General features: G+C 66.5%; 51 protein-coding genes (1 of these 51 running past the window's edge). 28 read left to right on the forward strand and 23 right to left on the reverse strand.

Translation table 11 applies throughout. The annotated features are described in order from the left end of the window. A partial coding sequence (locus B0G62_RS27810; protein ID WP_208624254.1) for a 4Fe-4S dicluster domain-containing protein occupies positions 1–534 on the forward strand: 534 nt, incomplete at its 5' end. An 80-nt stretch (positions 535–614) separates the two neighbouring features. Here B0G62_RS27810 and B0G62_RS27815 read toward each other — a convergent pair. The 4 genes from B0G62_RS27815 to B0G62_RS27830 all read right to left on the reverse strand — a co-directional run bounded on the left by B0G62_RS27815 (position 615) and on the right by B0G62_RS27830 (position 5,915). Then, entirely contained in the window at positions 615–2,108 is a 1,494-nt protein-coding gene (locus tag B0G62_RS27815) for a glycosyltransferase family 9 protein (protein WP_146055373.1), read from the reverse strand. Positions 2,109–2,130: 22 nt separating this feature from the next. After that, positions 2,131–3,231, reverse strand: coding sequence for a chorismate synthase (gene aroC, locus B0G62_RS27820; RefSeq protein ID WP_103707395.1), 1,101 nt, complete (start codon positions 3,229–3,231; stop codon positions 2,131–2,133). 134 nt (positions 3,232–3,365) lie between these two features. Further along, complete coding sequence (locus tag B0G62_RS27825) at positions 3,366–5,339, reverse strand: MFS transporter (protein WP_103707396.1); 1,974 nt, start codon at positions 5,337–5,339, stop codon at positions 3,366–3,368. Between the two features lie 120 nt (positions 5,340–5,459). Beyond that, entirely contained in the window at positions 5,460–5,915 is a 456-nt protein-coding gene (locus B0G62_RS27830) for a CBS domain-containing protein (RefSeq protein WP_103707397.1), read from the reverse strand. A gap of 371 nt (positions 5,916–6,286) precedes the next feature. On the opposite strand from B0G62_RS27830, the gene B0G62_RS27835 reads away from it, so the two are divergent. The 3 genes from B0G62_RS27835 to B0G62_RS27845 all read left to right on the forward strand — a co-directional run bounded on the left by B0G62_RS27835 (position 6,287) and on the right by B0G62_RS27845 (position 8,947). Further along, positions 6,287–7,612, forward strand: a complete 1,326-nt coding sequence (locus B0G62_RS27835; RefSeq protein WP_103707398.1) for an O-acetylhomoserine aminocarboxypropyltransferase — start codon at positions 6,287–6,289, stop codon at positions 7,610–7,612. Then, entirely contained in the window at positions 7,609–8,445 is an 837-nt protein-coding gene (locus tag B0G62_RS27840) for an alpha/beta fold hydrolase (protein ID WP_103707399.1), read from the forward strand. Before B0G62_RS27835 ends, B0G62_RS27840 begins: the two co-directional genes overlap by 4 nt. A gap of 175 nt (positions 8,446–8,620) precedes the next feature. After that, complete coding sequence (locus B0G62_RS27845; protein ID WP_103707400.1) at positions 8,621–8,947, forward strand: Mpo1-like protein; 327 nt, start codon at positions 8,621–8,623, stop codon at positions 8,945–8,947. Positions 8,948–8,976: 29 nt separating this feature from the next. On the opposite strand, the gene B0G62_RS27850 is transcribed toward B0G62_RS27845, so the two are convergent. Further along, positions 8,977–10,284 (reverse strand): YihY family inner membrane protein, encoded by a 1,308-nt coding sequence (locus tag B0G62_RS27850; RefSeq protein ID WP_181315547.1) that lies wholly within the window; start codon positions 10,282–10,284, stop codon positions 8,977–8,979. Positions 10,285–10,410: 126 nt separating this feature from the next. Here B0G62_RS27850 and wrbA point away from each other — a divergent pair, with 126 nt between their 5' ends. The 4 genes from wrbA (at position 10,411) to B0G62_RS27870 (ending at position 13,953) form a co-directional block, all read left to right on the forward strand. Next, complete coding sequence (wrbA, locus tag B0G62_RS27855; protein WP_103707401.1) at positions 10,411–11,031, forward strand: NAD(P)H:quinone oxidoreductase; 621 nt, start codon at positions 10,411–10,413, stop codon at positions 11,029–11,031. A gap of 107 nt (positions 11,032–11,138) precedes the next feature. Beyond that, positions 11,139–11,543, forward strand: coding sequence for a DUF2069 domain-containing protein (locus B0G62_RS32395; RefSeq protein WP_407671119.1), 405 nt, complete (start codon positions 11,139–11,141; stop codon positions 11,541–11,543). Positions 11,544–11,687: 144 nt separating this feature from the next. After that, positions 11,688–13,115, forward strand: coding sequence for an FAD-binding oxidoreductase (locus B0G62_RS27865; RefSeq protein WP_103707403.1), 1,428 nt, complete (start codon positions 11,688–11,690; stop codon positions 13,113–13,115). Positions 13,116–13,146: 31 nt separating this feature from the next. After that, on the forward strand, positions 13,147–13,953 hold the full coding sequence (locus B0G62_RS27870; protein WP_103707404.1) for a metallophosphoesterase: 807 nt from the start codon (positions 13,147–13,149) through the stop codon (positions 13,951–13,953). Between the two features lie 49 nt (positions 13,954–14,002). On the opposite strand, the gene B0G62_RS31825 is transcribed toward B0G62_RS27870, so the two are convergent. Together B0G62_RS31825 and B0G62_RS27875 are read right to left on the reverse strand one after the other, a co-directional pair. Further along, the gene (locus B0G62_RS31825; RefSeq protein WP_167401357.1) at positions 14,003–14,164 is read right to left on the reverse strand and encodes a hypothetical protein; all 162 of its coding nucleotides are present in this window, start codon (positions 14,162–14,164) and stop codon (positions 14,003–14,005) included. Between the two features lie 168 nt (positions 14,165–14,332). Further along, complete coding sequence (locus B0G62_RS27875) at positions 14,333–15,271, reverse strand: LysR family transcriptional regulator (protein ID WP_103707405.1); 939 nt, start codon at positions 15,269–15,271, stop codon at positions 14,333–14,335. A gap of 155 nt (positions 15,272–15,426) precedes the next feature. Between B0G62_RS27875 and B0G62_RS27880 the strand changes: the two genes are divergently transcribed. From B0G62_RS27880 to B0G62_RS27905, 6 genes are all read left to right on the forward strand, one after another. Next, positions 15,427–17,016, forward strand: coding sequence for an efflux transporter outer membrane subunit (locus B0G62_RS27880; protein ID WP_103707406.1), 1,590 nt, complete (start codon positions 15,427–15,429; stop codon positions 17,014–17,016). Positions 17,017–17,027: 11 nt separating this feature from the next. Further along, positions 17,028–19,340, forward strand: coding sequence for an FUSC family protein (locus B0G62_RS27885; RefSeq protein ID WP_103707407.1), 2,313 nt, complete (start codon positions 17,028–17,030; stop codon positions 19,338–19,340). Beyond that, positions 19,330–19,530: a DUF1656 domain-containing protein gene (locus B0G62_RS27890; protein WP_043286650.1), complete on the forward strand. Its 201-nt coding sequence runs from the start codon at positions 19,330–19,332 to the stop codon at positions 19,528–19,530. Before B0G62_RS27885 ends, B0G62_RS27890 begins: the two co-directional genes overlap by 11 nt. 51 nt (positions 19,531–19,581) lie before the next feature. Continuing rightward, positions 19,582–20,445: an efflux RND transporter periplasmic adaptor subunit gene (locus B0G62_RS27895; RefSeq protein ID WP_103707408.1), complete on the forward strand. Its 864-nt coding sequence runs from the start codon at positions 19,582–19,584 to the stop codon at positions 20,443–20,445. A gap of 280 nt (positions 20,446–20,725) precedes the next feature. Beyond that, positions 20,726–21,346, forward strand: coding sequence for a HyaD/HybD family hydrogenase maturation endopeptidase (locus B0G62_RS27900; RefSeq protein WP_167401358.1), 621 nt, complete (start codon positions 20,726–20,728; stop codon positions 21,344–21,346). A gap of 88 nt (positions 21,347–21,434) precedes the next feature. Beyond that, the gene (locus B0G62_RS27905; protein WP_279629775.1) at positions 21,435–23,381 is read left to right on the forward strand and encodes a propionate--CoA ligase; all 1,947 of its coding nucleotides are present in this window, start codon (positions 21,435–21,437) and stop codon (positions 23,379–23,381) included. Between the two features lie 12 nt (positions 23,382–23,393). Here the strand turns inward: B0G62_RS27905 and B0G62_RS27910 are convergent, their stop codons facing one another. Continuing rightward, positions 23,394–24,185 (reverse strand): 5'-methylthioadenosine/adenosylhomocysteine nucleosidase, encoded by a 792-nt coding sequence (locus B0G62_RS27910; protein ID WP_103707411.1) that lies wholly within the window; start codon positions 24,183–24,185, stop codon positions 23,394–23,396. Positions 24,186–24,249: 64 nt separating this feature from the next. Continuing rightward, the gene (locus B0G62_RS27915) at positions 24,250–26,628 is read right to left on the reverse strand and encodes a UvrD-helicase domain-containing protein (RefSeq protein WP_103707412.1); all 2,379 of its coding nucleotides are present in this window, start codon (positions 26,626–26,628) and stop codon (positions 24,250–24,252) included. Between the two features lie 173 nt (positions 26,629–26,801). Here B0G62_RS27915 and B0G62_RS27920 point away from each other — a divergent pair, with 173 nt between their 5' ends. Both B0G62_RS27920 and galU read left to right on the forward strand, forming a co-directional pair. Continuing rightward, positions 26,802–29,669, forward strand: coding sequence for a valine--tRNA ligase (locus tag B0G62_RS27920; protein ID WP_103707413.1), 2,868 nt, complete (start codon positions 26,802–26,804; stop codon positions 29,667–29,669). A 63-nt stretch (positions 29,670–29,732) separates the two neighbouring features. Then, positions 29,733–30,614 carry a UTP--glucose-1-phosphate uridylyltransferase GalU gene (gene galU / locus B0G62_RS27925; protein WP_103707414.1) on the forward strand — a complete coding sequence of 294 codons (882 nt, stop codon included), beginning with the start codon at positions 29,733–29,735 and terminating at the stop codon, positions 30,612–30,614. Positions 30,615–30,695: 81 nt separating this feature from the next. On the opposite strand, the gene B0G62_RS27930 is transcribed toward galU, so the two are convergent. From B0G62_RS27930 to B0G62_RS27945, 4 genes are all read right to left on the reverse strand, one after another. Further along, positions 30,696–30,923, reverse strand: a complete 228-nt coding sequence (locus B0G62_RS27930; protein ID WP_103707454.1) for a sulfurtransferase TusA family protein — start codon at positions 30,921–30,923, stop codon at positions 30,696–30,698. A 160-nt stretch (positions 30,924–31,083) separates the two neighbouring features. Continuing rightward, positions 31,084–32,151 carry a Gfo/Idh/MocA family oxidoreductase gene (locus B0G62_RS27935; protein ID WP_103707415.1) on the reverse strand — a complete coding sequence of 356 codons (1,068 nt, stop codon included), beginning with the start codon at positions 32,149–32,151 and terminating at the stop codon, positions 31,084–31,086. 102 nt (positions 32,152–32,253) lie between these two features. Continuing rightward, positions 32,254–33,273: an inositol 2-dehydrogenase gene (iolG, locus tag B0G62_RS27940; protein ID WP_103707416.1), complete on the reverse strand. Its 1,020-nt coding sequence runs from the start codon at positions 33,271–33,273 to the stop codon at positions 32,254–32,256. Continuing rightward, positions 33,266–34,156, reverse strand: a complete 891-nt coding sequence (locus tag B0G62_RS27945) for a MurR/RpiR family transcriptional regulator (protein ID WP_103707417.1) — start codon at positions 34,154–34,156, stop codon at positions 33,266–33,268. The genes iolG and B0G62_RS27945 overlap by 8 nt, the downstream gene beginning before the upstream one ends. 301 nt (positions 34,157–34,457) lie before the next feature. Between B0G62_RS27945 and B0G62_RS27950 the strand changes: the two genes are divergently transcribed. The 8 genes from B0G62_RS27950 to B0G62_RS27985 all read left to right on the forward strand — a co-directional run bounded on the left by B0G62_RS27950 (position 34,458) and on the right by B0G62_RS27985 (position 44,369). Continuing rightward, entirely contained in the window at positions 34,458–35,519 is a 1,062-nt protein-coding gene (locus B0G62_RS27950) for a sugar ABC transporter substrate-binding protein (RefSeq protein ID WP_103707418.1), read from the forward strand. A 224-nt stretch (positions 35,520–35,743) separates the two neighbouring features. Then, the gene (locus B0G62_RS27955; protein WP_103707419.1) at positions 35,744–36,904 is read left to right on the forward strand and encodes an ABC transporter permease; all 1,161 of its coding nucleotides are present in this window, start codon (positions 35,744–35,746) and stop codon (positions 36,902–36,904) included. A 13-nt stretch (positions 36,905–36,917) separates the two neighbouring features. Further along, positions 36,918–37,730 (forward strand): ATP-binding cassette domain-containing protein, encoded by an 813-nt coding sequence (locus B0G62_RS27960; protein WP_103707455.1) that lies wholly within the window; start codon positions 36,918–36,920, stop codon positions 37,728–37,730. Positions 37,731–37,779: 49 nt separating this feature from the next. Next, positions 37,780–39,834 carry a bifunctional 5-dehydro-2-deoxygluconokinase/5-dehydro-2-deoxyphosphogluconate aldolase gene (locus B0G62_RS27965; RefSeq protein ID WP_103707420.1) on the forward strand — a complete coding sequence of 685 codons (2,055 nt, stop codon included), beginning with the start codon at positions 37,780–37,782 and terminating at the stop codon, positions 39,832–39,834. Further along, on the forward strand, positions 39,831–41,849 hold the full coding sequence (gene iolD / locus B0G62_RS27970; RefSeq protein WP_103707421.1) for a 3D-(3,5/4)-trihydroxycyclohexane-1,2-dione acylhydrolase (decyclizing): 2,019 nt from the start codon (positions 39,831–39,833) through the stop codon (positions 41,847–41,849). Before B0G62_RS27965 ends, iolD begins: the two co-directional genes overlap by 4 nt. Positions 41,850–41,882: 33 nt before the next feature. Beyond that, entirely contained in the window at positions 41,883–42,797 is a 915-nt protein-coding gene (iolE, locus tag B0G62_RS27975) for a myo-inosose-2 dehydratase (RefSeq protein WP_103707422.1), read from the forward strand. Continuing rightward, positions 42,794–43,597, forward strand: coding sequence for a 5-deoxy-glucuronate isomerase (iolB, locus tag B0G62_RS27980; protein ID WP_103707423.1), 804 nt, complete (start codon positions 42,794–42,796; stop codon positions 43,595–43,597). Before iolE ends, iolB begins: the two co-directional genes overlap by 4 nt. Positions 43,598–43,781: 184 nt before the next feature. Continuing rightward, positions 43,782–44,369, forward strand: coding sequence for a hypothetical protein (locus tag B0G62_RS27985; RefSeq protein ID WP_103707424.1), 588 nt, complete (start codon positions 43,782–43,784; stop codon positions 44,367–44,369). A gap of 219 nt (positions 44,370–44,588) precedes the next feature. On the opposite strand, the gene B0G62_RS27990 is transcribed toward B0G62_RS27985, so the two are convergent. Then, the gene (locus B0G62_RS27990; protein WP_103707425.1) at positions 44,589–46,283 is read right to left on the reverse strand and encodes a methyl-accepting chemotaxis protein; all 1,695 of its coding nucleotides are present in this window, start codon (positions 46,281–46,283) and stop codon (positions 44,589–44,591) included. Continuing rightward, positions 46,280–46,411, reverse strand: coding sequence for a hypothetical protein (locus B0G62_RS32550; protein WP_279629774.1), 132 nt, complete (start codon positions 46,409–46,411; stop codon positions 46,280–46,282). The genes B0G62_RS27990 and B0G62_RS32550 overlap by 4 nt, the downstream gene beginning before the upstream one ends. A 407-nt stretch (positions 46,412–46,818) precedes the next feature. Here B0G62_RS32550 and B0G62_RS27995 point away from each other — a divergent pair, with 407 nt between their 5' ends. The 3 genes from B0G62_RS27995 to B0G62_RS28005 all read left to right on the forward strand — a co-directional run bounded on the left by B0G62_RS27995 (position 46,819) and on the right by B0G62_RS28005 (position 49,678). Further along, positions 46,819–48,087, forward strand: coding sequence for an MFS transporter (locus B0G62_RS27995; protein ID WP_103707426.1), 1,269 nt, complete (start codon positions 46,819–46,821; stop codon positions 48,085–48,087). 172 nt (positions 48,088–48,259) lie between these two features. Beyond that, positions 48,260–48,763 (forward strand): adenosine-specific kinase, encoded by a 504-nt coding sequence (locus tag B0G62_RS28000; protein ID WP_103707427.1) that lies wholly within the window; start codon positions 48,260–48,262, stop codon positions 48,761–48,763. Between the two features lie 12 nt (positions 48,764–48,775). Next, on the forward strand, positions 48,776–49,678 hold the full coding sequence (locus tag B0G62_RS28005) for an ATP adenylyltransferase family protein (protein ID WP_244193401.1): 903 nt from the start codon (positions 48,776–48,778) through the stop codon (positions 49,676–49,678). Here B0G62_RS28005 and B0G62_RS28010 read toward each other — a convergent pair. The 7 genes from B0G62_RS28010 to B0G62_RS28040 form a co-directional block, all read right to left on the reverse strand. Further along, complete coding sequence (locus B0G62_RS28010) at positions 49,675–50,394, reverse strand: ABC transporter ATP-binding protein (RefSeq protein ID WP_103707429.1); 720 nt, start codon at positions 50,392–50,394, stop codon at positions 49,675–49,677. The two genes, B0G62_RS28005 and B0G62_RS28010, sit on opposite strands and share 4 nt — an antisense overlap. Next, complete coding sequence (locus B0G62_RS28015; RefSeq protein WP_103707430.1) at positions 50,387–51,163, reverse strand: ABC transporter ATP-binding protein; 777 nt, start codon at positions 51,161–51,163, stop codon at positions 50,387–50,389. Before B0G62_RS28015 ends, B0G62_RS28010 begins: the two co-directional genes overlap by 8 nt. Further along, the gene (locus tag B0G62_RS28020; RefSeq protein ID WP_103707431.1) at positions 51,160–52,440 is read right to left on the reverse strand and encodes a branched-chain amino acid ABC transporter permease; all 1,281 of its coding nucleotides are present in this window, start codon (positions 52,438–52,440) and stop codon (positions 51,160–51,162) included. Before B0G62_RS28020 ends, B0G62_RS28015 begins: the two co-directional genes overlap by 4 nt. Before the next feature lie 6 nt (positions 52,441–52,446). Further along, the gene (locus tag B0G62_RS28025; RefSeq protein ID WP_103707432.1) at positions 52,447–53,385 is read right to left on the reverse strand and encodes a branched-chain amino acid ABC transporter permease; all 939 of its coding nucleotides are present in this window, start codon (positions 53,383–53,385) and stop codon (positions 52,447–52,449) included. Positions 53,386–53,407: 22 nt separating this feature from the next. Beyond that, positions 53,408–53,869 carry an acyl-CoA thioesterase gene (locus B0G62_RS28030; protein ID WP_103707433.1) on the reverse strand — a complete coding sequence of 154 codons (462 nt, stop codon included), beginning with the start codon at positions 53,867–53,869 and terminating at the stop codon, positions 53,408–53,410. Positions 53,870–53,932: 63 nt separating this feature from the next. Beyond that, positions 53,933–54,463 (reverse strand): NUDIX domain-containing protein, encoded by a 531-nt coding sequence (locus tag B0G62_RS28035; RefSeq protein ID WP_103707434.1) that lies wholly within the window; start codon positions 54,461–54,463, stop codon positions 53,933–53,935. Between the two features lie 111 nt (positions 54,464–54,574). Beyond that, on the reverse strand, positions 54,575–55,720 hold the full coding sequence (locus B0G62_RS28040; RefSeq protein WP_103707456.1) for a YbfB/YjiJ family MFS transporter: 1,146 nt from the start codon (positions 55,718–55,720) through the stop codon (positions 54,575–54,577). 257 nt (positions 55,721–55,977) lie between these two features. On the opposite strand from B0G62_RS28040, the gene B0G62_RS28045 reads away from it, so the two are divergent. Then, positions 55,978–56,886 (forward strand): LysR family transcriptional regulator, encoded by a 909-nt coding sequence (locus B0G62_RS28045; RefSeq protein ID WP_103707435.1) that lies wholly within the window; start codon positions 55,978–55,980, stop codon positions 56,884–56,886. A gap of 74 nt (positions 56,887–56,960) precedes the next feature. On the opposite strand, the gene alaS is transcribed toward B0G62_RS28045, so the two are convergent. Continuing rightward, on the reverse strand, positions 56,961–57,404 hold the final stretch of the coding sequence (gene alaS, locus B0G62_RS28050; protein WP_103707436.1) for an alanine--tRNA ligase. It continues 2,181 nt past the right edge of the window; the window shows 444 of its 2,625 coding nt (coding positions 2,182–2,625); its start codon lies off the right edge, out of view; the stop codon is at positions 56,961–56,963.

A 57,404-nucleotide genomic window follows, 5' to 3' on the forward strand; every position in this document is an offset into this window, starting at 1 on the left:
GCGTTCAAGCAATCCTGGCTGCACGAAGAACTGTACAAGGCGCGCAACTTCAAGCAGTGGATGAGCAAGGGCCTGTATCTGGGCACGCTGATGGTCGGCATCGAGCAGAAGCTGCTGGGCGGTAATGTGCCGTGGACGCTGCATCACCAGCATCGCGACAACGAGATGCTGAAACCTGCCTCGCAATGCAAGCCGATCGAGTATCCGAAGCCCGATGGCAAGCTCACATTCGACCGGCTTTCTTCGGTGTTCATCTCGAACACGAATCACGAAGAAAACCAGCCCGCGCATTTGACGCTCAAGGACGCCAGGGTGCCCGTCGACGTGAACCTGCGCACCTACGCGGGTCCGGAAGCGCGCTTCTGCCCTGCGGCGGTGTACGAATTCGTGAAGAGCGATGACGGCGGCGATCGACTGCAGATCAACGCGCAGAACTGCGTGCACTGCAAGACCTGCGATATCAAGGATCCGACGCAGAACATCGTCTGGGTCACGCCGGAAGGCGGCGGCGGGCCGAACTACCCCAATATGTAAACTCGCAACGATAAAAAAGCCGCTTTTCGAAGCGGCTTTTTCATTCCAGCGCGTATGAGACGGCCAACATGCGGGCGACGTCAGCTCGCGGCCAGCGTTTCCAGCCGTTCGCGCACACGCGCGAGCACCGGCCCCCACTCGCCCACTACCGTCTGCCGGAACAGCTCGATCGAGTCGTACCAGGGCGTGCGCGAGGTCTCGCTGCCCCAGAACCACGCGGAAACATGATCGATCAGCAAACTCGTCGGCGCACCGAGCGCGCCCGCCAGATGGGCCGGCCCGCTGTCGATCGTCACGACATGGTCGACGCTTGCAATCAGCGCGGCAACATCGTCGAAGCCCGCTTCGAACTGGCCGGTCAAATCGACGAAGCGCGCGCCGCGCCCACGCCACATCTCGACCGTGGCGCCTCGTCCGGGCGAAAGCGCGAAAAATGTGAGTCCCGGCACCGACAGCAGCGCGCCAAGCTCGGCATCCGGCACGGAGCGCCGCGCGTCGCGCGTATGCTCCGGATTGCCGTTCCAGACCAGCGCAACCGGCCGTCCGCCAGCCGGCATCGCCTGCGCGACGCGCGCGCGCCAGACGTCGATGCGCAGCGGGTCGGCGCGCAGATACGGCGCGCCCCACCCGGCCGCATCGAACACGCCCAGCCGCAACGGCAGGCTCATCAAGCCGCAGTGAAAATCGGGATGGGTTTTCAGCGAATCTTCGAGCGCCACGTCGGCGGGCAACATCCGCTGGACCAGCGAGCGCATCGGCCCGGCGTAGCCGAGGATCACCCGGCCGCCTTCACGGCGCGCGCGTTCGGCCAGCGGCGCGAGAAAGCGGAACGCCCAGAGACAATCGCCGTTGCCCTGCTCGCCGTAGACCAGCAAGGTCTTTCCCGCGAGCGATTCGCCGTTCCACCCCGGACACAGTGTCCCGAGCATTTGACGGGCTTCGTTACTATCGCCGCCCAATTCGTGGCGCGCTTCGTAGTGCGCCCAACCTTCGGCATAGCGGCCGGAACGGATCTCAAGCTCCGACAGATCGAAGCGCGCGTGCGGATTGTTCGGCCCGAGCGCAAGCGTCTCGCGCAGCAGCGCCTCGCCTTCGGCAAAGCGCGCCTGCTCCTTCACGCAAAGCCCGAGCTTGTGCAGCACCACGGGATGATTCGGCACGACGCGCGCCGCGGCGCGCAGCAACGCTTCAGCCGTCGTGAAATCGTCGCCCGCCTGGGCGGCGGCCGAGCGCCAGACGAGCGCGTTCGCGTCAGCCGCGTCACGTTCGAGCAGGCCCGCGCAAGCGGCATCGACGAGCGGCCAGTCACGCACGATGAAGGCCGTCTGCGCGACGTCGCGCAAGAGTGCGGGATCGGCGTCAGGGTCAAGTTGCGCCGCGCGCGTGAGCGCGAAGAGCGCGGCGCGGGTGCGGCCGCGCTCGCCGCCCGCGCGCGCCTGCAAGCTGCGGCCGAGCGCGAGCCAGTCGGTTGCGCGCGCATCGGCTTGTGCGACCCGCGAGAGTAGCGCCAGAAGCGCGTGGTCCTCTACAGCGGGTGTCGGCAGCGTCGCATCGACCGGAAGCGGCAACAGCATGGTGCGACTCGCTTCTCGCCGATCAGCTATCGCTGGCCGCGATCTTCGGTGTCGACACCACCACGTCGCCGTTCTGCGCGCGGTGGCGCATGGCGTGATCGATCAGCACGAGCGCCAGCATGGCTTCGGCGATCGGCGTCGCGCGGATGCCCACGCACGGATCGTGGCGGCCGAAGGTCTCGACCACCGCCGGCTCGCCCGCCTTGTCGATCGAGCGGCGCGGCGTGCGGATGCTCGACGTCGGCTTGATCGCGATCGACACGGTGATGTCCTGCCCCGTCGAAATCCCGCCGAGGATGCCGCCTGCGTGATTGCCGTGGAAGCCATTGGGCGTCAGTTCGTCGCCATGCGTCGAGCCGCGCTGCGCGACGCTCGCGAAGCCCGCGCCGATCTCCACGCCCTTCACCGCATTGATGCCCATCATGGCATGCGCGATGTCGGCGTCGAGGCGGTCGAACAGCGGCTCGCCCCAGCCCACCGGCACGCCGCTCGCGACCACGTTGATACGCGCGCCGATCGAGTCGCCGTCCTTGCGCAGCGCGTCCATATAGTCTTCGAGCTGCGGCACGACGTCGGCGTTGGCGCAGAAGAACGGGTTCTCGTGCACGTGCTGCCACGCGACGAAGGGCACCTCGATCTCGCCGAGCGCGCTCATGTAGCCGCGCACTTCCACGCCGAAACGCTCGCGCAGCCACTTCTTCGCGACCGCGCCCGCCGCGACCGTGGGCGCCGTCAGACGCGCCGACGAACGGCCGCCGCCGCGATAGTCGCGGATGCCGTACTTCTGCCAGTAGGTGTAGTCCGCGTGGCCGGGGCGGAAGGTCTCGACGATGTTGCCGTAGTCCTTGCTGCGCTGGTCGGTGTTGCGGATCAGGAGCGCGATCGGCGTGCCGGTCGTGACGCCCTCGAACACGCCCGAGAGAATTTCGACCTGGTCGGCTTCCTGGCGCTGCGTGACGTGGCGCGACGTGCCGGGACGGCGGCGGTCCAGATCGATCTGGATGTCGGCCTCGGTGAGCGCCATGCCAGGCGGGCAGCCGTCGATGACACAGCCGATGGCCGGACCGTGGGATTCGCCGAAGGTGGTGACGGTGAAAAGCGTACCGAGCGTGTTGCCGGACATGGCAGTCGTCCAAAGTGATTCGGGGAATCCAGCATTATGCCAGTCCGTGCGGCGCCGCGCCCGGGCGCCCCGTCAGCCCCCTTTCAGCCGCCATCGGCACGCGCCGCGCCCGAACGTCGCCCGGCAAGCACGCATCAACGGCGCGCGCCGCGCAGATCCGAGACCGTGCGCTGGAGTCCCTCCACCGTGACGTCCGCCGGCGCCACCGGCTCCCCGACCGCCAGCGTAAGCCGGCTCGTGAGGCCGCGCCGGGTCGGCCGCTCCTGCCCCGACGCCGCGTGCCGCGAAAACATGCTGCCCCACAGCCCGCGCAGCGCCATCGGCACGACGGGCGCGGGCTGGCGCCTGAGGATTTCCGTCACGCCGTGGCGGAACGGATTCATCTCGCCGTCGCGCGTGATCTTGCCCTCGGGGAAAATGCAGATGAGTTCCCCCTCGGCCAGAGCAGTCGCGCAGGCGTCATAGGCGGCGGCGAGCAACGCCGGGTTCTCGTGCGCGGGCGCGATCGGAATCGCTTTCGCATGCCGGAACATCCAGCCGAGCAGCGGCGAGCGGAAGATCTGGTGATCCATCACGAAGCGGATCGGACGCGGGCTTTCGGCCATGATCACCACGGCATCGACGAAGCTCACATGGTTGCAGACCAGCACCGCCGGGCCGTCGGCGGGAATCCGGCCGGCATTCACGAGGCGCACGCGATAGACCGTATGCACGAGCACCCACGCCACGAAACGCAGCAGGAATTCGGGCACGAGCGCATAGATGTAGGCCGCCACGACGATGTTGAGCAGCGCCGTCGTGAGAAAAATGCCCGGCACGCCGACGCCGGCTGCGGACAGCCCCATCGCCATGAGCGCCGAAGCGATCATGAACAGCGAGTTGAGGATGTTGTTCGCGGCGATGATGCGCGCACGATGACTCGGCGCGCTGCGGCTCTGGATCAGCGCGTAGAGCGGCACGCTGTAGAAGCCGCCGAACATCGCGAGCAGGAACAGGTCGGCCAGCACGCGCCAATGGACGAGCGTGCCCACGAATTCGCCGACCGACAGCAGATGCGAGGCGGCCGGCAGCGCGTGGCTCGCGAAAAACAGGTCGATGCCGAACACGCTCATGCCGATCGAGCCAAGCGGCACGAGGCCGATCTCGATACGGCGGCGCGAGAGCTTTTCGCACATCAGCGAACCGAAGCCGATGCCGAGCGAGAACATGGCGAGCAGCAGCGTCACGACATCGGGGTCGGCCCACAGCACGTCCTTGGCAAAGTTGAAGAACGAGGCAAGAAAGGTCGCGCCGACGAACCACAGCCACGAAATGCCCAGCAGGCTGAGGAACACGGTGCGGTTGCCGTGCGCGAGGCGCAGGTTGCGCCAGGTCTCGGAAAACGGGTTCCAGTTGATACGCAACGCGGGCTGCAGCGACGCGCACGGCGGCACGAAGCTGCTGGCCACGCGCCCGATCAGCGCGATGACGATGCACAGGCCGCCGAGCCACCACGCGCCTGGCGGCGTGCCCGTCGCGGTGCTTGCCGCAGCATCGCTTGCCCCAATGCCCGCCGCGATCCCGCCCATGATCGTGCCGATCAGGATCGCGACGAACGTGCCCATTTCCACCAGCCCATTGCCGCCGACGAGTTCGTCGTTCGCGAGCTTTTGCGGCAGATATGCGTACTTGATCGGCCCGAACACGGTGGAATGCACGCCCATCAGGAAGGTGCAGAGATAAAGCAGCGGCGCGCCATGCATCCAGAAGCCCGCCGCGCCGACCAGCATCACCGCGATCTCGAAGGTCTTGACCCAGCGCGTGAGCACGGCCTTGTCGTACTTGTCGGCAATCTGGCCCGAGGTCGCCGAGAACAGCACGAACGGCGCGATGAAAATCGCCGAGATCAGGAACGCCACGGTCTTCGGATCGACGCCCGAAAAGCGCGAAGCCTGGTAGGTCACGAGCGACGTGAAGCCGATCTTGAACACGTTGTCGTTCATCGCGCCCAGAAACTGCGTCCAGAAGAATGGCGCAAAACGTCGCTGGCGCAGCAGCGCGAACTGCGAGCCGTGGCCGGTCTCCTCAACGCGCGCCGCCTGCGCAGCAGGTGTCGGTCTATCGTTCATCGAGTCGTTTTCATGCGGTCGGAATCGGTCGGCAGACGTGAAAAAGCGCGCCTGACGCGCGCTTTTTCGTGCGGGTTCTTCAGGGGCAAGGTGAAATCCCTTCGCCCCTCTTTCCGGCAATCAGGTCGCCGAATGACGCTCTTCTTCGGGCCAGTCGCGGATATAAGCCTTGAGCAGCTTGTTTTCGAAGCCCTGTGCTTCCACGACCGCCTTCGCGACGTCGTAAAACGAGATCACGCCCATCAGCGAGCGGCTTTCCATCACGGGCAGATAGCGCACGTGATGCTCGAGCATCATGCGGCGCACTTCGTCCACTTCGGTTTCCGGCGTGCAGGTAATGGGATGGTCGTCCATGACCTTGCGGATCGTCGTGGTGCCCACGCTGCCGCCGTTCTTGCGCAGCGTGAGAATGATTTCGCGGAACGTGAGCATGCCGACGAGGTCGCCGTACTCCATGACGACGAGCGAGCCGATGTCGTGCTCGGCCATGGTGTTGACTGCGTCGTGCAGCGCCGTGTCCGGCGTGACGGTGTAGAGCGTATTGCCCTTGAGCTTGAGGATATCGCTCACACGCATGATGTGTCTCCAGGAAATGCCGGTCTAATGGGGGAGATGCTGAAAAGATGCCTACCTGTTTTCGATCCTAGCGGAAAGGCCGTCAAAAGAAAAGCCGCGGGAAAACGGGCCGAAAGACGTACTAAGGCCCCGAAAAGCCCAGCCGGCGCGGCCGAAAGCGTGCGGCCACGCGCATTGAGCGATGCAACGTCGGCCATTCGGGTTATACCGGACGGCCAGGGGCGATCTTCGCCGTGCCCTGCCGCCCAAGGGTTTCGGGGCTTCGCAAGGGGTTCAGGCGCCCCCCGCGGCGCGTTCCCCGACCGCGTGGCCGGTGATACGATGCCAGCACCTTTCACCCGTCGCCGGTTAGCGCCGGCTGTGCTGCCAGAATGTCCGATCCCCGTTTCGACACACTCGCGCTGCATGCTGGCGCCGCGCCCGACCCCGTCACCGGCGCCCGCGCGACGCCGATCTATCAGACCACGTCGTTCGCGTTCCGCGACACCGACCACGCCGCCGCGCTCTTCAATATGGAGCGCGCAGGGCACGTCTACTCGCGCATATCGAACCCCACGGTGGCGGTGTTCGAGGAGCGCGTCGCCGCGCTCGAAGGCGGCGCGGGCGCAATCGGCACCGCGAGCGGCCAGGCCGCGCTGCATCTGGCCATCGCCACGCTGATGGGCGCGGGCGCGCATATCGTCGCGTCGGCGGCGCTTTACGGCGGCTCGCACAACCTGCTCGACTACACGCTGCGCCGTTTCGGCATCGAGACGACGTTCGTGAAACCCGGCGACCTCGATGCCTGGCGCGCGGCGCTGCGTCCCAATACGCGGCTGCTGTTCGGCGAAACGCTCGGCAATCCGGGACTCGACGTGCTGGACATCGCCGCCGTCGCACAGATCGCGCATGAGCATCGCGTGCCGCTGCTCGTCGATTCGACGTTCACGACGCCTTATCTGCTGCGGCCCTTCGAGCACGGCGCGGATTTCGTCTACCACTCGGCCACCAAGTTTCTCGGCGGCCACGGAACGACCATCGGCGGCGTGCTGGTCGATGGCGGCACATTCGATTTCGAGGCCTCGGGGCAATTCCCGGAATTCACGCAGCCCTATGCCGGCTTTCACGGCATGGTGTTCAGCGAGGAAAGCAGCGTGGCGCCCTTTCTGTTGCGCGCACGCCGCGAAGGCCTGCGCGACTTCGGCGCCTGCCTGCATCCGCAGGCCGCGTGGCAGTTGTTGCAAGGCATCGAAACGCTGCCGCTGCGCATGGAACGCCACGTGGCGAACACGCGGCGCGTCGTCGAATTTCTCGCGGCGCATGGCGCCGTCGAAGCGGTGGGCTATCCCGAACTCGAAAGCCATCGCGACTATGCGCTCGCAAAGCGCCTGCTGCCACGCGGCGCAGGCGCCGTGTTCAGCTTCGACCTCAAGGGCGGGCGTGAGGCGGGCAAGCGCTTTATCGAAGCGCTTTCGCTCTTCTCGCACCTCGCCAATGTGGGCGATGCGCGCTCGCTCGTCATCCATCCCGCCTCCACGACGCACTTCCGTATGGACGAAGCCGCGCTCAAAGCCGCGGGAATCGGCGCGGGCACGATCCGGCTGTCAATCGGCCTGGAAGACCCCGACGATCTGATCGACGATCTCAAGCGTGCGCTCAAGGCCTCGCAGAAAAGCGACAGCGCCGCCAGGGCCACCACGGGCAAGGAGACATCATGATCGTCGATGTCGCAGGCAAAAGCGTCTACGCCTACACCGGCGGGCGCGCGTTCGATCCGGCGCGTCCCGTGGCCGTGTTCGTCCACGGCGCGCAGCACGACCATAGCGTCTGGGGACTGCAATCGCGCTATTTCGCGCATCACGGCTTCAGCGTGCTGGCCGTCGATCTGCCGGGCCATATGCGCAGCGCCGGGCCGGCGCTCACGAGCATCGGCGCGCTCGCCGACTGGCTCGACGCGCTGCTCGCGGCGCTGCAAGTGGAGAAAGCGTTCGTCGCCGGGCACAGCATGGGCTCGCTGGTCGCGCTGGAATTCGCGGCGCGCCATCCGGAGCGCGCCAGCGCCATCGCCCTGCTCGCCACGGCTTTTCCGATGGCGGTTTCCCCCGCGCTACTCGAAGCCGCCCGCGAACGCGAACCCGACGCCATTGCGCTGGTGAACGCCTGGTCGCACTCGACGCTCGCGGCCAAGCCGTCCAGCCCTGGCCCCGGCTTCTGGCTGCGCGGCATGAACCGGCGCTTGATGGAACGCGTCGCGGCGAGAGGCGAGCCGCAGCTTTTCCACACCGATTTCGCAGCCTGCAACGCCTACGCCGACGGCCTGACGAGCGCGGCGAAAGTGACCTGCCCGGTGCGCCTGATCGTCGGCAAACGCGACGTCATGACGCCGCCGCGCGCAAGCGCCGAACTCGCCACGGCGCTCAAGGACGCGGGCGCGCGCGTCGATACGGTGACGCTCGACGCGGGCCACGCGTTGATGACCGAACAGCCCGACGCCACGCTCGACGCGCTCTACGATTTTGCGATGCGTGCGCCACGGGTGGGCAACGGCTGAACGGGTAGGTTGAACAGGTATCGCCGGTCTGGAAAATGCCACGGGGGAGATGCCGTCAGGCGCGCTGCTCCCGAGGCTTTCCACCAGCTTGCACGGTCGTTCGATTCGCAAGAGAATGGCCTACAGGCGCAGCCCTTGCGCCCCTGTCCGAGTCCCCCGTGCGCCAGGAGGAGACATGACACACGCCACCCACACCGAACAGCAACACTTCGCGAATTTCGCGCAGTTCTATCCGTTCTATCTGAGCGAACACAGCAATCTCATGTCGCGGCGGCTGCATTTCATCGGCTCGCTCGGCGTGATTGGCTGCGTGGCCATGGCGATCGCCACCGGCATGTGGCTATGGCTGCCCGCCGCCGTGATCTGCGGCTACGGTTTCGCCTGGATCGGCCACTTCATGTTCGAGAAGAACCGCCCCGCCACCTTCCGCCATCCTGTCTACAGCCTGATGGGCGACTGGGTCATGTTCTCGGATATCTGTCGCGGCAAGATCTCGCTCTGACATCGTCGCCGCGCTCGGGCGGCCAGGCATCATGCCGCCGGATGCGGCAGCGCGGGCGGCTGGCCATTCGCCTCGGCCATGCGCGCCAGTTCGCGCCGCGCCGCCAGCAGCGAGGCCAGCGACACCGACAACTTGTCGTTCTCGAGCGCGGCCAGCAGCATCCCGGCATCGATATCGCTCGACTTCAACTGGTACGCCAGTTCCTTGCGATCGATGACGAAACGCGCGTAGAGGCGCTCCACCGAAATACGCGCCGGATTGGCGATCAGCACGTAATGGGGCTTCGCGCCGTCCCTTTCCAGCCGCGCGATCAGCTCGTCCTCTTCGAGCTTGTTCACGAGCCGCCCCACGGTGGCGAGATCGCGCCGCAATAGTTGCGCGATCTGCCCGGCGTTCAGACCAGGCTTCCCCGCGTCGCGCGACTCGGCGAGACCGGCGAGGAGTTCGAGCGCGTCCAGCAGATCGCTGCCAGGAAAGCGCGGCCGGTTGAAGCGCCCCGTGCGGATTTCCGGCAACGCCGAGGTGATCATCGCGCCCACCAGCGTGATGAACCAGCTCAGATACATCCAGAGCAGGAACATCGGCGCCGCCGCGAAGGCGCCATAGACCGCCGTATAGGTCGGAATGCGCCGCACGTAGTAGCCGAAGCCGCGCTTGGCCAGCTCGAACGCGACGGCAGAGGCAATTCCGCCGATCAGCGCGTCGCGCCACTCCACGCGACAGTTCGGCAGATAGACATAGAGCATCGTGAAGGCCAGCGCGGTGAGCGGCAACGACGCGCCGATCAGCATCCAGTCGAACAGCATCGAGACGTGCTGCTCGGTGGCCAGCGCCAGCGAGCGCGTGAACAGATACGACGAAATCGACAGACTCACGCCGATCAGAATCGGCCCGAGCGTGAGAATCGCCCAGTACACCAGCACGCGCTGCGCCAGGGGCCGCGCCTTGCGCACGCGCCAGATCACGTTGAAGGCCGACTCGACCGTCATCATCGTCATGACGGAGGTGACGAACAGCACGATCATGCCCATCGTCGTGAGGCCCTTGGCCTTCGACGCGAACTGATTGAGATAGAGAAAGATCTGGCTGTTGATCTGCGCCGGCATCAGGTGATCGGCGAGAAAGCCCTGCAGCGAGTTCTGGAACGACGCGAAGATGGGAAACGCGGTGAAGAGCGCGAACGCGACCGTGGCCAGCGGCACGATCGCCAGCATGGTCGTGAACGTGAGGCTGCCCGCCACCTGCGGAATGCGATCCTCGCGGCTGCGCCGCGCCGCGAAGCGCGCCAGCCGCTTCACGATATCCAGATCGATCCGTACTCTCGACAACACATCCATTGTCCAGCCTTCTCCAGACAGCGCGGCGCGCCTTTGACGGACGCCGCGGTGATAACCCCGTGGACGCGCCGCGCCAACCCGCGTCGAACCCAGACCCTATAATATCCCGTCCACCGACGAGGCCCGATGAAACCGATTCTTGTGCTCTATTACAGCCGCCATGGCGCCACCCGCGAACTCGCGCGCGCCATCGCCCAGGGCATCGACAGCGTGGCGGGCGCCGAAGCGCGCATCCGCACGGTGCCGCCCGTCTCGACGGTCTGCGAGGCTACCGCCCCCGACATCCCCGACGACGGCCCGCCCTATGCGGAACTGCGCGACCTTGAGGAATGCGCGGGTCTCGCGCTCGGCTCGCCCACGCGTTTCGGCAATATGGCCGCGCCGCTCAAGTACTTCCTCGACGGCACCACGCCGCAGTGGCTCGCCGGCGCGCTCGCGGGCAAGCCCGGCTGCGTGTTCACCTCCACCGGCAGCCTGCACGGCGGCCAGGAAAGCACCCTGCTCTCGATGATGCTGCCGCTTCTGCATCACGGCATGTTGCTCGTGGGCATTCCGTACACCGAAAGCGCGCTTTCGTCGACGGACGGCGGCGGCACGCCCTACGGCGCGTCGCATCATGCCCGTTCGGACGGTCGCGGCCACGGTTTGAGCGCCGATGAAAAAGCGCTCGCCGTCGCGCTGGGCGCGCGGCTCGCGCGCGCCTCGCTGCTGCTGGCGCAAGACGAACGACAAGGCGAACGGCCATGAGCGACGGGCCGCCCGACGTAAGCAAAATAAGCCACGTAATAAGCCACGTGAGCGGCGGCCACGACGCGCAGCCGCGCACTTTACCGTCATCGCAAAACTTGCGGCGCGTGCGCGCCCCTACGCCCGCTTCGCCTGCACCGGTCAGCGAGCGCCGCTTCGCCGCGCTCGGCGGCTTCGTCGCGCTGGCCGCGCTCACCGCGCTGTGCCTCGCCTGGGAGTGGCGCATCGCGCCGCTGCGTCCCGGCGGCAGCGCACTGGTGCTCAAGGCGCTGCCGCTTGCGGCCGCCCTGCCCGGCGTGTTCCGGCGTCGGCTTTATACGTTCCAATGGGCGTCGATGCTGGTGCTGCTCTATTTCGCCGAAGGCATCGTGCGCGGCATGACCGATCCCGCGCCCGCCGACACGCTCGGCTGGATCGAGGTCGGGCTTTCGCTCGCCTTCTTCGGCTGCGCGCTCGCCTATGTCGCGCCTTTCAAGCGCGCCGCACGGCGGGCGAAACGCGACGCCGCATAGCAACGCCCAGGTCTGTGGAAGGCCCACGCCAGGTCCACGCCGCGCGTGTCAAACTAAGCTTTTCGCCAACTTTATTCGTCAGCAGAGTAGCCGCATTTCGTATGCCAGGCTGCGGCATGCGCGCCGCCGACACCCACTGAAGCCATGACCCAATCCGCCCGCCAAGCCTTCCTCGACGCCTGCGCCGCCGCCATCGGCGCGCAGCACGTGCTGACCGACGCCCACGACACCGCCCCCTACGTCGCCGACTGGCGCAAGCGCTATCAAGGCGCGACCTGCGCCGTACTCTGCCCGGCCAACGCCGAGGAAACCGCCGCCGTCGTCAAGCTCGCGAACGCGCACCGCGTCGCGCTCGTGCCGCAGGGCGGCAACACCGGCCTCGCGGGCGGCGCGACGCCCGACGCGAGCGGCCAGCAGGCGGTGCTGAGCCTGCGCCGCCTGAACCGCGTGCGCGAGATCGACGCGCACAACAATACGATCACCGTCGAAGCGGGCGTGATCCTCGCCGAGGTGCAGGCGCGCGCCGCCGACGCCCACCGCCTGTTCCCGCTCTCGCTCGCCGCCGAGGGCAGTTGCACGATCGGCGGCAATCTCTCGACCAATGCGGGCGGCACTGGCGTGCTGCGCTACGGCAACACGCGCGAGCTGTGCCTCGGCCTCGAAGTCGTGACGCCGCAGGGCGAACTGTGGGATGGCCTGCGCGGCCTGCGCAAGGACAACACCGGCTACGATCTGCGCGATCTCTTCATCGGCGCGGAAGGCACGCTCGGCGTCATCACCGCCGCCGTCATGAAGCTGCATCCGCAACCGGCGGCCAGCGTGACGGCGCTCGCGGCACTCGGCTCGGCCCACGCCGCGCTCGATTTTCTCGCCCTCGCGCAGCGCTACGCGGGGCCGCTGCTCACCGGTTTCGAGCTGATGTCGGACTTCTGCATGCGGCTCGTGGGCCGCCATTTCCCGCAACTGCGCTATCCGTTCGCGCAGCATCACGCCCAGGTCGTCCTGCTCGAACTGTCCGACAACGAAAGCGAAGAACACGGCCGCGCGCTGTTCGAGCGCCTCATGGAAGCCGCGCTCGAACAGGGTCTGGTGGAAGATGCCGTGGTGGCGGAAAGCCTCGCGCAGTCGCAGGCGTTCTGGAATATCCGCGAGCACATTCCGCTCGCGCAGGCCCAGGAAGGGCTGAACGTGAAGCACGACATCGGCGTGCCGATTTCGCGCATCGGCCATTTCATCGAGGAAACCGGCGCGGAAATCGCTCGCGCGGTGCCCGGCGCGCGCCTGGTGACGTTTGGCCATCTCGGCGACGGCAATCTGCATTACAACGTGCAGGCGCCCGAAGGCGGCGACCCGAAGCAATTCCTGGCGGAGAATGAAAAGCAGCTGAACCGCATCGTCTATGACAGCGTCGCGCGTCATCGCGGCACGATCAGCGCGGAGCACGGCCTCGGCCAGTTGAAGATCGAGGAGAACGCGCACTACAAGAGCGAAGTCGAGCTTGGCATGATGCGCGCCATCAAGGCGGCGCTCGACCCGCTCAATCTGATGAATCCGGGCAAGGTCATTTGCTGACGCCAACCGGGTTCGCCGAGGAGCCAACTACGTGAAGATCCGCGTGCTGTCCGACCTGCATCTGGAGCATGACGAGCCCGACCTGATTCCGCACGCCGAGGCCGATCTCGTCGTGCTCGCGGGCGACATCCACAATCACGGCCTTGGGCTGCGCTGGGCCGCCGAAACCTTCGACCCGCAGGTGCCCGTGATCTACGTGCCGGGCAATCACGAGTATTACGACGGCGAATTCGGCGCGCTGGAGACGGCGATGCGCGACGCCGCCGCCTCGCTCGACAACGTGCACTTCCTGAACAACGCCACTTACGTCGATCCGTCGGGACGCTTCCGGGTGCTGGGCACGACGTTGTGGGCCGACTTCGCGCTCTTCGGCGCCGACGACGCCGCGCGCGAAGCCGCAATCACGGCGGCGCTGCGCGTGATGCTCGACTTCAAGGGATTGATTCAGGTCTCGTGGCCCGCGGGTCCCGAGGCCGGCGCGCGCGATTTCACGCCGGCGGATTCGCTGGCGCTGCACGCGCGCTCACGCGCCTGGCTGGAGACGGAACTGGCGAAGCCCTTCGCGGGCAAGACGATCGTGGTGACGCACCACGCGCCGCACCGATCAAGTCTCGCGGCGCGCTATGCGACCGATCCGGTATCGGCGGGATTCGTGAGCGACCTCGGCGCGCTGGTGGGCGCGCCCGCGGCCCTTTGGATCCATGGCCACACGCATACCGGCTTCGATTACACCGTGGACGGCACGCGCGTGGTGTGCAATCCGCGCGGCTATCGCGACCGGCGCAGCGGTCTGCCGGAGAATCCGGCGTTTGCGTGGGACAAGGTGGTCGAGATTTAAGCGATGCTGCGGCTGACGCGCACGCGCTCATCGACCATGAGAACGACGTTCAGCGCAGGCCGCGCGAATGGCCAACCCGGTCGGCCGGCCGCTGCACCCGCAGCGTGACGGGCTGAAGCTGTGTGCGGCGCATGCGCAGGAGGTCGCGCGATGCGGCGATGCCGATCAGGCCCATCATCACGGCGATGCCGATCATCAGATGCGTATCCATGGAAATCCTCGGGTTCTGGCGAATTGACGTTTCAGAGGCGCTACCTTATCAACCCGCCGCCCGCTTGTGCGTAAGGAAGTGTTGCCAGAAGGCGTAGCTGTAACAGCCTGTCACAGCCCCGTCACTCGCCCGCTGCCGCGCGCCCTTGCGCAGGATTCCCACGAAGCATCACGTACGCGCGAAGCGGCGCAGCTCGGTCTGGTCTTTCGCGAGCGTCGCGGGCAGCGTTTCGCGCAGCAACTCCACCCAGGTGCGGATCTTCGCGTCCAGATACTGGCGCGACGGATACACCGCGAACACGGTCATTTCCTGCGAGCGGTACTCGGGCAGGATCCACACGAGTTCGCCGCTGCGCAGTCCGCTGATGGCCGAATAGATCGGCAGCAGCCCCACGCCCATGCCTTCGCGCACGCCCACCGCCATCGCTTCGGCCACGTTCACCTGGAAGGTCGCCGCGCCGAGATCGATGTTTTCGGCGCCCGACGGCCCCGTGAACTGCCATTGCGACGCCGGGAACACCGGCGTCACCAGTTGCAGGCAGCGGTGATTGACGAGGTCGCGCGGCGTCTGCGGCACGCCATGGCGCTCCAGATACGCGGGCGACGCGCAGGCGATGCTGAACGCGCTGGTCAGGCGCTGCGAGACGAAGCCCGAGTCCGGCAGATCGATCGCCAGCACGAGCGCCACGTCATAACCCTCGTCGAGCAGATCCGGCATGCGCTGGGCCAGCGTCAATTCGATGTGGACATCGGGATAGAGCGCCTGATATCGCCCCACCGCCGGCACCACGTAGTGCTGGCCGAAGCTCGTCATGGCGTGGACCTTGAGCTTGCCCGAGGGGCGCGCATGCGCGTCGCCGGCTTCGGCTTCCGCCTGGTCCACGTAGGCCAGGATCTGCTCGCAGCGCTGCAGATAACGCTCGCCGGCCTCGGTGAGCGCGATGCGGCGCGTCGTGCGGTTCAGAAGTCGCGTGCGCAGGTGCGCCTCCAGATCGGAGACCGCGCGCGACGCGTAAGCCGTCGTCGTATTCAGGTGCTGGGCGGCGCCGGTGAAGCTGCCCGCCTCGACCACCCGGACGAATACACGCATGTTTTGAAGCGTATCCATACCAATCCTCTTTCTGACGGACGAATTGTTACACGTTTTGCAAAATCAATTATCTCATAACCCGTAAGAATGCCTTGCATCCTTACCGGTTATTCGCCAATCGAGCAAAAAATATAATGACGCACAGCAATCTATAGTCAGTAAAGGAGTAAATCGTGCAGTCTCCGGTACCGAAAGGACTAGCCGTTGCCGCGGTTCTTACGTTCTCGTTGATAATCGCGGGATGCGCCAGTACCGGGGGAATCGCTCCCCAAGCGAAGCACGTCGACGCGAGCGAACTGGACGCCGGATCGGCGATCCGCGCGGCCAACACCGATGCGAAGTGGCCCGCCAGCGACTGGTGGCGCGGCTACAACGACCCGCAGCTGAATACCTGGATCGAAGACTCGATCGCGGGCAATCCGTCGCTCGCCGCCGCCCAGGCGCGGGTGCGCGAGGCGCGTTCGATGGCGGGCGTGGCCGAAGCCGGCCTGCTGCCGCAGATCAACGGCAGCATGTCCGTGCAGCGCCAGCACTGGTCCGACAATGTCTATTACGGTCCGGGGCCGCTCGCGAACGCGAACTCGTGGAACAACACCGCCACGCTCGGTCTCTCGTACCACCTCGACCTCTGGGGCCAGGACAAGAACAATGCCGAGCGCGCGCTCGACGTGGCGCACGCCTCGGCCGCCGACGCCCGCGCCGCGCAGCTCGAACTCGAAGTGAACGTCACGCGCGCCTACATCGACATGTCGATGAACTACGCGCTGCTCGACATCGCCAGGCAAACGCTCGGCGAACAGCAGAAGATTCTCGCGCTCGCGCAGCGGCGCCTGAAAGGCGGCATCGGCACCCAGCTCGAAGTCAGCCAGGCCGAAACGCCGCTGCCCGAGTACGAGCGCCAGATCGACTCGCTCGAAGAAGCGATCGCGCTCGGCAAGAACCAGCTCGCGGCGCTCGCGGGCAAGGGCCCCGGCGCGGGCGAGACGATCCAGCGCCCGGCGCTCGCGCTCGACGCGCCGGCGGGCCTGCCCTCGGCGCTGCCGGCCGAACTGATCGGCCATCGCCCCGATATCGTCGCGGCGCGCTGGACCGTCGCCGCCCAGGCGCGCGGCATCGACGTGGCCAGGGCGGACTTCTATCCGAACATCAATCTGCTCGTGTCGATGGGCGGCTATGCGGCCGCGGGCCCGTTGTTCCAGTTCCTGAAGTCGATGAGCGGCAGCTACACGGGCGGCCCCGCGCTGTCGCTGCCGATCTTCGACGGCGGACGCCTGCGCTCGCAACTCGGCGCGCAGTCGGCGGCTTACGACATCGCCGTGGATCAGTACAACCAGACGATCGTCACCGCCCTCAAGGAAATCGCCGATCAGGTGGTCCGCATGCGCTCGCTCGCGACCCAGGAAGACGATGCGCATCGCTCGGTTGCCGCCGCGCAGCGCAACTACGACCTGTCGCAGGAAGGTTATCGCCGTGGTCTGACGGACTACGTCAACGTGCTGATCGCGCAGACGCAGTTGCTGCGCGCCCAGGAAGGCGTCGCGCACATCCAGGCCGAGCGCCTGAGCGCGCACGCGACGCTCGTGGCGGCCCTGGGCGGCGGCCTGATCGATCCGGCGGCCGGTGCAACCGACCCCGCCGTGGCCAGTCCGACGCCCGCCGAGCAGTTGCCCGCGCACGGCAAGAAGACCCGCGCCGTGCCGCTCGCGCCCGCCGCGCTGCTGGCGCCGCGCTCGTCCGCGGACGATAGCGCAAGCGCGCACTGAGGCCCACGCCGATGCAAGCGTCCTCTTCTCCCGCGTCGCAGCCGGACGGCCAGAGCCTGCTGAAGGCCTTCGCCGACTGGGCGCGCACCGACGGCCTCGTCTGGCTCTATCTCTTCAAGACCATCGCCGCCGCGCTCATCGCGCTCGGCGTGGCGATGAAGCTCGAACTGCCCTCGCCGCGCACCGCCATGACGACCGTGTTCATCGTGATGCAGCCGCAAAGCGGCCCGGTGTTCGCCAAGAGCTTTTACCGGCTGTGCGGCACGCTGGTCGGCCTTGTCGTGATGCTCGCGCTGATCGGCCTGTTCGCGCAGCAGCCCGAACTCTTCATCGCCACGACGGCGATGTGGGTCGGCATCTGCACGGCGGGCGCGGCGCGTAACCGCAATTTCCGCTCGTACGGTTTCGTGCTCGCGGGCTATACGGCGGCGCTGATCGGCATCCCGGCTTCGCAGCATCCCGACGGCGCGTTCATGTCGGCGATGACGCGCGTGGCGGAAATCTCGATCGGCATTCTGACTTCGGGCGTGGTGAGCGCGATCGTGTTTCCGCAATATACGGGCGAGCTGCTGCGCTCCACGGTGCGCCGCCGCTTTGCGTCGTTCGTCGACTATGTGTCGGCGTCGCTCGCCGGGCGCATCGACCGTTCGCAGATCGAGGCGACCAATGCGCGCTTCGTGGCCGATATCGTCGGTTTCGAGACAAGCCGCAGCAATGCCGTGTTCGAGACGCCCGATTCGCGGATGCGCTCGGGGCGTCTCGCGCGCCTGAACACCGAGTTCATGGCGGTGTCGACGCGTTTTCACGCGCTGCACCAACTGATGAACCGTCTGCGCAGCGACGGCTCGACGATGACAGTCGATGCGCTCGAACCGTATTTCCGCGAGATCGCGCCGCTGTTCGAGAACGCCGGCGAGCGCGTGCTCACCGCTGCCGACGCGGCACACGCATCGGCGCAGCTCTCGCAGTACCGCGCGGCGCTGCCCAGGCGCGTGCGCGAGACGCGCGCGCAACTCAAGGCGGCGCTGACCGGGAACGACCCCACGGACACCGCCGCCCTCGCCCACAAGGCCGCGCGCCTGCTCGACTTCGACACCGCGACCGAACTCTTCTACCGCTTCGTGCACGAGATGAACGAGTACACGGCGACCTACGCGTCGCTCGCCGTCGATACGCACTCGCGCGAGAAGTGGATCGCCCGCTACGTGCCGAAGACCAACATGGTCGCGGCGAGCGTGCAAGGCGTGCGCGCCGCCATCGTCATGGGCTTGCTGGGCGCGTTCTGGATCGCGACGGCCTGGCCGAGCGGCACGACTCTGGTGCTCACCGCCGCCGCCACCTGCGCGCTGGCCTCGGCGTCGCCGCAGCCCACGCGCATGGCGAGCCAGATGGCGATCGGCACGGCGCTCGCGTCCCTCGTCGGCCTGATCCTCACGTTCGGCGTGTTTCCGCATATCGACGGCTTTCCGATGCTGTGCGTCGCGCTCGCGCCGGCGCTCGCGCTGGGCACCTTCATCACGACGCGGCCGAAGTACGTCGGCATCGGCGTGGGCTATTGCATCTTCCTGTGCTTCCTCGCGGGCCCGGACAATCTGATCCAGTACGACCCGACCAGTTATATCAACGACGCCATCGCGCTGGTCATGGCGATGATCGTCTCGGCGGCGGCCTTCGCCGTGCTGCTGCCGCCCTCGACGCCGTGGCTGCGCAACCGGCTGCTCGCCAACCTGCGCGGCCAGGCCGTCCACGCCTGCCGCTCCCGCCTGCAGGGGCTGCCGGGCATCAAGGGCGGCGCGGGCCTGCGCAACCGCTTCGAAAGCGGCGCGCGCGATCTGATGTTCCAGCTCAACGCGCTCGCGGGCCATGACGAGACGTGGCGCCAGGACACGCTGCGCTGGATGTTCGCGACGCTCGAAATCGGCAATGCCGCGATCGATCTGCGCGAGGAACTGGCTTCGCTGCCCAGCCATCCGCGCTTTGCAAAAGCCGCGCCGTGGCGCGCGCAGACCGCCGCGACGCTCAAGAGCGTGGCTGCGCTGTTCGAACACCCGGACGCGCGCCGCCACGCCGCCGCGCTCGCGACGACCACGGCCGCGATCGGCGCCGCGCAGGTCGTGCTCGAAGACGTGCTGCGCGAGGATGCGCCGCGCGAAGAGCGGCATCCGCTGCAGCGCTGCCTGAGCCATCTGCATTTCATCCGCACCGCGCTCATCGACCCGCAGTCGCCGTTCGCGGCCTATGCGGCGACCGGCGCCGGCGCGGATACGAACCACCCGTCGGGCAAGCGCCCCGGCGACACGCAAGGAGCGAACCATGCCTCGTGACGTGGCGTTTCTGGACGCCTACATTCCGGCGATCGTGCTGCTGTTCATTCTGGGCGCGGCGCTCACCTGGGTGCTCGATTCCGTGCTGGCCAGAACCGGCCTGTATCGCATCGTGTGGCACCCGTCCCTGTTTCGCGTGAGTCTGCTCGTGGTCGTGTGCTGCGTGCTCGGGCTTGCCGTCTATCGTTGAAATTTGCGTTGAATTTGCGCTGAACCTGCGTTGAACCGGTCTGGAAGAATCATGACTATCCGAAACATTATTGGCTTTATCGCGACGGCGATCATTTTCGTCGTCGCCATCCTGGTCGGCCGCGCGCTGTGGTTCCACTACATGGACGAGCCGTGGACGCGCGACGGCCGCGTGCGCGCCGAAGTGGTCAACATCGCCCCCGATGTCTCCGGCGCGGTGGTCGAACTGCCCGTGAAGGACAACCAGTTCGTGCACAAGGGCGACCTGCTGATGCAGATCGACCCGTCGCACTACCAGATCGCCGTCGAACAGGCCGAGGCCGCCGTGGCCGCGCGCAAGGCGGAACTGACCATGAGGCTGGACGACGCACGCCGCCGCGCCGACATGGACAGCCTCGTGGTCTCGCAGGAAAACCGCGAAAACGCCTCGCACACCGCGAATTCGGCGCAGGCGCAGTATCAGCAGGCCGTCGCCGCGCTGGACGCCGCCAAACTCAACCTCGACCGCACACGCGTGATCTCGCCGGTGGACGGTTACATCACCAACCTGCAGGTGTTCAAGGGCGACTACGCGATCGCCGGCCAGGCGAAGCTCGCCGTGGTGGACAGCCACTCGTTCTGGGTCTATGGCTACTTCGAGGAAACCAAGCTGCCGCACGTCCAGGTGGGCAACAAGGCCGACATCAAGCTGATGAGCGGCGGCACGCTCGAAGGCCACGTGGAAAGCATCTCGCGCGGCATCTACGACCGCGACAATCCGCAAAGCCGCGAACTGCTCGCCGACGTGAACCCCACGTTCAACTGGGTGCGCCTCGCGCAGCGCGTGCCGGTGCGCATTCACATCGACAAGGTGCCGGACGGCATGATTCTGTCGGCGGGCACGACCTGCACGGTGGTGGTCAAGCCGGGCGCATGAGGTTGCCGGGCACACGCCCATACCCGCTTCACCGACGATGGATGAGCAACAAAGAGCGCCTGCGGGCGCTCTTTTTTTGCGCGCTTGCCCACAGGGTTCCCGACCTGTCCAACGTTGCTTCGACGCATATTCCAGGCATGGACCTACAGAGGCTGTCAGGACTCTACCAGGCATTGTCAGATACTCGGCCATACCGTCCTGCGCATTGATTTACATCAACGCGAGAGCCGCGCACACCCAGGACTATTCCGACTCTACTGTCCTTCGCCAAGTGAATCGCGTGAGCTTTCTCTACGAGCACGTTCCCCAAGTCTTCGCGCGCTACGTGCGCGCGCCGACAGGCACAAGCACGCGCGCCCAGGCAACGCCGCGCATCGTCGTGCTTGGCATCGGCAACAAGCAATGGGGTGACGCCGGCTTCGGCATGCGTGCGATCGAGCGCCTGAAGGCCGGCTGGCAATGCGCGCCGCACGTCGAGTTCGTCGCGGGCGGCATCGAAGGGCGCACGCTCCTGCCGCTGGTGGAAGCGGCGCGGCGCATGATCGTCTTCAATGCCGCCGATTTCGGCTGCGCCCCCGGCACGCTCTGCGTGCGCGAAGGCGACGACGCCATCCGCCACCTGGGCACGCACCCGGTCAATCTGCATCAGATGGATTTCGCCGATACCTTCGCCTGCGCCCAGCTCAAGGACCGCTATCCGCGCGAACTGGTGCTGATCGGCGTCCAGCCGCTCGCCCTCGACCACTACGGCACGGGCCTGCGCCCCGCCGTGAGCGCGCAACTCGATCCGGCCATCGCGATCGCCTGCCGCTGGCTGCGGCGCTGGCACGCGCGGCCGCGTCCGCGCCCGCCCGGCGAGACCACGCGAGCCGGCGAAGACGGCCCGGCCACGGCGCGTTAAGCCACACACACCACACACGCTGCACACGCGGGCGGCAGGCAACCCGAAAGAACCCGCGGGTTCGCCCGCGTTGCCCGCCGCCGTTGCGCTGCACTATCCTCGACTCTCCAGACAGCACGGGAGGATGGACGTCATGCGCTACCGCGACTTTCACCGCGAGTCGATCGAACACCCCGAGGACTTCTGGGGTCGCGAAGCCGCGCGCATCCATTGGGAAACGCCGTTCGACACCGTGCTCGACCGCTCCAATCCTCCCTTTGTGCGCTGGTTCGCGGGCGGACGCACCAATCTCTGTTTCAACGCCGTCGATCGCCATCTGGCGACGCGCGCCCAGCAGAACGCGCTCGTCTACGTCTCGACCGAAACCGGCATCGAGCGCCGCTACACCTACGCCGATCTGCACGCCGAGGTCAACCGCATGGCCGCCGTGATGCGCTCGCTGGGCGTCAAACGCGGCGAGCGCGTGCTGATCTATCTGCCGATGATTCCCGAAGCCGTGTTCGCGATGCTCGCCTGCGCGCGGCTGGGCGCGATCCATTCGGTCGTGTTCGGCGGATTCGCGGCGCCGAGCCTCGCCGCGCGCATCGACGATGCGAAGCCCGTGCTGCTGGTGGCCGCCGACGCGGGCGCGCGCGGCGGCAAGGTGATCGACTACACGCCGCTGGTGGACGAAGCGATGGCGCGCGCGCAATTCGCTCCGCCCAAAGTGCTGCTGATCGACCGCCAGCTCGCACCCGAGCGGCTCGCGGCGCCCTATCTGGTGGACTACGAACCGTTGCGCGAGCAGTACCACGACGCCCATGTGCCCTGCGAATGGCTCGAATCGAACGAGCCGTCGTACATCCTCTACACCTCGGGCACGACCGGCAAACCGAAGGGCGTGCAGCGCGACGTGGGCGGCTACGCGGTGGCGCTCGCGGCATCGATGGAATACATCTTCGAGGGCTGCGCGGGCGACACGATGTTCACGGCGTCCGATATCGGCTGGGTCGTCGGGCATAGCTACATCATCTATGCACCGCTGCTCGCGGGCATGACCACGGTGATGTACGAAGGCACGCCGGTGCGCCCCGACGGCGGCATCTGGTGGCGTCTCGTCGAGCACCACAGGATCAATCTGATGTTCACCGCGCCCACGGCGATCCGCGTGCTCAAGAAGCAGGACCCGGCGCTGCTGCACGCCGCCGATCTCTCCAGCCTGCGCACACTGTTCCTCGCGGGCGAGCCGCTCGACGAGCCGACCGCCACGTGGATTTCGGACGCGCTCGGCAAGCCCGTCGTCGACAACTACTGGCAGACCGAAACGGGCTGGCCGATGCTCGCGATCCAGCGCGGCGTGGAGGACCTGCCGCCCAAGCCCGGCTCGCCGGGCGTGCCCTGCTACGGCTACGACCTCGTGCTGCGCGACGAACATACGGGTCAGCCATGCCCGAGCGGCACGAAAGGCGTCATCACGCTCGGCTATCCGTTGCCGCCGGGCTGCATGCAAACCGTCTGGGGCGACGACGCGCGCTTCGTGAAGACGTACTGGGAAAGCGTGCCGGGGCAGCAGGTCTATTCGACCTTCGACTGGGGCGTGCAGGATGAAAACGGCTACGTGACGATCCTCGGGCGCACCGACGACGTCATCAACGTGGCGGGGCATCGGCTGGGCACGCGCGAGATCGAGGAAGCGATTTCCTCCCATGCTTCGGTCGCGGAAGTGGCCGTCGTGGGGGTGGACGACGCGGTGAAGGGTCAGGCGGCGCTCGCCTTCGTGGTGCTGCGCGACGCCGCGGCGGCCGCCGATCCGCAGGCGGCCACGCAACTCGCCGCCGCGATTGCGGCCACGGTGGACCGCCAGCTTGGCGCGATCGGCCGGCCAGCGCGCGTGCATTTCGTGCCGATGCTGCCGAAGACGCGCTCGGGCAAGCTGCTGCGGCGCGCCATCGCGGCGCTCGCCGAAGGCCGCGACCCCGGCGACCTGCCGACTATCGAGGACGCCGGCGCGCTGCAATCGATTCGCGAGGCCGTGAAGGCCGCGCGCAAGGCCTGAAGCCCGCGCGGATCAGCGCGCGCCGTACGCGGCCAGGAACTGGCGCAGGATGCCGGTGGAATACGTGCCGGCGATATCGACGAGGAACGACGAGAACGACGCGCTCGCGTGCTCGTCGGCGGTATCGGAGATCGTGCGCACGACGGCGCACGGCACGCCGTACTCGTAACAGAGCTGGGCGAGCGCGGCGCCTTCCATCTCCACGGCCAGCGCGTCGGGCAACGCGGCGCGCAGCGCGCCCACCGCCGCCGCGCTCGCCACGAACTGGTCGCCGCTGATCACGAGACCCCGGTGCACGCGCGGCAACGCGTGTTCCAGACGCGGCAGCGCGCCCTTGAAGCGAGCCGCGAGCGCCACGCCCTCCTGCGCGACGAAGCGCTCGCACGCGGCCGTGAGCGCAGCGGCGAGCGAGCGGTCGGCGTCGAAACGCGCGCGGCCGAGCAGCGGAATCTCGTGGCGCGGGAACAGCGGTTCGGCGTTCATGTCGTGCTGGAGCAGCGTCTCGCCCACCACCACGTCGCCCACGTGCACGTTCTCGCCCACGCCGCCGGCGACGCCCGTGAAGACGATCGCCTCGACATCGAAGACGTGAATCAGCGCGCTGGCCGTCGCCGCGGCGGCCACCTTGCCGACGCGCGCGAGCGTCACGACGCAAGGCACGCCATGCACCGTGCCGAGGTGATAGTCGCGCTGCCCGAAGGTGCGCGTTTGAACGCCCGATTCGGCCTGCATCGCCGCGATCAGGTCGCCGAGTTCCTGCGGCAGCGCCGCGAGCACGCCGAGCGGGCGCGTGTTGCTAGTCATCGTGTGGATTCCCCGCGTATTGACTGGTATTGGCCCGCATCGGCCTACATCGAGCACGTGTCGTTCAATCGACCGCCTGCAGCTTCGCCACCGCCAGCGCGAGCCACTTTTCGCCGTGACGCTTGAAGCGCACCTGCGCCTTGGCGTCGGTGCCGCTGCCTTCGAGCGCCGTGATCTTGCCTTCGCCGAACTTCGTGTGGAACACGTCCTGGCCCACGCGGAAGCCCGCTTCGGCGGCGCGCTGCTCGTTGGCGAAATTCGGCAGCGGCGTCTTGTCGGCCACATAGGCGTCGCGCTCGCGCGAGCCACCGCTGTTACCACCACCGCCATTGCCGCCGCGCGAGAACCAGTCGCGGCCCCAGCCGGCGTTGTCCGAACGGCCGCCCCAGCGCGCGCCCGCTTCGACCTTCGGCGTGAGCCACTTGAGCGTTTCCGTCGGCAGCTCGTCGAAAAAGCGCGAGCGCACGTTGTAGCGCGTCTGGCCATGCAGCAGGCGGCTTTGCGCGAACGACAGATAGAGCCGCTCCTTCGCGCGCGTGATCGCCACGTACATCAGGCGGCGCTCTTCTTCGAGTCCATCGGCTTCCATCGCGCTGTTCTCATGCGGAAACAGCCCTTCTTCAAGCCCGGTGATGAACACCGCCGAAAATTCCAGCCCCTTGGCCGCGTGCACGGTCATCAGTTGAACCGCGTCCTGGCCCGCCTGCGCCTGGTTGTCGCCCGCTTCGAGCGAGGCGTGCGAGAGGAAGCCCGCGAGCGGCGTCATGACGTCGGGGTTCTGCGCGGGATCGGTGAGCGTGGGCGCGTCGAGCACTTCGATCTCGCCGTCCTGCGAGACGATCTCGGGCGCGTTCGACGCGCCGGGCCGCAGCGGAATCGAGCGCGCCGGCGTGTCCATGCCGTAGCCCTGCTCGCTCACAAACGCCGTGGCCGCATTCACGAGTTCCTGCAAGTTCTCCAGACGATCCTGGCCCTCGCGCTCGCCTTGATAGAACTCGGCGAGACCGCTCAGGCGCACCGTGTACTCGACGGTTTCCGGCAGGCTCAGCTGCGCGGTTTCGGCGCGCATCTTCGCGACCAGATTGGCGAACGAACCGAGCGTCGTGCCCGCCTTGCCCGTGACATAGGGAATCGCCGCCGCCATCGAGCAGTTGTAGAGCCGCGCCGCGTCCGCCAGTTGCTCGATCGAGCGCGCACCGATGCCGCGCGCCGGGAAGTTCACCACGCGCGAGAACGCCGTGTCGTCGTTCGGGTTGTCGATCAGGCGCAGATAGGCGAGCGCGTGCTTGACTTCCTGACGCTCGAAAAAGCGCAGACCGCCGTACACCTTGTACGGAATGCCGCCGTTGACGAGCGTGTGCTCGATCGTGCGCGACTGCGCGTTGCTGCGGTAAAGAATGGCGATCTCGTGACGCGCCATCCCCTGCGCGATCAGCGCGCGGATTTCCTCGACGATAAAGCCCGCTTCCTGCGAATCGGTCGCGGCCTCGTAGACGCGCACCGGCTCGCCGTGGCCCGCATCGGTGCGCAGATTCTTGCCCAGACGCCGCGAGTTATGCGCGATCAGGTGGTTCGCGGTATCGAGAATATGGCCGTGCGAGCGGTAATTCTGCTCCAGCTTGATCATGTGCTTGACGCGGAACTCGTTCTCGAAGTCGCGCATGTTGCCGACGTTCGCGCCGCGGAACGCATAGATCGACTGGTCGTCGTCGCCCACCGCGAAGATCGCGTTGCCCTCGCCCGCCAGCAGCTTGAGCCACGCATACTGGAGCTTGTTGGTGTCCTGGAACTCGTCCACCAGAATGTCGCGAAAGCGCGCCTGGTAATGCGCGCGCAGCGGCGGATTATGGGCGAGCAGTTCGTAGCAGCGCAGCAGCAGTTCGGCGAAATCGACCACGCCTTCGCGCTGGCACTGCTGGTCGTACGCTTCGTAAAGCTCGACGAACTTGCGGTTGAAGTTGTCGGTGACGTCGACGTCCTTCGGCCGCAGCCCCTGTTCCTTCGCGTTGTTGATGAAGTACTGGAGGTTCTTCGGCGGGTATTTTTCGTCATCGACGTTCAGGCCCTTCATCAGGCGCTTGATCGCCGAAAGCTGGTCGGCCGTGTCGAGAATCTGGAACGTCTGCGGCAGGCCCGCGTCGCGGTAATGCGCGCGCAGCATGCGGTTGCACAGGCCGTGGAAGGTGCCGATCCACATGCCGCGCGTGTCGATGGGCATCATCGCCTGGAGGCGGCTCATCATTTCGCGCGCGGCCTTGTTCGTGAAGGTCACGGCGAGGATCGTCATCGGCGAGGCGAGACCCTGCTGGATCAGCCACGCGATGCGCGTGATCAGCACGCGCGTCTTGCCGCTGCCGGCGCCGGCCAGAATGAGTGCCGGTTCGTTGGGCAAGGTAACGGCGGCGTGTTGTTCGGGGTTCAGATTGGCGAGCAATTCGGGCATGGGGCGGCGGACTTCGTGTGGGGCTGCGGAGTAGACCGTCATTATAAATGCCGATGGCCGATCGCCCGGCATGGGGTCCGCGCGTTCCCGAGAACCGGTGCGCGGCCCGGCGGGGTAGCGCTTGCCCTTATAATCAATCGTTTTACGCATCCTTTTTTCGGCAGATTCCACCCATGAGCGACAGCACGCTAGCGAAAAGCTTCGAGCCCCAGACCATCGAGGCCCATTGGGGCCCCGAGTGGGAGCGTCGAGGCTACGCCGCCGCGACCTTCGAGCCCGGCCGCAAGAACTTCTCGATCCAGTTGCCGCCGCCCAACGTCACCGGCACGCTGCACATGGGGCACGCGTTCAACCAGACGATCATGGACAGCCTCACGCGCTATCACCGCATGCTCGGCGAGAACACGCTGTGGGTGCCGGGCACCGACCACGCGGGCATCGCCACGCAGATCGTGGTGGAGCGCCAGCTCGACGCGCAGAAAATTTCGCGCCACGACCTCGGCCGCGAAAAATTCGTCGAACGCGTGTGGGAATGGAAGCAGCAGTCGGGCTCGACCATCACGGGCCAGGTGCGCCGTATCGGCGCCTCGATCGACTGGTCGCGCGAATACTTCACGATGGACGACAAGATGTCGACCGCCGTGCGCGACGTGTTCGTGCGCCTCTATGAACAGGGCCTGATCTATCGCGGCAAGCGCCTCGTGAACTGGGATCCGGTGCTGCTGACCGCGGTGTCCGACCTGGAAGTGGCGAGCGAAGAAGAAAACGGCCATCTCTGGCATCTGCGCTATCCGCTCGCGGACGGCACGGCCACGCTGACCGTCGCCACGACGCGCCCGGAAACCATGCTCGGCGACACGGCCGTGATGGTGCACCCGGAAGACGAGCGCTACGCGCACCTGATCGGCAAGATGGTCAAGCTGCCGCTGACGGACCGCGAAATCCCCGTGATCGCCGACGAATACGTGGACCGCGAATTCGGCACGGGCGTCGTCAAGGTCACGCCCGCGCACGACTTCAACGACTACCAGGTGGGCCAGCGCCACGGCCTGCCGATGATCGAGATCCTCACGCTCGACGCGAAGATCAACGACAACGCGCCGGAAAAATACCGCGGCCTCGACCGCTTCGAGGCGCGCAAGCAGGTGGTCGCCGACTTCGAGGCGCTGGGCCTGCTGGATTCGGTGCAGCCGCACAAGCTGATGGTGCCGCGCGGCGACCGCACGGGTGTCGTGATCGAGCCGATGCTCACCGACCAGTGGTTCGTGGCGATGACCAAGGCCGCGCCGGAAGGCACCTTCAATCCGGGCAAGTCGATCACCGAAACCGCGCTCGACGTGGTCCGCAACGGCCAGATCAAGTTCGTGCCGGAAAACTGGACCACGACCTATAACCAGTGGCTCGAAAACATCCAGGACTGGTGCATCTCGCGCCAGCTCTGGTGGGGCCACCAGATTCCGGCGTGGTACGGCGAAAACGGCGAGATCTTCGTCGCGAAGAACGAGGAAGACGCGCGCGCGCAAGCCGACGCCAAGGGTTACACCGGCGCATTGAAGCGCGACGAAGACGTGCTCGATACGTGGTTCTCGTCGGCGCTCGTGCCGTTCTCGTCGCTCGGCTGGCCGGCTGAAACGCCGGAGCTGAAGGCGTTCCTGCCCTCTTCCGTGCTGGTCACGGGCTTCGACATCATCTTCTTCTGGGTGGCGCGCATGGTCATGATGACCACGCACTTCACCGGCAAGGTGCCGTTCGAAACGGTCTACGTGCACGGCCTCGTGCGCGACGCCGAAGGCCAGAAAATGTCGAAGAGCAAGGGCAACACGCTCGACCCGATCGACATCGTCGACGGCATCGACCTGGAAACGCTGGTCGGCAAGCGCACCACGGGCCTCATGAACCCGAAGCAGGCCGCGACCATCGAGAAGAAAACCCGCAAGGAATTCCCGGAAGGCATTCCCGCCTTCGGCACCGACGCGCTGCGCTTCACGATGGCGTCGATGGCCACGCTCGGCCGCAACGTCAACTTCGACCTGGCGCGCTGCGAAGGCTATCGCAACTTCTGCAACAAGCTCTGGAACGCCACGCGTTTCGTGCTGATGAACTGCGAAGGCCACGACTGCGGGTTCAGCAAGCCGGGCGACTGCCAGCCGGGCGATTGCGGCCCCGGCGGCTACACCGACTTCTCGCAGGCCGACCGCTGGATCGTGTCGCTGCTCCAGCGCGTGGAAGCCGACGTCGCCAAGGGTTTTGCCGACTATCGTCTCGACAATGTGGCCAATGCCATTTACAAGTTCGTCTGGGATGAATACTGTGACTGGTATCTGGAACTGGCCAAGGTACAGATCCAGACCGGCACGCCGGAGCAGCAGCGCGCCACGCGCCGCACGCTGCTGCGCGTGCTGGAAACCGTCCTGCGCCTCGCGCATCCGGTGATTCCGTTCATCACCGAAGCGCTGTGGCAAAAGGTGGCGCCGCTGACCGACGCTTACCCCGCAGGCAAGGCCGAAGGCGAAGCATCGATCATGGTGCAGCCGTACCCGGTCGCCGAACAAAAGAAGATCGACGAGTCCGCCGAACAGTGGGCCACGGATTTGAAGGCCGTGATCGACGCATGCCGCAACCTGCGCGGCGAGATGAACCTCTCGCCGGCCACCAAGGTGCCGCTGCTGGTCACGGGCAATGCCGAGCGTCTTCAGTCGTTCGCGCCCTATGCAAAGGCGCTCGCGAAGCTCTCGGAAGTCCAGGTGATCGCCGACGAAGCAGCGCTCGACGCGGCCTCGGCAGGCGCGCCGGTTGCTATCGTAGGGACGGACAAGCTGGTGCTGAAGGTCGAAATCGACGTGGCAGCCGAGCGGGAACGCCTCTCGAAAGAGATTGCCCGATTGTCGAATGAGGTGACGAAGTGCAATGCAAAGCTAAGTAATGACAGCTTTGTCGCAAAAGCGCCGCCTGCAGTCGTTGAGCAAGAGCAGAAAAGACTGGCAGAATTCGAGGCAACGCTGGGCAAGCTGACCGCGCAACTCGCGCGGCTGCCTGCCTGAATCGGCTAAGGTAAGGTCCGGCGGCTCGCGCGGCGCCGGACCCTGAGGATCAGGACAACAGACATGCTAAAAGTTACTAAAGCGGTATTCCCGGTGGCGGGCCTCGGCACGCGCTTCCTTCCGGCAACGAAGGCCAGCCCGAAGGAAATGCTGCCGATCGTCGACAAGCCGTTGATCCAGTACGCGGTGGAAGAAGCCGTGGCGGCAGGCATCACGGAGATGATTTTCGTGACGGGCCGCAGCAAGCGCGCGATCGAGGACCATTTCGACAAGTCCTACGAAATCGAGGCCGAACTCGAGGCTCGCGGCAAGGCCAAGCTGCTTGAGCTGGTCCGCAGCATCAAGCCGAACAACGTGGACTGCTTCTACGTGCGCCAGCCGGAAGCGCTCGGCCTCGGTCACGCCGTCCTGTGCGCGGAAAAGCTGGTGGGCGACAACCCGTTCGCCGTCATCCTCGCGGACGACCTGCTGTATGGCACGCCGCCCGTCATGAAGCAGATGGTCGAGGTGTTCGACCACTACCATAGCTCGGTGCTGGGCGTGGAGGAGATTCCGCCCTCGGAAACGCGCTCGTACGGCATCGTCGACGGCAAGGAGTGGGAAGATTCGATCGTCAAGCTCTCGGGCATCGTCGAAAAGCCGGCGCCTGAAGTCGCGCCGTCGAATCTCGGCGTGGTTGGCCGCTACGTGCTCAAGCCGCGCATTTTCGAGCATCTGCGCGCGCTCAAGCCGGGCGCGGGCGGCGAGCTTCAGCTCACGGACGCGATCCAGTCGCTGCTCGCCGACGAACAGGTGCTGGCGTACAAGTATCACGGCACGCGCTTCGACTGCGGCAGCAAGCTCGGCTATCTGAAGGCGACCGTGGAATTCGCGCTGCGTCACCCGGAGGTCGCCGACGACTTCCAGGAATACCTGCGCACGCGCAATCCGGTGCTGGAAGGCTGAGTTTTCGCTTTCGGTCACTAAAAAGCCCGCAATCTTGCGATTGCGGGCTTTTTTTCGTTGGAGCGCGGCTGGAGCGAGACTTCAGCGGCGGCGCATCAGGAACACGAATGTCTTGTCCTGCTGCGTGCTCTCGACGATCTCGTTGCCGGTCTGCTTCGCAAACGCGGCGAAATCGCGCTGCGAGCCGGGATCTGTCGCGAGAACCTTGAGAATCTGGCCGCTTTCCATGTCGGCCAGCGCCTTCTTGGCGCGCAGAATGGGCAGCGGGCAGCTTAGCCCGCGCGCATCCACTTCCTTGTGAGCCTGAATCTGCATCGGGGTTGGATCCTTCGGTGGCGCGCCAGGACGTGCGGTGACGTTTCCTCACGTTGTATGGCGCAATACATCTTGTTCGGTCTGTCGGTGCGTCAGATAGCGACGATTTTACCGCAGCCGCGCCCCGCCACGCCTGGGCCCAACCTTTCCTGGCTCAAAGCGTGACCGCCTGCCCCGTCTGCAGCGATCGCCGCAACGCATCCCCGATGCGCGTCGCCTCCAGCGCGTCCTCCAGCGTCGCGCCCTGCCCCGCGTCCGTCGTCGCGCCCAATGCCGTGCCGTTCAAACGCGCGCGCACCGCCGCGACGAAGGCTTGCGCCTCGATCAGGAAAGCGTCCTCGAAACGCTCGAAGAAAGTCGGCGTGCACTCGCTGCGCGCGCCGTGCGCGTCGTAAATCTCCACGCGATTGGTGCGCGGCACGCGGCCAATGGCCAGTGCGCCCGCCGTGCCGATCACCTCGCTCGACGTATCGTTGCCGTGCGCCATGGTGCGCGAGGCGTAGAACATCGCGAGCTTGCCGCCTTCGAATTCGCAGATCGCCACGCCGTTGTCGACGTCGCCGAATTCGCGCAGGCCTTCGTGCAGCGCGACCGCGCCCGCCGCATAGACGCGCGTGGCGCGCGGTTTGCCCAGCAGCCAGCGCGCCACGTCGATATCGTGCACCGTGCAATCGAGGAAAATGCCGCCCGAGCCGGCCGAGAAGCGCACGAAAAAACCATCGGGATCGTTGAGATCGCAGGTCTGCGAGCGCACGAGAAAAGGCCGGCCGATCGCGCCCGCGCGCAGCTTGTCGAAGGCGTCGTGATAGCTCGGATCGAAACGGCGCATGAAGCCGATCGTGACCTGCTGGCCGGAGAAACGGCGCGACTCTTCGACCACGCGCTCGCACTCGGCCACGTCGAGCGAGAGCGGCTTTTCGCAGAACACGTGCTTACCCGCGCGCAACGCTTCGACAATCTGTTGCGCGTGCAGCGCCGAGGGCGTCACGAGCCACACGGCGTCGAGCGAATCATCGGCGAGCAGTTGCGCGTAGTCGCTGTACAGACGTGTTGCAGGCAGCGCCGTGCGCGCCCACGTCAGATCGTCTTCGAGCGGGCTGCACGCCGCCGCCAGCGTGGCGCCCGGCACGCGATACGCGAGATTCTGCGCGTGCCGCCGCCCCAGCCGCCCGAGTCCTGCCACGCCCACGCGCAATGGCCGGCCACGATCATTCGATTGCATGGTCCGTCTCCTTCCTGTTTGATTCGGAATCCTTCACATCAATCGAGCGCCGCTGGATGAAAGGCGACGCCAGCGCGCTTTCGCGCGCTATCCCGTTGTTACTCAGCCGTGACTCATGCGGCCCAGCTCCACCACACGCCCTTCGCGCCACGAAAGCGCCGCCGCTTCGGCCAGTTCGAGCGCCTTCAGGCCGTCGGCGACGCTCGTGCGCACCGGCACGCCCTGCGTCACCGCTTCGTGGAAATGGGCCATTTCGCGTGCATAAGCCGCGCGATAGCGCTCAAGGAAAAACGCTTCCGGCACATCCTGCGCCACCGAGGTCTTCGACCACGCCACCACTTCGGTCGGCTTCATATTGCCGGCCTGCAGCATGCCTTCGCTGCCGAGGATCTCGAAACGCTGGTCATAGCCATACGCCGCGCGCCGCGCCGTGTTGATCTGGCAAAGACGCCCGCGCTTCGTGCGGATCGTCACCGCCGTCGAGTCGATATCGCCCGCCTCGGCAATCGCCGGATCGGACAGGCAACTGCCCGTGGCGTGTACGCTCTCGGCTTCGTCGTCGAGAATCCAGCGGAAGATGTCGAAGTCGTGGATCAGCATGTCCTTGAAGATGCCGCCCGAGTGCTTGATGTACTCGACGGGCGGCGCGCCCGGATCGCGGCTCGTCACGATCAGCATCTCCGGCGTGCCGATTTCGCCTGCATCCAGACGCGCCTTGAGCGCCGCGAAGGTGGGATCGTAGCGGCGCTGAAAGCCGATCATCGCGACCACGCCCGCGCGCGCGACGGCCTCGGCGCACTCGCGCGCGCGGCCAATGGCGAGATCGACGGGCTTCTCGCAGAAGATATGCTTGCCCGCCGCCGCCGACTTCAGAATCAGTTCGGAGTGCGTATCGGTCGAGGAGCAGATCACGGTGGCATCAATATCCGCATCGCCGAATGCGCTATCCACATCGCTCACCTGCGCGCCGTGCTGCGCGGCGAGCGCGGCGGCGGCCTCGTGGTTCACGTCGATCACGTACTTCAGACGCACACCGTGCTGGCGCGCGAGATTCGCCGCGTGAATGCGGCCAATGCGGCCCGCGCCGAAAACCGCGACGTTCAGCGTCTTTCCATCAGTCATCGTATCCTCCAGGATCGGTCGATTCTTCTACGTTGAGTTCGAGCCGGTACGCGAGCGCCACGAACAGCGCCTGGCACAGACAGAACGTGCTGGTCAGCGAGCGGAACGCAAACGCGCTCCCCTCCTTCACATAGAGTTGCGCATCGGCGTGACGCGCGAGTGGCGAAAGCTGGCTGTCGGTAATGACGAGCGTCTTCGCCTGATGCTGCTGCGCCGCGCGCAGGCAGTACTGCGTCTCCTTGCCATAGGGCGCGAAGCTGATGGCAACCACCACGTCGCCCTTCCTCACGCTGCGGATCTGCTCGTGATACATGCCGCCCAGGCCCGAAACCAGATGCACGCGCTTGCGCGTATGTTGCAGCGCATACACGATGTAGCTCGCCACCGGAAACGAGCGGCGCACGCCGATCACATAGATATTGTCCGCGTGTTCGAGCATCTGCACGGCGGCGTCGAACTGCGCGTCGTCGAGCCCCGCTTCCAGTTCGTCCAGCCCGCTGCGGCAGGCGCCGATGAATTCTCGCGCGACCGTGCCACCCAGCTCCGGACTGGCTTCGCCTTCCTTCGCGTCGATCAACTGACGAATGCGCTGCTGGTAGCTCGTGGCCGACACGCCCTGCCCCGCATACGCCTGGCGGAACACCGCCTGCAGATCCGAAAAGCCCGAAAAGCCGAAGCGCTGCGCAAAGCGCACCACCGCCGACGGGTGCACGCCGCAGCTCGCGGCGATGTCGCTGGTGCGATCCATCATCACGCTCGCGCGGTTCTGCTCGACATACGTTGCAATGCTTTTGAGCTGGCGCGGCAGCGCTTCGTACTCGTGCGCGATGCGCTGCATCAATTCGTCCACGCCTGCTACCGCGTCGCTGGTTTCATCCGCCATGATCGTTTTCCCTGCCTTTGCCTACTCTTTTGCCGACGCTTTGCCCACATTTTCTTCCGCCATTTGCCGCACTGCCGCAAACCCTTGCTGGGCGGGCCTGAGTGAACTTCCGGAGGCATGGCCAACGGAGCCGATTATAGGCAGCGCGCGGGTTGAATGGAACAGATTTTCCATTTTTATTTGCAATGAAATTTCTGTTGCAAGCGTTCGGTCGATCGCCTAATCTTGTCGATGAGCGCCGCAGAATTCGCTCGCGGGGCTCACCCCAAAAACGAACGACAGACCGAGAAAGGTGGAGACAATGAAGCAACGCAAGAGCAAAACCATGCTCCGAAGGCTGGCTGCGGCGTTCACGCTGGCAGCGGGTTTGACCGGCTTGAGCGTCATGGCCGCACAAACGGCGCAGGCCGCCGACGCGCACTTCGTCCTCATCAGCCACGCGCCCGATTCGGACTCGTGGTGGAACGTGATCAAGAACGCCATCAAGCAGGCCGACGAAGACTTCAACGTCGAAACCGACTACCGCAATCCGCCCAACGGCGACATCGCCGACATGGCGCGTCTGATCGAACAGGCCGCCGCGCGCAACTACGACGGCGTCATCACCACCATCGCCGACTTCGACGTGCTCAAGAGTTCCATCTCCAAGGTCACGGCCAAGAAGATCCCGCTCGTGACGATCAATTCCGGCACCGAGGAGCAAAGCCAGCAATTGGGCGCGATCATGCACGTGGGCCAGCCCGAATACGTGGCGGGCCACGCCGCCGGCGAAAAGGCCAAGGCCGCGGGCGTGAAATCGTTCCTGTGCGTGAATCACATCGCCACCAACACGGTGTCGTTCGATCGTTGCCGTGGCTTTGCGGATGCGATCGGCGTGGACTACAAGACCTCGACGATCGACTCGGGCCAGGACCCGACGGAAATCCAGTCGAAAGTGAGCGCCTATCTGCGCAACCACCCGAACACGGGCGCGATCCTCACGCTCGGCCCGGTCCCGGCGGCGGCCACGCTCAAGGCGGTCCAGCAGATGGGTCTCGCGAACAAGATCTACTTCTGCACCTTCGACTTCTCGGATGAAATCGCCCAGGCGATCCGCGCGGGCACGATCCAGTTCGCCATCGATCAGCAGCCCTACCTGCAGGGCTACATTCCGGTGGCCGTGCTGGCGATCGTGAAGAAGGACCACACCACCGATCCCGCGAAGATCCGCCAGATCCTCGAAGCGAATCCGAAGTTCAAGCAGCGACTCGATACCTATGGCCTGCAACCGTCCTATGGCCCAAAGAACATCCGCTCGGGTCCGGGCTTCATCACCAAGGAGAATCTGGATAAGGTCGTGAAGTACGCGGGTCAGTACCGCTGATCCACGCGTTCATCCGCACCGGTTTTTTGGTTTTTTCGCTTTTATCTTCAGCCACGCGCGCCGGCGGCACGCATCACGCGAACCTGCCTCGCCTTACGCCTGCCCCGCCGCGCGTCAATTCACCGGGCCAGTCCCGCCGCCATGGCAACTGGCCTCGCGACTCAGCTTTGCATGGGAAGCGCACCGCGCGTTGCCGCGCCAGGTGCGATCCACAAGGAGACATCATGGGTGTAGCCGGCAAACACTATCCCTCACACGCAGACGAAAGCGGCGCAGCGCAGCCTCCGGGCGCCGCGGCCCCGGGCGACGAGCGCGTGGGCCATGAATCGTGGTTCGGCCATCTGCTCGGCCGGCCCGAATTCGCCGCGATTTCGGGAACCGTACTCGTGTTCGCCGTGTTCGCGATTGGCGCCGGCGGCTCCGGCATGTTCGACCTCGACGGCGTGATGAACTGGTCGCAGGTCGCCGCTTATTTAGGCATCCTTGCCGTCGGCGCGTGTCTGTTGATGATCGCCGGCGAGTTCGATCTCTCCATCGGCTCGATGATCGGCTTCGCGGGCATGATGGTCGCCATTCCCACGATGTATTTCCACTGGCCGATCGCGCTGTCGATCCTGTTCGCGTTCGTGGGCTGCACGGCGCTGGGCGCGCTCAACGGCTACCTCGTGATGCGCACGCGCCTGCCCTCGTTCATCGTCACGCTCGCGTTCCTGTTCATCCTGCGCGGCCTCACGCTCGCGCTCTCGATCATGTTCGCGGATCGCACCATCGTCTCGGGCGTGGGCGACGTCGCGAAGACCGACTTCCTGACCAACCTGCTCTTTCACGGTACCGCGTTCAAGGGCCTGTTCGTGGGACTCGCGCACCTCGGCATCGGCAAGATGCTCGACAACGGCCAGCCGCTCGTGCCGGGCATCCCGAAGGTGATCTTGTGGTGGATCGCGCTCGTCATCATCGGCGCCTTCACGCTTGCCCGCACCCGCTACGGCAACTGGATCTTCGCCGTGGGCGGCGATTCGAACGCCGCGAAAAACGTAGGCGTGCCCGTCAAGCGCGTCAAGATTTCGCTCTTCATGTTGACCGCGTTCTGCTCGTGCCTGTTCGCGGTGCTGCAGGTTTGCGACATCGGCTCGGCCGCTGCGGATCGCGGCTTGCAGAAGGAATTCGAAGCCATCATCGCCGCGGTGATCGGCGGCTCGCTGCTCACGGGCGGTTATGGGTCGGTGATCGGCGCGGCGTTCGGCGCGCTCATCTTCGGTGTCGTGCAGATCGGCATCACCTATACGAACATCGATTCGGACTGGTTCCGCGTGTTCCTCGGCGGGATGCTGCTCGTCGCCGTGCTCTTCAACCACTATGTGCGCCGCCGCGTCGCGCAATCGTAAGACGGAGGCCAACATGTCGGACACCATTCAGACTGACCCGAACGCCGATTACATTCTCGCGCTCGACAACGTCAGCAAGCACTTCGGCAAGGTCATCGCGCTCAACGGCGTCACGCTGCGCCTGAAGCGCGGCGAGGTGCACTGCCTGCTGGGCGACAACGGCGCGGGCAAGTCCACGCTCATCAAGACGCTCGCGGGCGTGCACGCGCCCACGACGGGCCAGTACTTCGTCGACGGCAAGCCGGTGCGCTTCGAATCGCCCAAGGACGCGCTCGATCTCGGCATCGCGACCGTCTATCAGGATCTCGCGCTGGTGCCGCTCCTGTCGGTCGCGCGCAACTTCTTCATGGGCCGCGAGCCGCAGAAGAAGCTGTTCGGTTTCATCAACGTGATGGATCTCGATGCGAGCGCAACGATCGCGAAGGACCGTCTCGCCGAAATGGGCATCCATGTGCGCGATCCGCATCAGGCGATCGGCACGATGTCGGGCGGCGAGCGCCAGTGTCTCGCGATCGCACGCGCCATCCACTTCGGCGCGCGCGTGCTGATTCTGGACGAGCCCACCGCCGCGCTGGGCGTGAAGCAGAGCTTCAATGTGCTCAAGCTGATCCACGCGGCGCGCGCCAAGGGCATTTCGGTGATCTTCATCACCCACAACGTCCACCACGCCTACCCGATCGGCGATTCGTTCACGCTGCTCAATCGCGGCCGCTCGCTCGGCACCTATACGAAGGACACGATCACCAAGAACGAGGTCCTCGACATGATGGCCGGCGGCGCGGAAATGCAGAAGATGATCGCCGAACTCGACGGCGCCACGATCTGAAACCGCACACCCGTTCCGCGATCCGATACAGAATTCATCAGGAATGCTCATGACCAGTCATGAAAACACCGCAGGCACGCCCAACTCGCGCACCTCGCGTTTTGCGTCTGGGCGCAGCCGCGACATCGTGTGCCTCGGCCGCCTCGGCGTCGATCTCTACGCGCAGCAAGTGGGCGCGCGCCTCGAAGACGTGTCCACGTTCGCCAAATATCTGGGCGGCTCGTCGGCGAACATTGCGTTCGGCTGCGCGCGCCTCGGCCTGAAATCGGCCATGCTCACGCGCGTCGGCGACGACCACATGGGCCGCTTTCTCACCGAAACGCTCGACAAGGAAGGTTGCGATACGAGTCATGTGCGCATCGATCCGGAGCGCCTCACCGCGCTCGTGCTGCTCGGCATCAAGGATCGCGATACGTTCCCGCTGATTTTCTATCGCGAGAACTGCGCCGACATGGCCGTCGATCCCGCCGATTTCGACGAAGCGTTCATCGCCTCGTCGAAGGCGCTGCTCATTACCGGCACGCACTTCTCCACCGAACAGGTCAATCGCACGAGTCTGCAGGCGCTCGACTACGCGCGCCGCCATGACGTGCGCACCGTGCTCGACATCGATTATCGCCCGGTGCTCTGGGGCCTCACGGGCAAGGCCGATGGCGAGACGCGCTTTGTCGCCAGCGCAGGCGTGAGCGAGCATCTGCAGCGCATCCTGCCGCAGTTCGACCTGGTGATCGGCACCGAGGAAGAGTTCCGCATCGCGGGCGGCCACGACGATCTGATCGCGGCGCTCAAGCGCGTGCGCGAAGTCACGTCCGCGACGCTGCTGGTCAAGCGCGGGCCGCTCGGCTGCCAGATCATCGAAGGCGCGGTGCCCGCCTCGCTCGACGCTCTGCCGATGCAGCGCGGCGTGGAAGTCGAAGTGCTCAACGTGCTGGGCGCGGGCGATGCGTTCGCTTCGGGCTTCCTTTCGGGCTGGCTGCGCGATGCGCCGCTCGAAGACTGCGCGCGCACGGCCAACGCCTGCGGCGCGCTGGTGGTTTCGCGCCACGGCTGCGCGCCCGCCATGCCCACGCCCGCGGAACTCGACTATTTCCTGCGCGAAGCCCAGGCCGACCCCGTGCGCATGCGCCGCCCCGACCGCGACGCGACGCTCGCGCGTCTGCATCGCGTGACGCCCGCGCGCAAGCAGTACGACGAAGTGCTCGGCTTCGCGTTCGACCATCGCAATCAGTTCTTCGATCTCGCACAGCAGACGGGCGCAAGCGAAACGCGCATCTCGTACCTCAAGAATCTGTTCGTCGAAGCCGTGGCGCAAACGGAAAGCGCGCTCGGCCTGCAAGGCAGGATCGGCGTACTGATCGACGATCGTTACGGCCAGGACGCGCTCAATGCGGCGACCGGGCGTGACTGGTGGATCGGCCGTCCGGTCGAACTGCCGGGTTCGGTGCCGCTGGTGTTCGATCATGGCCACTCGATCGGCACGACACTCGCCGCGTGGCCCATCAGCCACACGGTCAAGTGCCTCGTGCAGTTCCATCCCGACGAGCCGATCGAGCAGCGCCTCGAACAGGAAGCGCAATTGCGCGCGCTCTACGACGCGACGCAGGCAAGCGGCCATGAACTGCTGCTCGAAGTGATTCCACCGAAGCTCAACGGCAAGCCGAACGCGCCCGACGTCATCTATCGCGCGCTCAAGCGGCTCTACAACATCGGCCTCTATCCCGAGTGGTGGAAACTCGAACCGGTCGACGCGGCGCAGTGGCGCGAGATCGACGCGCTGATCGCCGAGCGCGATCCGCATTGCCGCGGCGTGGTGCTGCTGGGGCTTTCGGCGCCGATGGATCAGCTCGTGGGCGGCTTCGCGGCGGCGGCGGCATCCGATAGCTGCCGTGGCTTCACCGTCGGCCGCACGATCTTCTACGAGCCGAGCAGCGCCTGGCTCAAGGGCGAAATCGACGACAAGGAAGTGATCGCCCGCGTGCGGCACGCCTTCGAAACGCTGATCGCGGCGTGGCGCGCGGCGCGCGGCGATGCGCAAGGCCGATCGAGCCCGTCGAGCCAGTCAAACCCGCGCTCGCCCATCGCGCATGAGGAGAAAGCGGCATGAACCAACGCATCGCTCCCATCGCCAGCGTCGCCCAGGAGCAGGCCCAGCAGGCGCAACCGGTGGCGCAGGCGCCTGGCGCCACCGTGCGCCTCACCGCCGCGCAGGCGCTGGTGCGCTATCTCGCGGCCCAGCGCGTGGCCTGCGAGGACGGTTCCGGGCGCACCGAGCCGCTGTTCGGCGGCGTGTTCGCGATCTTCGGGCACGGCAACGTGGCGGGCCTCGGCGAGGCGCTCTATCAGTATCGCCATGAATTGCCGACGCTGCGCGCGCACAACGAGCAGGCCATGGCGCATAGCGCGATCGCCTACGCAAAGGCGCATTTCCGCCGCCGCATGATGGCGGTCACGACGTCGATCGGCCCCGGCGCGACCAATCTCGTCACCGCCGCCGCGCTTGCGCACGTCAACCGCCTGCCGGTGCTGCTGCTGCCCGGCGATATCTTTGTCTCGCGCGAGCCCGATCCGGTACTCCAGCAGATCGAAGATCTTCAGGATGGCGGACTATCGGCCAACGACGCGCTCAAGCCTGTTTCGCGCTATTTCGACCGCATCGTGCATCCGGCGCAACTGCTTTCCGCGCTGCCGCGCGCGCTGCGCGTGCTCACCGACGCGGCGCTGTGCGGCCCCGTCACGCTCGCACTGCCGCAGGACGTGCAGGCGACAGCCTGGGACTATCCGGCGAGCTTCTTCACGCCGCGCCTCGTCACCTTCCACGCGCCCGCGCCGGTGCAAACCGAAATCGACGCCGCCGTCACGCAGTTGCTTCGCGCAAAGCGCCCGCTGATCGTCGCGGGCGGCGGTGTGCTTTATTCGCGCGCCGCGCCGCAATTGCAGGCCTTCGCTGCCGCGCACGGCACTCCCGTGGTGGAGACGCAGGCCGGCAAGGGAGCGCTGGCGTGGGACGATCCGCTCAATGCGGGTGCGATCGGCGTGACGGGTTCGCCCGCCGCCAACGCGCTCGCCAGCGACGCCGACTGCGTGCTCGCCGTGGGCACGCGCCTGCAGGACTTCACGACCGGCTCGAACTCGCTGTTCGCCAATGCGCGCGTGGTCAGCGTCAACGCCAACGGCTTCGACACGCTCAAGCTCAACAGCGTCGCCGTGCAGGCCGACGCGAAGCTCGCGCTCGCGGCGCTCGACGAAGCGCTCGTCAACTGGCGCGCGGAGGCCGACTGGAGCGCGAACGCACTGCAACTCGCCAACGACTGGCGCACGAGCGTGGAGCGGCTCACGCACGCGGCACAGGACCGCAACTGCCTGCCTTATGACGCCGATGTGATCGGCGCCGTGCAGCGCTCGTCAAGCCGTTCGTACACCGAAGATATCGTCGTGTGCGCGGCAGGCACGCTGCCCGCCGAACTGCACAAGCTCTGGCGCGCGGGCCAGCCCGGCGCGTATCACGTCGAATACGGCTACTCGTGCATGGGCTACGAGATCGCGGGGGGACTCGGCGCCAAACTCGCGCGGCCCGATCGCGAAGTCATCGTGATGGTCGGTGACGGCAGCTATCTGATGATGAACAGCGAGATCGCCACCTCGGTGATGCTCGGCGCGAAGCTCATCATCGTCGTGCTCGACAATCGCGGCTACGGCTGCATCAACCGGCTGCAACAGGCCGTCGGCGGCGCGCCCTTCAACAACCTGTTCGAGGATTGCGCGCAAGGGCCGTTGGGCGCGCCGCGCATCGACTTCGCCTCCCATGCGCGCTCGCTGGGCGCGCAGGCCGAGCACGTCGCCAACGTCGCGGAACTCGAAGCGGCGCTGCAACGCGCACGCGCGGCCTCGCGCACCTACCTCATCAGCATCGACACCGACCCGGCCCGCACGACCGAGGACGGCGGCTGGTGGTGGGAGGTCGCGGTGCCCGAAGTGTCGCCGCGCGCAGCGGTGCGCGACGCACGCGAGCGTTATGACGGCAAACTCGCCGAGCGCGGCGGCCGCGTGACGCAGGCCACAATGAAACCTTCGCCGCACAGCGCCGATGACGCCGAAGACGACACCCCTTCCAACGCATGACGAGATTCACGATCCCCAGATCGAGGCACGCACATGAGCGCATTCGAAGTACGCATCGGCATCAATCCGCTGTCGTGGATGAACGACGATTTGCCCTCGCTCGGCGGCGAAACGCCGCTTTCCACGGCGCTAACCGAAGGGCGCGAGATCGGCTACGAAGGCTTCGAGCTTGGCAACAAGTTTCCGCGCGAGCCGCAGGCGCTCAAGGCGCTGCTTGCGCAATACGATCTCTCGCTGGTGTCGGGCTGGTATTCGGGCATGCTGGCCAGACGCAGCGTGGAGGAAGAAATCGCCGCCGTGGACCCACACCTCGACCTGCTCGCGCAAAACGGCGCGACCGTGATGGTCTATGGCGAAGTCGCCGATTCGATCCAGGGCGCGCCGCGCCCGCTCTATCAGCGGCCGCGCTTTTTCAGCGAGCAGCAGTGGGACGAGTACGCCGCGCGCGTCGACGCATTCGCGCAGCACACGCTCTCGCGCGGCGTGCGGCTGGCCTATCATCATCACATGGGCGCGTATGTCGAAACGCCCGCCGACGTCGACAAGCTGATGGCGCGCACGAGCGACGCCGTGGGCCTGCTGTTCGACGCGGGCCATATCACCTTCGCGGGCGGCGACCCGGTGAAGGAACTCGACAAGCACATCGCGCGCGTCTGCCACGTCCACTGCAAGGACGTGCGCCCCGCCGTCGTGAAGCTGGCGCGCAATCGCAACTGGAGCTTTCTCGATGCGGTGCTCGCGGGCGCGTTCTCGGTGCCGGGCGATGGCGCGGTCGATTTTCCCGCCGTCATCGCGCGGCTCAAGCGGCACGGCTACCGCGGCTGGCTGGTGGTCGAAGCCGAGCAGGACCCGGTGATCGCGCCGTCGTACGAATATGCGCAAAAGGGTTATCGCACACTGCGCACGCTGGTCGATGATCCGGATACCGAAACAAAGGAGGCGGCATGAGTCTGCTGGTCAAGGCCACGCGCGAAGGCCAGACGATCGCGCGCGTCACACCCGCCACGGCGGGCTGGCGCTATGTCGGCTTCGCGGCGTACCGCCTGGGCACCGAAGAAGTCGTCCACATCTACGAAACGCAACGCGAAAGCTGCATCGTCGTGCTTGCGGGCGCGGTGGATATCGAAGTCGATGGTCAGCGCTATTCGGGGCTGGGTTCGCGCGACAGCGTGTTCGAGGACGCCGCGCCCACGGCGCTCTATGTGCCGCCCGGCGTCAAAGCGACCGTGCGCGCCACGCGCGAAGCGGAAGTGGGCGTGGCGAGCGCGCCGGCACAAGGCACGCTGCCGGTGCGGCTGATCGAGCCCGCGCAGATGAAGCGCTCCACGCGCGGCAAGGGCGCGAATACGCGCTACGTCTGCGATATTCTTCCGCAAACCGAGGCCGCCGAATCGCTGCTCGTGGTGGAAGTTCGCACGCCCTCGGGCCACTCGTCGAGCTATCCGCCGCACAAGCACGACGCCGATCGTCTGCCGCAGGAAAGCGCGCTGGAAGAGACGTACTACCATCGGCTCAATCCGCAGCAGGGTTTCGCGTTTCAGCGTGTGTATACCGATGCGCGCGACCTCGACGAAACCATGGCGGTCGAGGATCACGACGTGGTGATGGTGCCGCGTGGTTATCACCCGGTCGTCGTGCCGTATGGCTATGACTCGTACTATCTGAACGTGATGGCCGGTCCCACGCGCGAATGGCATTTTCATAACGATCCCGCGCACGAGTGGATCATCGAGCGGGATTCGAAATAAGGCTTGTGGGAAGGGTTTGAAATGCAAAACGCCGCCTGGTGTAGCGCACACCGGCGGCGTTTTTTTATGACTCAAGACCTGAAGAATATTTTCGAGAAATACGAGCGAGGTCAAATCGGTCTGTGATTCGCACGGCGAGGCCACTCTAGAATCCGTGAGCCCACTCTGCAATCCTTTCCCCGAAATGTCGCAGCTCGCAATAGCAATTGAAGAGTCTCTATCGGATTCTGCGCGGCGCTTCGATCCCGTCACCTGGCACGGCGAGCAATGGGACTTGAGCCATCTCGATCCCTTTGCGTTCAGAATCGACCCGGGACTCGGCACGGTTCTCACGGTCGTGGTCGTGTTTTCCTGCCATTGCTTTACCCACAGCTTCCGGCGGGATACGCGCGCGCGATCCGAGATACCGCGCCACGAAATCTATGACGATGGCCGGGAGCAGCGCGTTCTGGACGCACAGCGCTACGCATTGTCGCGTCAGTTTCTTCGCGCTATTGCAACGAGCCTTCATACGCGCCGGATAACCATCGCTGATCGGAGGCAGCCGAACTTCGTGACGCTCGATACGGTAAATGCAGACGGGACGGTCTCTCAATACGCTGTTTTCTTCGAAACAGGGAAAGACAGACAGCGCAAGCGCCGCATGTTCGTGCGTATCCAGTCGGCCTATCTGCTGGACGGCGGTTTGACCAAACGGCAAGCGGTCGCGGGAAAAGTGAAATTCAATACGCTCTTACGCACTGCGTACCAAGGCAAGAAGATTGGCGGATAAGAACGCAGAAAGACCAACGGCCACCTTTCGGTGGCCGTCGTTTGCGGGGTTCTCTATCTGCTTTTCAGCAGAATTCCTACTCCAGGGTGGGACCCGGTTTCCCGGGCGGCGCTACGTTTTTCACACCCGCTCGTACGTAGTCTTGAATCCGGATGGTACTGCTTTTGAGGCGGCAGGGTCAAGTGAGCGCAAATTGCGCCCTTGATACCGTGCACCGTCTCAAGCCAACTGGAACTTCCCCACCAGCCGCTTGAGCACTTTCGCCTGATCGTCGAGCGACTGCGCCGCCGCCGTCGCTTCTTCCACGAGCGCGGCGTTCTGCTGCGTGCCCGAATCCATCTGCGAGACGGCGCGGCCGATTTCTTCGATGCCCGCGCGCTGCTCGCTCGACGCCGCCGAAATCTCGCCGATGATGTCGTTCACGCGCCTCACGGCTTTCACCACTTCTTCCATCGTGTGACCCGCGTCGGTCGCAAGCGTCGAGCCGTTTTCCACGCGCTCGACCGAAGCGGTGATCAGCGCCTTGATTTCCTTGGCCGCCGCGGCGCTGCGCTGGGCGAGATTGCGCACTTCCGCCGCGACCACCGAGAAACCGCGCCCCTCCTCGCCCGCGCGCGCCGCTTCGACGGCCGCATTGAGCGCGAGAATATTGGTCTGGAACGCGATGCCCTCGATCACGCCGATGATATCGGCGATGCTCTTCGCGCTCTCGTTGATCTGGTTCATCGTCGTGACCACGCGGCCCACCACGGCGCCGCCCTTCTCGGCGATCTGCGAGGCGTTGCCCGCCAGCGTGCTCGCCTGCTGCGCGTTTTCCGCGTTCAGGCGCACCGTCGACGTCAATTGCTCCATGCTGCTCGCCGTGCGTTCGAGCGCGACGGCCTGCTCTTCGGTGCGGTGCGAGAGGTCGAGATTGCCGGTCGAGATTTCGCTCGATGCGCTGGCGATGGCTTCGGCGCTCGCGGCGATTTCGGCGACCGTGGTCGAGAGGCCGTTCTGCATGTCGCGCAGCGCGCCGAGCATGCTGGAGGCGTCGCGCGCATGCACCGTCACCGGCTGCGCGAGGTCGCCCGAGGCGATGCGCGCGGCAATGGCCTTGGCGTGCGCAGGCTCGCCGCCAAGCTGGTGCGCAAGACGCCGCACCACCCACTCGCTCACGACAAAGGCGAGCACGAGCAGCGCCAGCGTCGCCACGGCGATCATCACGAACGAAGACTTGAAGATGAAGGCCGACGCCACGATGGTCGCCTTGGCTGCCGCGCCGCGCTGCTCGACGATCTGATCGACGAGGGTTTCGAGCTTGCCGGTCTCGACGAGCAGCGACACGTCCTGGGTGCCGACCTGCCAGCTCATCTGCGACAGATCGAGCGGCTGCGCCTTCACGAGCGTGACGAAGTCGCGCAGATGGCCGCTCCAGGTTTGCGCCGCCGCGGCGAACTGCTTTTGTTGCGCGATGGCATCGGCACCCGATTGTCCGGCGTACTGGCCGAGTGCCTGAATCTCCGTGCCGAGCGCGGCGAGATCTTTTTCGATGCCGTCGCCGAGTTCGTCGCGCTCTTTGGCCGTCGTGGCCGTGAGCAGCATCTTCTGCGCGCGGCTCGCCCGCAGCACGTGGCCGCGCGCTTCCTCGGCGGCGCGGCTCGCGACGTGGCCTTGCTCGTAGATCGACTGGGTGGAGTCGTTGAGCCGGCTGATCTGCGCCAGCGAAAACGCGCCGATCGCGAGCGTGCCGATCAGCACCACCGCGAAGGCGGCGCGCAGCATCGCCTTAACCGACAATTTCGACAGCTTGCTGCTATCGCGCGATTTGCCGCGCTTCTTTCCCCTTGACGCGCCACCGGGCGCCACGCCTGCCCCACTGTCCACTTCCGGCACAAAACTCGCGTGCAGGCTGGCCTCTTTGATTGCTCTCATCGTCCGTCGGTCTCCATGCAAAGCTGACGACCAGAGTCGGCGCTTTTGGCGCGTGTCTGGTTTCCTGCAAAGCGCTGATTGTTGTGCGGCGCCACGCCCGCATCGACTGGATGATTTTCGATGCTCACTGCGTAGCGCCTCAACTCCGGTCAACGGCACGGCGCTGCGCAATCTTTAGTTGCGCGCCCGCTGCGCGTGTTTCGGCCCCGTAGCTTTGGCGTGTATTCGGCGCTTGCCGCGCACACGCATGGCCCGGGTTATAACCGGCCAAAATCCGCGATCAAAAAAGCGCGGCGATTTCGAGACATCCCTCGACAGGACGCTGCGGCAAGGCGTCGCGGGAACCGGCGGCGATCAGGCCATCATCCGATGTCCGATTCTCGACAAATATTGTCAGGACGGTTCAAGCAAGACACATTACACTGCGCTTCATAACTCCTATACCTGACAACGTCACGCCATCGCCCTGTCCGCCTGCTGTTGCGCGACGCGGCGCCCGCGTGAGGCTCTTCTGCTTCTTTTGCTTATCGACACCATGCAAACCAGTCTCGACAAGCGCGCCGCGTCCGGCGCCGCTCCCGCGCCCGCTCAAAGCACCCAAAGCGCGACGCCTGCCGCCTCCGGTGTGCAGCGCACCGTGTATTCCGTGCTCGGCGCAATCAGTTTTTCGCATCTGCTCAACGACATGATCCAGTCGCTGATCCTGGCCATCTATCCGATGCTCAAGGACAACTTCGCGCTGTCGTTCACGCAGATCGGTCTCATCACGCTCACTTACCAGATCACGGCGTCGATGCTGCAGCCGCTGGTGGGCATCTACACCGACAAGAAGCCGATGCCGTATTCGCTGCCCGTCGGCATGGGCTTTACGCTCTGCGGTCTGCTGCTGATGTCGGTGGCGCCCAGCTTCGGCGTGCTGCTGGTGGCCGCCGCGCTGGTCGGTTGCGGCTCGTCGGTGTTCCATCCGGAGTCCTCGCGCGTGGCGCGCATGGCGTCGGGCGGCAAGCACGGTCTGGCGCAATCGCTCTTCCAGGTGGGCGGCAACGCGGGTTCGTCGCTCGGGCCGCTGCTCGCCGCCGCGATCATCATTCCGCACGGCCAGCGCAGCATCGCGTGGTTTTCGGCAGCGGCGCTGGTCGCCATCGTCGTGCTCACGCAGATCGGCCGCTGGTACAAGGCGCATCCGAACCTCAAGAAAAAGCGCGCCGATGTGCCGCATGTCGCACTCTCGCGCGGCCGCGTGGCGATGGCCATCAGCATTCTCGTGCTGCTGGTGTTCTCGAAGTACTTCTATCTCGCGAGCATCAACAGCTACTTCACGTTCTATCTGATCGACCGCTTCCATCTGCCCGTGCAGGCCGCGCAGGTGCATCTGTTCGTGTTCCTTGCCGCCGTCGCGGCGGGCACGATCATCGGCGGGCCGGTTGGCGACCGCATCGGCCGTAAATATGTGATCTGGGGTTCGATCCTGGGCGTGGCGCCTTTCACGCTGCTGCTGCCCTACGCGAACCTGTTCTGGACCAGCGTGCTGACCGTCATCATCGGCGTGGTGCTGGCCTCGGCGTTCTCGGCGATCCTGGTGTATGCGCAGGAGCTGATCCCGGGCAAGGTGGGCATGGTCGCGGGCCTGTTCTTTGGCTTCGCGTTCGGCCTGGGCGGTATCGGCGCGGCCGTGCTCGGCCAGCTCGCGGATGCCACCAGCATCGGCTTCGTCTACAAGGTCTGCTCGTTCCTGCCGCTGATCGGCATCCTCACGGTGCTGCTGCCCGATATCGAGGGCAAACGGGCGAAGAAGACCGCCTGACGCGTCCCACGCACGACGCACGCCTTGCAGGACCGGCCGGCTGCCCTTCGGGGCGCCGGCCGTTTTTCCATGGCGCGCCGATTGCATCGGACTGCCTTGGACGCCTCATCGCTTCGTACTAGTCTTGAACCATGCCTTCGAAGCCAGAGTCCGCGCCCACGGGAGGTTCGCCATGCAACTGTCCACGGTAGACATCGTCAAGCCCGAGAACACCAACTTCATTCTCGGCCAGTCGCACTTCATCAAAACGGTCGAGGATCTGCACGAGGCGCTGTTCGGCGCCGTGCCGGGCCTCGCCTTCGGTCTGGCGTTCTGCGAGGCGTCGGGCAAGCGGCTCGTGCGGCGCTCGGGCACCCAGGACGCGCTCGTCGAGATGGCCACCGACAACGCAATGCGCATCGCGGCGGGCCATAGCTTCATCGTGTTCCTCGGCGACGGCTTTTTTCCGGTCAACGTGCTGAATGCCGTGAAGGCCGTGCCCGAGGTGTGCCGCATCTTCTGCGCAACGGCCAATCCGACCCAGGTGCTGATCGCGCAAACGGACCAGGGACGCGGCATTGTCGGCGTGGTGGACGGGTTGCCGCCGCTTGGCGTCGAGGCCGAAGACGACGTGCGCTGGCGCCAGGATCTGCTGCGCGCCATCGGGTACAAAGCCGGCTACAAGGCCGGTATTTAAGGCGTGATGCCGATGGCCTGGCTCACCGAGCAAACGCTCTGGCCCGCGTTGCGCGCGCGCACGCAACGCGCGCTGGCGTGCGGCGCGTTGCAGCCCATCGAAACCGCGCTCGTGCATCTGGAACAGGACGGCGTGCGTTTCGCGGTGCGCCAGGTATCGAGCCTCGCGCGCAAGGAGGCCGCGCGCCGCACCGACGCCTCGACCGCGAGCGGCGGCGCCATTACGCGCCGCAATCCGTTCCTGCCGTATGAACCCGATCTTTGCGTGGGCGATCTGTCGCCGACGCATGTGGCGCTGCTCAACAAGTACAACGTGATCGACGATCATCTGCTGATCGTCACGCGCCGCTTCGTGCCGCAGACCGCGCTGCTCGATCAGGACGATTTCGAAGCCTTGCTCGTGGCGCTGCGCGGCGGCGATGCGCTGGGCTTCTACAACGGCGGCGAGGAAGCCGGTGCGAGCCAGCCGCACAAGCATCTTCAGGCCGTGCCCTTGCCGCTCGATGAATCGGGGTTGCCTGCGCCGCTCGAAGCGCTGTTTGCTTCGCTGACCGTCACGGACAGCGGCGCGCGTATCACCGGCCTGCCATTCGCGCACGCGTTCGCGCGGCTCGATCTGATGGCGGGCGATGCGGCACGCACCGCTCTGAAAACCTGTCGCGCACTGCTGCACGCGACAGGCATCGACGCAATCGACGTGGACGGTCTCGCGCATCAGAGCGCGCCCTACAACCTGCTCGTCACGCGCCGCTGGATGCTGGTGGTGCCGCGCGCGGCGGAGCGCGTCGAAGGGATCTCGCTCAACGCGCTCGGTTTCGCGGGGTCGCTGTTCGTGCGCGACGCGCAGCAACTCGACACGCTCGCGCGCATCGGGCCGATGACGGCGCTCGCGCGCGTCACGAAGCCAACCGCCTAACCGATCCCCAGCCAGTCGCGCACGATCTCTTCCCGTTGCGCGAGCGCGGCCGGCGTGCCGTCGAACACGATGCGCCCATGCCCCATCACCGCGACGCGATCCGCCAACTGCGGCGCAAGCGCGAGCCGCTGCTCGATCAGCAGGATCGCGACGCCGCGCTCGCGCAGCGCGCGCAGGCACGCCGCCACGCGCGCGGCCATCGGCGCGGACAGGCCTTCGGCGGGTTCGTCGACGATCAGGAGCCTGGGCGCGCCCAGCAGCGCGCGGGCGAGCGCGAGCATCTGCTGCTCGCCGCCCGAGAGCACGCCCGCGCGCGCGGCGCGGCGCTCGCGCAGGATCGGGAAAAGCGCGTGCGCGTCGGCAAGCGTGAAGCTCGCGCGGCGCTTCGTCATGCCGAGGCGCAGGTTGTCATCGACGCTCAAGGTCGGGAAGATGTCGCGCTGCTCCGCCACGTAGCCCAGGCCCGCGCGCGCGATCTCGAAGGTGCGCAGCGGCGCGAGATCGGCGCCCGCGAAGCGCCGCACGCCGGCAGCTGCCACCATCGACATCAGCGCCTTCGCGAAAGTCGAGCGCCCCGAGCCGTTGCGCCCCGCGAGCGCGACCACTTCGCCCGCGCCGATGCGCAGATCGACGCCTTGCAGCACCTGGCTCGCGCCGTACCACGCGCGCAGACCGGCGACTTCGAGGAGCGGGCTTGTCGCGCCGGACTCATGCATCGGCGGCTCCCGCTGGCGCGCCGAAATACGCCTCGCGCACGGCGACGTCGGCGCGGATCGCCTCGGGCGTGCCGGTCGCGATCACCCGCCCCTGCGCGAGCACCGAAACGCGATCGGCAAGGCCGAACACGGCGTCCATGTCGTGCTCGATCAGCAGCACGGTCTTGCCCGCCGTCATCGTGCGGATCAGGTCGATGGCGCGCGCGGCTTCGGCGCGGTTCATGCCTGCCGTGGGTTCGTCGAGCAGCAGCGTGTGCGCGCCGCCCGCGAGCGCCAGGCCCAGGTCGAGCGCGCGCTGCTGGGCGTAGCTGAGCGTCGCTGCCGCGTGATTGGCCGCGTGCGCGAGATCGAGTGCGTCGAGCAGTTCGGTTGCGCGCGCATCGACTCGTTTCGATGCGCGCGTCGCGCCGAACCAGCGCGCGGCGAGACCCGTGCCGCCGCCCAGCGACGCCAGCACCGCGCAGCGCAGGTTGTCGCGCGTCGACAGGTTCGCGAACACGCTCGTGGCCTGGAAGCTGCGCGCGAGACCGCGCCGGGCGAGCGCGGCGCTCGCGAGCCGCGTGACGTCCGCGCCGCGCAGGGTGATGCGGCCCACGCTCGCGCGACGTTCTCCCGCGATCAGGCTGAAGAGCGTGGACTTGCCCGCGCCATTCGGGCCGATCAGCGCGTGGCGCTCGCCCTCGCGGACGTCGAGATCGACGCCACGCAGAACCCGCGTCGCGCCGAAGCGTTTTTCGATGCCGCGTAGCTGGAGCGCGAGTGCGGTCATACGCACTCCTTGCGGGCTTCGTCGAGCGACGCGGCCGCGCGTTGCGCGCGCCGTGTGAGCCACGCCGCGGCAAGCGACAGGACAACAATCGCCGCTGCCAGCGCGCCCGTGGCAAGAGGTGACAGCGCGGCGAGCCACGCGCTCGCATCGTCGTCGCCGAAACGCAGCGCGTAGGCCCACTGCACCGCCAGCACGAGCGCGAGCGTGCCGCAGCCCGCCGCGAACGCCGCCGTCGTCCAGTACGCGCGGCAGCGCCGCCAGCCATGCCGCACGAGCGCCGCGCGCTGCCTCACGGCGAAACCCGCCAGTCCGTCAGGCGCGGCCAGTACGACGACGATGAAGAAAAGCCCCACATAAAGCATCCACGCGCGCGACACGCTCGCCACGCCCACGCTGAACCCGACCCAGACGAGCGCCCCGAGCACCGGGCCGAAGAAGGACGCCGTCCCGCCCGTCACCGTCGCGATCAGCACGCCCGCCGAGCGCGTCATGCCCACGCTTTCCGCGGCGGCAAGCTCGACATTGATGAGCGCGAGCGTGCCCGCGACGCCCGCGAAGGCCGATCCCAGCACGATCATCGCGGCCCGCACGCGCGCGGGCGACGCGCCGAGCGCGGCGGCGCGCACCGGGTTGTCGCGCACGGCGTTGGCGAGGCGCACATAAGGCGCGCGCGAGATCGCGTAGATCGCCACGCTCGCTACCAGACACCAGAGCGCGATGATGCAGTACGCCTCGCGCTGCGGCCCGAAGGTCCAGCCCGCGATGGCCGGGCCGCTCGCGCGGTCGATCGCGACACCGGCTTCGCCGCCGAACCAGTCGGGCAACGCCCACGCGGCGGCGGCCACCAGTTCGCCCAGGCCCAGCGTGATCATCGCGAACGCGGTGCCCGCGCGGCGCGCGGCGATGAGCGCAGTGAGCACGCCAACGGCTGCGCCCGCCACGCCGCCCACGAACGGCAAAAACGGCAAAAGCGGCAAAGGCAGCGCCGCGTGATTGAAAACCTGCGCCGCGGCCAGCGCACCAAGCCCCGCAGGGGCGGCATGGCCGAACGACAGCAACCCGGTCTCGCCGAGCAGCAGGTTGTAGGAGAGCGCGAACACAATCATCGCCGCGGCCTGGGCGAGACAGGTGAGCAGCCAGCCCTGCGGCACGCCCTCGGGAGACAGCCAGGCCGACACGAGCGGCGGCACGGCCAGCAGCGCCGCGAGCGCGATCCAGGGCGCACAACGCCAAGGCGCGCGCACAGGGTCATTCGTCGTCGGTCGAGCGGCGGCCATGTCGCGTCAGGCGTCCTCGCCGCGCTGACCGAACAGCCCTTGCGGGCGCACGGCGAGCATCGCGACCAGCAGCAGATACGGCAGCATCGGCGCGATTTGCGCGAGCGTGAGTGCGCTCCACGCAGGCGCGAGCGTCACGCCGAGCCGACTGGCCAGCGCGCCGAACGAAACGTCGCTGGCCACGGCGAAGGTCTGCAGCCAGCCCACCGCCAGCGAGGCGACGAACGCGCCGCCAAGCGAGCCGAGCCCGCCCGTCACCACCACCACGAAGACGATGGAGCCGACCGATTCGGCCATCGCCGGCTCGACCACGAACAGCGGCGCGGCCACCGCGCCCGCCAGCGCCGCGAGCGCCGTGCCGAGCGCGAAGACGAGCGTGCGCACGCGCGGCACGTCGTGGCCGAGCGCCTCGACGGCCTGCGCGTGCGTGAGCGCGGCGCGCACGATCAAGCCCGTGCGCGAGACGCGCAGCGCCGCGAAGATCAGCGCGAACATCGCCACAGCAACGCCCATGGTGAAGGCACGATAGCGCGAGAACGCCGCGCCGCCGTAGGTGAATAGCGCACCGTCGAGCCAGCCGGGCACCGGCGCCGCGAGCGGCTGGAGTCCCCAGGCGAGCTTGACGAGTTCGCCGATCGCCCACGCCGCGCCGAAGGTCAGCAGGAGCGCGTTGAGCGGGCCGCCAGGGTGCGCGCGCCTGAGCAGCGCCGTCTCGAACACGGCGCCGGCCGCGCCCGCGACCAGCGGCGCGAGCACGAGCGCCCAGCCGAAACCGAGGGTGCCCGCGAGCGTCACGCCCAGATACGCGCCAAGCATGTAGAAGCTCGCGTGCGCGAAATTGAGCACGCCGAGCATACTGAAGATCAGCGTGAGACCGGCGGACAGCATGAACAGCAGCAGGCCGTAGCTCGCGCCGTTGAGCGTGTCGATGAGGAAGGCCTGCACGGGATGGCGTCCGCGGCGTGCGTCAGCCTTGCGTGTCCGGCAACGCGGGCGCGACGAGCGGATCGAGCGCGGCGCGCAACGCTTCGGGCAACGCGCTCACGGGGCGGCGCGTTTCGCGATCGACATAGACGTGCACGAAATGTCCCTGCGCCGCAGGCGTGCTTTCGCCTTCGCGAAAGAGGCCCACTTCGTAGCGCACGCTCGACGAACCAAGACGCGCCACGCGCAGCCCCGCCTCGACGCGCTCGGGAAACACGAGCGGCGCGAAGTAGTTGCATTGCGTTTCGACCACGAGGCCGATCGTCTCGCCGTGCTCGACATCGAGCGCGCCGGCGCGGATTAGATACTCGTTCACGACGGTGTCGAAGTAGCTGTAATAGACGACGTTGTTGACGTGGCCGTATACGTCGTTGTCCATCCAGCGCGTGGTGATGGACAGGAAGTGGCGGTAGTCGGAGCGGGCGATGGCGACGGGTCGGTTCATCGGGAGCGTGGGCGCGAGGTTCAGGTGAGGGATCGAAGCGTGACGGAAAGGCGCTCGATGCGCTCAGTCGCCGGGACGCTCGACGAATTCGAACGGCAGGCCGCGCCGGCGCATCCATTCGCCGAGCGCCTGTCCGGTGCCCGCGCGCCAGGGGCGCAGCTTCGCGGGCTCCACGAGGCGGTATTCGAGCAGTTCGGGCGACAGCGCCACGGTGCCCGTCGCCTTCACGTGGTAGGCGATGATGAGTTCGTTCTTGCGGATGAATTCGTAGACGCCGATGAGTTCGACGCTCTGCGCGTGCAACGAGGTTTCTTCCAGCACCTCGCGCGCGATGCCCTCTTCCGGCGTCTCGCCGTTTTCGAGGAAGCCGGTGATGAGCGCGAACATGCCCTCGGGCCACGCGGCGTTGCGCGCGAGCAGGATGCGCCCCTCGTATTCGACGATGGCCGCGACCACCGGCAGCGGGTTGTTCCAGTGCACGTAAGCGCAGGCGGTGTCGGGGCACGCCAGGCGCACGCGGGCGCCCTCGTGGGCGGGGTCGGCGCGCTCGACGAGACGCGAGGCGCAGCGTGGGCAAAACTGATAGTCGCTCATGGATCGATGGAAGTCGCGGGAAAGCGCAGCTAGTCGCAAGAAGCGGCTATTTTAGTGCGCTATCCATCGCGGCGTGCGAGCGCCGATTTTCGGCTTTTTATGGCTGGACGCTCATTGGCCGCCGCGCAGCGTGCGCCACACCAGCCCCGCCGCACCGGCGACCAGCGCCAGCGCCGCGAGCCACAATGACGGCGAGAACGAACCGCTCGACGCGGCGAGCGGCGCGGCCACCAGCGGCCCGAGAATCTGGCCGATCCCATACGCGCCCGTCGCGTAACCCATCAGCGCGGCCGCGTGATCGCCGCGCATGATGCGCGCTTCGCGCATCGCGAACAGCGTGATCGCCGTGAACGGCAAGCCGATCAGCACGCTGCCCAGCGAAAATCCAGCCGCGTTTGGCCAGACAATGCCCGAAGCGATGCCGAGCGCCTGCAGCACATAGCAGACGGCCAGCAGCAGGCGGTTGTCCCAGTGCAGCGGCAGACGCGCCGCGAACAGCGCCCCGACGATCAGTGCCGCGCCGAACATCGGCCAGAACAGGTCCGGCCAGATCGAGCCGGGCAGCGCGTGGCGGGCGATCACAGGCAGGAAGGTCGCGGTGATGATGTAGCCGAAGCCGGGCACGCCGTAGAGCACGACCAGCCAGAAGGCGTCGGCGCGGCTTGCGCGCGGCGCGCCCAGCGCGCCTTGAGCCCCAGCCGCATGCGCCGGTGACGCAGCGCCAGCCGGATGTGGCGGGTGCGGCGTTTCAACGAACACCGGCCAGACGATCGACACGATCAGCGCGCACACCACCCCGAAACCGATCCACCCAGCCCGCGCGCCAAAGCCGCCTGCCGCGCTCACCAGCAAGCCCGTGGCGACGATGCCGACGCCCGGCCCCGTGTAGATCACCCCGCTCCACGCGTGCGCGCCCAGTTGCGTGAGGCGCCGCAAGCCCCATTGCGAAGCGAACACGAAGGTCGCCGCACTCACGGCGCCCGCCACGAAGCGCAAGACGGCCCAAAGCCAGAACGTCTGCGTGAGGCCCATCACGACGGTCAGCAGCGCCGTGGCCACTAGCCCCGCGCGCACGACGCGCGCGGGCGCGAAACGCAGCGCCGCGCAGCCCATCGCGCCGACGAAATACCCCGCGTAGTTCAGCGACGCGAGCCAGCCCCCGTGTCTCAGGTCCAGACCGCCGCCGTGGAGCATCAACGGCAGCAGCGGCGTGAACGCAAAGCGCCCGATGCCCAGCGCCGCCGCCAGGGCCAGCATGCAGGCCAGCGCGGCGCGGCGCGCCTCATGAGGGCGATGGGCCGGCTGCGCGAAAGACGCATTCGGCACGTTCGGAACGTTCGGAGCATTCGGCACATTGGGGCGAGAAGCGGTGTTGTTCATGATCGGCGTCGTGTACGGACAAAAAATCGGGACAAAACGGGCATCGCGCACGACGCCGTTCCGACCATCTTAGTCACCCGAAACGTTCACGAAAAATGAATTATGATGAACGAATCCATTCCGAGGAGAGAATCATGGATCTCGCCGCGCTGGCGATTTTCCGGGCCGTGGTCCGCGAAAACGGCGTGACACGGGCCGCCGCCAAGCTCAACCGGGTGCAGTCGAACGTGACCACGCGCATCAAGCAGCTCGAAGAACAGCTCGGCACGCCGCTCTTCACGCGCGATGGCCGCCGCCTCGTGCTCACGCCCGCCGGTGAAACGCTGCTGCCCTACGCCGAACGCCTGCTCGCGCTCGCCGACGAAGCGCGCCATGCGCTCAAGGCCGGGCATCCGTCCGGGCGCCTGCGGCTGGGCACCATGGAGAACGTGGCGGCCAGCCGCCTGCCTCGCGTCCTCGCGCGCTATCACCAGAATTGGCCCGATGTGACGCTGGAGCTGGAGACGGGCACGACTGGATGCCTCGTCGAGCGTCTGCGCGAGTTCGAGGTCGATGCCGCGCTGATCGCGACGCCGCTGGCCGGGCGGCCCGATCCGGAAGTGTTCGACTGCGTGCCGGTCTATCGCGAGGAACTGGTGATGATCACGCCGCGCGGGCATCGGCCAATCCGGCAGCCGGGCGACGTCGCGCTGTCGACGCTGGTGGCGTTCGAGCGCGGCTGCGCGTACCGCAGCTACGTGGAGGCGTGGTATCAGGAGCACGGCATCCGGCCCACGCGGGTGCTGGAGCTGGGCTCGTATCACGCGATCGTCGCCTGCGTGGCGGCGGGCGCGGGCGTGGCGGTCGCACCGCGCTCGGTACTCGATCTACAGAACAGCGCCGACGACATCACGATTCATTCGCTTGGCGCGCTCGGCCGGATCGACACTTTGCTCGTGTGGCGGCGCGGGCATTTTTCGCCCGCGCTCGACGCGCTCAAATCGGCGTTGCTGGAACACGCGCGCAGCGAAGCGCCGATGGCGGTGGAAACCACCACGGTCTGACTCGCTGGCCAGGCGCGCAAAAACAAAAGGGCTGCCCTCGCAGGCAGCCCTTCTTCATGGGAGGGACGAGGCGCTTACAGCTTCGCTTCGACCCAGCCCTTCACACCCGCGAGCGCGGCCGGCAGGTTCGCCGGTTCCGTGCCGCCAGCCTGCGCCATGTCCGGACGGCCACCGCCCTTGCCGCCCACCTGCTGGGCGACGAAGTTCACCAGTTCGCCGGCCTTGACCTTCTTGCTGGCTTCGGCGGTCACGCCCGCGATCAGGCTGACCTTGCCGCCTTCGACCGCCGCCAGCACGATCGCCGCGCTCTTGAGCTTGTCCTTGAGCTTGTCGACGGTTTCTCGCAGCGTTTTGGAGTCCGCGCCTTCGAGCGTCGCGGCAAGCACGTGCACGCCGTTCACCTCGATGGCCTGGCCCGCGAGTTCGTCGCCCTGGCTCGACGCCAGCTTCGACTTGAGCGCGCCCAGTTCCTTCTCCAGCGACTTGACCTGATCCTGCACCTGCGCGATGCGCTGCGT

This window comes from Paraburkholderia eburnea (genome assembly GCF_002917095.1).
In the GTDB taxonomy this organism is placed as follows: domain Bacteria; phylum Pseudomonadota; class Gammaproteobacteria; order Burkholderiales; family Burkholderiaceae; genus Paraburkholderia; species Paraburkholderia eburnea.

Bases quoted from the DNA above. Each gene is read 5' to 3' on its own strand.
- B0G62_RS27815 (WP_146055373.1), bottom strand. From the start codon at position 2,108: ATGCTGTTGCCGCTTCCGGTCGATGCGACGCTGCCGACACCCGCTGTA.
- aroC (WP_103707395.1), bottom strand. From the start codon at position 3,231: ATGTCCGGCAACACGCTCGGTACGCTTTTCACCGTCACCACCTTCGGC.
- B0G62_RS27825 (WP_103707396.1), bottom strand. From the start codon at position 5,339: ATGAACGATAGACCGACACCTGCTGCGCAGGCGGCGCGCGTTGAGGAG.
- B0G62_RS27830 (WP_103707397.1), bottom strand. From the start codon at position 5,915: ATGCGTGTGAGCGATATCCTCAAGCTCAAGGGCAATACGCTCTACACC.
- B0G62_RS27835 (WP_103707398.1), top strand. From the start codon at position 6,287: ATGTCCGATCCCCGTTTCGACACACTCGCGCTGCATGCTGGCGCCGCG.
- B0G62_RS27840 (WP_103707399.1), top strand. From the start codon at position 7,609: ATGATCGTCGATGTCGCAGGCAAAAGCGTCTACGCCTACACCGGCGGG.
- B0G62_RS27845 (WP_103707400.1), top strand. From the start codon at position 8,621: ATGACACACGCCACCCACACCGAACAGCAACACTTCGCGAATTTCGCG.
- B0G62_RS27850 (WP_181315547.1), bottom strand. From the start codon at position 10,284: ATGGATGTGTTGTCGAGAGTACGGATCGATCTGGATATCGTGAAGCGG.
- wrbA (WP_103707401.1), top strand. From the start codon at position 10,411: ATGAAACCGATTCTTGTGCTCTATTACAGCCGCCATGGCGCCACCCGC.
- B0G62_RS27865 (WP_103707403.1), top strand. From the start codon at position 11,688: ATGACCCAATCCGCCCGCCAAGCCTTCCTCGACGCCTGCGCCGCCGCC.
- B0G62_RS31825 (WP_167401357.1), bottom strand. From the start codon at position 14,164: ATGGATACGCATCTGATGATCGGCATCGCCGTGATGATGGGCCTGATC.
- B0G62_RS27875 (WP_103707405.1), bottom strand. From the start codon at position 15,271: ATGGATACGCTTCAAAACATGCGTGTATTCGTCCGGGTGGTCGAGGCG.
- B0G62_RS27885 (WP_103707407.1), top strand. From the start codon at position 17,028: ATGCAAGCGTCCTCTTCTCCCGCGTCGCAGCCGGACGGCCAGAGCCTG.
- B0G62_RS27890 (WP_043286650.1), top strand. From the start codon at position 19,330: ATGCCTCGTGACGTGGCGTTTCTGGACGCCTACATTCCGGCGATCGTG.
- B0G62_RS27895 (WP_103707408.1), top strand. From the start codon at position 19,582: ATGACTATCCGAAACATTATTGGCTTTATCGCGACGGCGATCATTTTC.
- B0G62_RS27910 (WP_103707411.1), bottom strand. From the start codon at position 24,185: ATGACTAGCAACACGCGCCCGCTCGGCGTGCTCGCGGCGCTGCCGCAG.
- B0G62_RS27915 (WP_103707412.1), bottom strand. From the start codon at position 26,628: ATGCCCGAATTGCTCGCCAATCTGAACCCCGAACAACACGCCGCCGTT.
- B0G62_RS27920 (WP_103707413.1), top strand. From the start codon at position 26,802: ATGAGCGACAGCACGCTAGCGAAAAGCTTCGAGCCCCAGACCATCGAG.
- galU (WP_103707414.1), top strand. From the start codon at position 29,733: ATGCTAAAAGTTACTAAAGCGGTATTCCCGGTGGCGGGCCTCGGCACG.
- B0G62_RS27935 (WP_103707415.1), bottom strand. From the start codon at position 32,151: ATGCAATCGAATGATCGTGGCCGGCCATTGCGCGTGGGCGTGGCAGGA.
- iolG (WP_103707416.1), bottom strand. From the start codon at position 33,273: ATGACTGATGGAAAGACGCTGAACGTCGCGGTTTTCGGCGCGGGCCGC.
- B0G62_RS27945 (WP_103707417.1), bottom strand. From the start codon at position 34,156: ATGGCGGATGAAACCAGCGACGCGGTAGCAGGCGTGGACGAATTGATG.
- B0G62_RS27950 (WP_103707418.1), top strand. From the start codon at position 34,458: ATGAAGCAACGCAAGAGCAAAACCATGCTCCGAAGGCTGGCTGCGGCG.
- B0G62_RS27955 (WP_103707419.1), top strand. From the start codon at position 35,744: ATGGGTGTAGCCGGCAAACACTATCCCTCACACGCAGACGAAAGCGGC.
- B0G62_RS27960 (WP_103707455.1), top strand. From the start codon at position 36,918: ATGTCGGACACCATTCAGACTGACCCGAACGCCGATTACATTCTCGCG.
- B0G62_RS27965 (WP_103707420.1), top strand. From the start codon at position 37,780: ATGACCAGTCATGAAAACACCGCAGGCACGCCCAACTCGCGCACCTCG.
- iolD (WP_103707421.1), top strand. From the start codon at position 39,831: ATGAACCAACGCATCGCTCCCATCGCCAGCGTCGCCCAGGAGCAGGCC.
- iolE (WP_103707422.1), top strand. From the start codon at position 41,883: ATGAGCGCATTCGAAGTACGCATCGGCATCAATCCGCTGTCGTGGATG.
- iolB (WP_103707423.1), top strand. From the start codon at position 42,794: ATGAGTCTGCTGGTCAAGGCCACGCGCGAAGGCCAGACGATCGCGCGC.
- B0G62_RS27985 (WP_103707424.1), top strand. From the start codon at position 43,782: ATGTCGCAGCTCGCAATAGCAATTGAAGAGTCTCTATCGGATTCTGCG.
- B0G62_RS27990 (WP_103707425.1), bottom strand. From the start codon at position 46,283: ATGAGAGCAATCAAAGAGGCCAGCCTGCACGCGAGTTTTGTGCCGGAA.
- B0G62_RS27995 (WP_103707426.1), top strand. From the start codon at position 46,819: ATGCAAACCAGTCTCGACAAGCGCGCCGCGTCCGGCGCCGCTCCCGCG.
- B0G62_RS28000 (WP_103707427.1), top strand. From the start codon at position 48,260: ATGCAACTGTCCACGGTAGACATCGTCAAGCCCGAGAACACCAACTTC.
- B0G62_RS28005 (WP_244193401.1), top strand. From the start codon at position 48,776: ATGGCCTGGCTCACCGAGCAAACGCTCTGGCCCGCGTTGCGCGCGCGC.
- B0G62_RS28010 (WP_103707429.1), bottom strand. From the start codon at position 50,394: ATGCATGAGTCCGGCGCGACAAGCCCGCTCCTCGAAGTCGCCGGTCTG.
- B0G62_RS28015 (WP_103707430.1), bottom strand. From the start codon at position 51,163: ATGACCGCACTCGCGCTCCAGCTACGCGGCATCGAAAAACGCTTCGGC.
- B0G62_RS28020 (WP_103707431.1), bottom strand. From the start codon at position 52,440: ATGGCCGCCGCTCGACCGACGACGAATGACCCTGTGCGCGCGCCTTGG.
- B0G62_RS28030 (WP_103707433.1), bottom strand. From the start codon at position 53,869: ATGAACCGACCCGTCGCCATCGCCCGCTCCGACTACCGCCACTTCCTG.
- B0G62_RS28035 (WP_103707434.1), bottom strand. From the start codon at position 54,463: ATGAGCGACTATCAGTTTTGCCCACGCTGCGCCTCGCGTCTCGTCGAG.
- B0G62_RS28040 (WP_103707456.1), bottom strand. From the start codon at position 55,720: ATGCTGGCCCTGGCGGCGGCGCTGGGCATCGGGCGCTTTGCGTTCACG.
- B0G62_RS28045 (WP_103707435.1), top strand. From the start codon at position 55,978: ATGGATCTCGCCGCGCTGGCGATTTTCCGGGCCGTGGTCCGCGAAAAC.